The organism is Pseudooceanicola sp. DL12, from assembly GCF_056270665.1.
This window is the reverse complement of the sequence record NZ_CM149884.1, coordinates 2,395,525-2,451,248: the sequence shown is the minus strand read 5'-3', so window position 1 is coordinate 2,451,248 and position 55,724 is coordinate 2,395,525. Positions and strand designations below refer to the sequence as shown.

General features: G+C 64.4%; 55 protein-coding genes and 2 tRNA genes (1 of these 57 running past the window's edge). 31 read left to right on the top strand and 26 right to left on the bottom strand.

Annotated features, from left to right (window positions below; translation table 11 throughout):
* Window positions 1-74: 74 nt before the first annotated feature.
* Entirely contained in the window at window positions 75-572 is a 498-nt protein-coding gene (gene gpt / locus AC0WR5_RS11465) for a xanthine phosphoribosyltransferase (RefSeq protein WP_475863239.1), read from the bottom strand.
* Between the two features lie 33 nt (window positions 573-605).
* Window positions 606-1,412 (bottom strand): enoyl-ACP reductase FabI, encoded by an 807-nt coding sequence (fabI, locus tag AC0WR5_RS11460; RefSeq protein WP_475863237.1) that lies wholly within the window; start codon window positions 1,410-1,412, stop codon window positions 606-608.
* A gap of 200 nt (window positions 1,413-1,612) precedes the next feature.
* Here fabI and pdxH point away from each other — a divergent pair, with 200 nt between their 5' ends.
* The 8 genes from pdxH to AC0WR5_RS11420 all read left to right on the top strand — a co-directional run bounded on the left by pdxH (window position 1,613) and on the right by AC0WR5_RS11420 (window position 9,884).
* Window positions 1,613-2,218, top strand: coding sequence for a pyridoxamine 5'-phosphate oxidase (gene pdxH, locus AC0WR5_RS11455; RefSeq protein WP_475863235.1), 606 nt, complete (start codon window positions 1,613-1,615; stop codon window positions 2,216-2,218).
* A 125-nt stretch (window positions 2,219-2,343) separates the two neighbouring features.
* Window positions 2,344-2,868 carry a cold-shock protein gene (locus AC0WR5_RS11450; protein WP_475868984.1) on the top strand — a complete coding sequence of 175 codons (525 nt, stop codon included), beginning with the start codon at window positions 2,344-2,346 and terminating at the stop codon, window positions 2,866-2,868.
* 49 nt (window positions 2,869-2,917) lie between these two features.
* Window positions 2,918-3,640: a DUF192 domain-containing protein gene (locus tag AC0WR5_RS11445; protein WP_475863234.1), complete on the top strand. Its 723-nt coding sequence runs from the start codon at window positions 2,918-2,920 to the stop codon at window positions 3,638-3,640.
* A gap of 76 nt (window positions 3,641-3,716) precedes the next feature.
* A tRNA-Pro gene (locus AC0WR5_RS11440) sits at window positions 3,717-3,793 on the top strand.
* A 318-nt stretch (window positions 3,794-4,111) separates the two neighbouring features.
* Complete coding sequence (locus AC0WR5_RS11435) at window positions 4,112-4,636, top strand: cytochrome b (protein WP_475863232.1); 525 nt, start codon at window positions 4,112-4,114, stop codon at window positions 4,634-4,636.
* Between the two features lie 605 nt (window positions 4,637-5,241).
* On the top strand, window positions 5,242-8,877 hold the full coding sequence (locus AC0WR5_RS11430) for a vitamin B12-dependent ribonucleotide reductase (RefSeq protein ID WP_475863231.1): 3,636 nt from the start codon (window positions 5,242-5,244) through the stop codon (window positions 8,875-8,877).
* 12 nt (window positions 8,878-8,889) lie between these two features.
* Complete coding sequence (locus AC0WR5_RS11425) at window positions 8,890-9,246, top strand: hypothetical protein (protein ID WP_475863229.1); 357 nt, start codon at window positions 8,890-8,892, stop codon at window positions 9,244-9,246.
* 386 nt (window positions 9,247-9,632) lie between these two features.
* Window positions 9,633-9,884: a hypothetical protein gene (locus AC0WR5_RS11420; RefSeq protein WP_475863228.1), complete on the top strand. Its 252-nt coding sequence runs from the start codon at window positions 9,633-9,635 to the stop codon at window positions 9,882-9,884.
* 101 nt (window positions 9,885-9,985) lie between these two features.
* Here AC0WR5_RS11420 and AC0WR5_RS11415 read toward each other — a convergent pair whose 3' ends face one another.
* Window positions 9,986-10,495 carry a hypothetical protein gene (locus tag AC0WR5_RS11415; protein WP_475863227.1) on the bottom strand — a complete coding sequence of 170 codons (510 nt, stop codon included), beginning with the start codon at window positions 10,493-10,495 and terminating at the stop codon, window positions 9,986-9,988.
* Window positions 10,496-10,749: 254 nt separating this feature from the next.
* Here AC0WR5_RS11415 and AC0WR5_RS11410 point away from each other — a divergent pair, with 254 nt between their 5' ends.
* From AC0WR5_RS11410 to AC0WR5_RS11395, 4 genes are all read left to right on the top strand, one after another.
* Complete coding sequence (locus AC0WR5_RS11410) at window positions 10,750-11,139, top strand: phage holin family protein (protein ID WP_475868982.1); 390 nt, start codon at window positions 10,750-10,752, stop codon at window positions 11,137-11,139.
* Between the two features lie 139 nt (window positions 11,140-11,278).
* The gene (locus AC0WR5_RS11405; protein WP_475863226.1) at window positions 11,279-12,112 is read left to right on the top strand and encodes an oxygenase MpaB family protein; all 834 of its coding nucleotides are present in this window, start codon (window positions 11,279-11,281) and stop codon (window positions 12,110-12,112) included.
* Between the two features lie 132 nt (window positions 12,113-12,244).
* Window positions 12,245-13,015, top strand: a complete 771-nt coding sequence (locus AC0WR5_RS11400) for an ion transporter (RefSeq protein ID WP_475863224.1) — start codon at window positions 12,245-12,247, stop codon at window positions 13,013-13,015.
* A gap of 104 nt (window positions 13,016-13,119) precedes the next feature.
* Window positions 13,120-14,028: a formate/nitrite transporter family protein gene (locus AC0WR5_RS11395; protein ID WP_475863222.1), complete on the top strand. Its 909-nt coding sequence runs from the start codon at window positions 13,120-13,122 to the stop codon at window positions 14,026-14,028.
* 6 nt (window positions 14,029-14,034) lie between these two features.
* Here AC0WR5_RS11395 and AC0WR5_RS11390 read toward each other — a convergent pair whose 3' ends face one another.
* On the bottom strand, window positions 14,035-15,060 hold the full coding sequence (locus AC0WR5_RS11390) for a YeiH family protein (protein ID WP_475863220.1): 1,026 nt from the start codon (window positions 15,058-15,060) through the stop codon (window positions 14,035-14,037).
* Window positions 15,061-15,166: 106 nt separating this feature from the next.
* Between AC0WR5_RS11390 and AC0WR5_RS11385 the strand changes: the two genes are divergently transcribed.
* On the top strand, window positions 15,167-16,093 hold the full coding sequence (locus AC0WR5_RS11385; RefSeq protein WP_475863218.1) for a LysR substrate-binding domain-containing protein: 927 nt from the start codon (window positions 15,167-15,169) through the stop codon (window positions 16,091-16,093).
* 10 nt (window positions 16,094-16,103) lie between these two features.
* On the opposite strand, the gene AC0WR5_RS11380 is transcribed toward AC0WR5_RS11385, so the two are convergent.
* From AC0WR5_RS11380 to AC0WR5_RS11360, 5 genes are all read right to left on the bottom strand, one after another.
* Window positions 16,104-16,814 (bottom strand): TetR/AcrR family transcriptional regulator, encoded by a 711-nt coding sequence (locus tag AC0WR5_RS11380; protein ID WP_475863217.1) that lies wholly within the window; start codon window positions 16,812-16,814, stop codon window positions 16,104-16,106.
* A gap of 218 nt (window positions 16,815-17,032) precedes the next feature.
* Window positions 17,033-18,514, bottom strand: a complete 1,482-nt coding sequence (locus AC0WR5_RS11375) for a TolC family protein (RefSeq protein WP_475863216.1) — start codon at window positions 18,512-18,514, stop codon at window positions 17,033-17,035.
* On the bottom strand, window positions 18,515-20,413 hold the full coding sequence (locus AC0WR5_RS11370; RefSeq protein WP_475863215.1) for an FUSC family protein: 1,899 nt from the start codon (window positions 20,411-20,413) through the stop codon (window positions 18,515-18,517). It abuts the gene before it with no gap.
* Window positions 20,397-21,446: a multidrug transporter subunit MdtN gene (gene mdtN / locus AC0WR5_RS11365; protein ID WP_475863213.1), complete on the bottom strand. Its 1,050-nt coding sequence runs from the start codon at window positions 21,444-21,446 to the stop codon at window positions 20,397-20,399. The genes AC0WR5_RS11370 and mdtN overlap by 17 nt, the downstream gene beginning before the upstream one ends.
* A 2-nt stretch (window positions 21,447-21,448) precedes the next feature.
* Complete coding sequence (locus AC0WR5_RS11360) at window positions 21,449-21,757, bottom strand: YtcA family lipoprotein (RefSeq protein WP_475863211.1); 309 nt, start codon at window positions 21,755-21,757, stop codon at window positions 21,449-21,451.
* Window positions 21,758-22,047: 290 nt separating this feature from the next.
* Between AC0WR5_RS11360 and AC0WR5_RS11355 the strand changes: the two genes are divergently transcribed.
* From AC0WR5_RS11355 to AC0WR5_RS11345, 3 genes are all read left to right on the top strand, one after another.
* A complete protein-coding gene (locus AC0WR5_RS11355) occupies window positions 22,048-23,097 on the top strand; it encodes a lipoate--protein ligase family protein (RefSeq protein ID WP_475863209.1) in 1,050 nt (349 codons plus the stop codon).
* A gap of 327 nt (window positions 23,098-23,424) precedes the next feature.
* Window positions 23,425-24,294 carry a DUF6635 family protein gene (locus AC0WR5_RS11350; protein ID WP_475863207.1) on the top strand — a complete coding sequence of 290 codons (870 nt, stop codon included), beginning with the start codon at window positions 23,425-23,427 and terminating at the stop codon, window positions 24,292-24,294.
* Between the two features lie 288 nt (window positions 24,295-24,582).
* On the top strand, window positions 24,583-26,460 hold the full coding sequence (locus AC0WR5_RS11345) for a methyl-accepting chemotaxis protein (protein ID WP_475863206.1): 1,878 nt from the start codon (window positions 24,583-24,585) through the stop codon (window positions 26,458-26,460).
* 68 nt (window positions 26,461-26,528) lie between these two features.
* Here the strand turns inward: AC0WR5_RS11345 and AC0WR5_RS11340 are convergent, their stop codons facing one another.
* Together AC0WR5_RS11340 and AC0WR5_RS11335 are read right to left on the bottom strand one after the other, a co-directional pair.
* Entirely contained in the window at window positions 26,529-26,990 is a 462-nt protein-coding gene (locus AC0WR5_RS11340) for a disulfide bond formation protein B (RefSeq protein ID WP_475863205.1), read from the bottom strand.
* Window positions 26,987-27,565 (bottom strand): YqaA family protein, encoded by a 579-nt coding sequence (locus AC0WR5_RS11335; RefSeq protein ID WP_475868980.1) that lies wholly within the window; start codon window positions 27,563-27,565, stop codon window positions 26,987-26,989. Before AC0WR5_RS11335 ends, AC0WR5_RS11340 begins: the two co-directional genes overlap by 4 nt.
* A 263-nt stretch (window positions 27,566-27,828) precedes the next feature.
* Here AC0WR5_RS11335 and AC0WR5_RS11330 point away from each other — a divergent pair.
* Window positions 27,829-27,912 (top strand) — tRNA-Leu (locus tag AC0WR5_RS11330).
* A gap of 1,031 nt (window positions 27,913-28,943) precedes the next feature.
* Here the strand turns inward: AC0WR5_RS11330 and AC0WR5_RS11325 are convergent.
* Window positions 28,944-29,849, bottom strand: coding sequence for a LysR family transcriptional regulator (locus tag AC0WR5_RS11325; protein WP_475863204.1), 906 nt, complete (start codon window positions 29,847-29,849; stop codon window positions 28,944-28,946).
* Window positions 29,850-29,947: 98 nt separating this feature from the next.
* Between AC0WR5_RS11325 and AC0WR5_RS11320 the strand changes: the two genes are divergently transcribed.
* From AC0WR5_RS11320 to AC0WR5_RS11280, 9 genes are all read left to right on the top strand, one after another.
* A complete protein-coding gene (locus AC0WR5_RS11320; RefSeq protein WP_475863203.1) occupies window positions 29,948-31,384 on the top strand; it encodes an amidase in 1,437 nt (478 codons plus the stop codon).
* A 133-nt stretch (window positions 31,385-31,517) separates the two neighbouring features.
* Complete coding sequence (locus AC0WR5_RS11315; RefSeq protein WP_475863202.1) at window positions 31,518-32,816, top strand: ABC transporter substrate-binding protein; 1,299 nt, start codon at window positions 31,518-31,520, stop codon at window positions 32,814-32,816.
* The gene (locus AC0WR5_RS11310; protein ID WP_475863200.1) at window positions 32,816-33,613 is read left to right on the top strand and encodes an ABC transporter ATP-binding protein; all 798 of its coding nucleotides are present in this window, start codon (window positions 32,816-32,818) and stop codon (window positions 33,611-33,613) included. The genes AC0WR5_RS11315 and AC0WR5_RS11310 overlap by 1 nt, the downstream gene beginning before the upstream one ends.
* Window positions 33,606-34,328 (top strand): ABC transporter ATP-binding protein, encoded by a 723-nt coding sequence (locus tag AC0WR5_RS11305; protein WP_475863198.1) that lies wholly within the window; start codon window positions 33,606-33,608, stop codon window positions 34,326-34,328. The genes AC0WR5_RS11310 and AC0WR5_RS11305 overlap by 8 nt, the downstream gene beginning before the upstream one ends.
* Window positions 34,329-34,331: 3 nt before the next feature.
* Window positions 34,332-35,216, top strand: a complete 885-nt coding sequence (locus tag AC0WR5_RS11300; protein ID WP_475863196.1) for a branched-chain amino acid ABC transporter permease — start codon at window positions 34,332-34,334, stop codon at window positions 35,214-35,216.
* A gap of 13 nt (window positions 35,217-35,229) precedes the next feature.
* Entirely contained in the window at window positions 35,230-36,258 is a 1,029-nt protein-coding gene (locus AC0WR5_RS11295; RefSeq protein ID WP_475863195.1) for a branched-chain amino acid ABC transporter permease, read from the top strand.
* 59 nt (window positions 36,259-36,317) lie between these two features.
* Window positions 36,318-37,922, top strand: coding sequence for a GMC family oxidoreductase (locus tag AC0WR5_RS11290; protein WP_475863193.1), 1,605 nt, complete (start codon window positions 36,318-36,320; stop codon window positions 37,920-37,922).
* A gap of 75 nt (window positions 37,923-37,997) precedes the next feature.
* The gene (locus AC0WR5_RS11285; RefSeq protein WP_475863192.1) at window positions 37,998-39,428 is read left to right on the top strand and encodes an aldehyde dehydrogenase family protein; all 1,431 of its coding nucleotides are present in this window, start codon (window positions 37,998-38,000) and stop codon (window positions 39,426-39,428) included.
* Window positions 39,429-39,586: 158 nt separating this feature from the next.
* The gene (locus AC0WR5_RS11280; protein ID WP_475863190.1) at window positions 39,587-40,069 is read left to right on the top strand and encodes a DUF2127 domain-containing protein; all 483 of its coding nucleotides are present in this window, start codon (window positions 39,587-39,589) and stop codon (window positions 40,067-40,069) included.
* A gap of 68 nt (window positions 40,070-40,137) precedes the next feature.
* On the opposite strand, the gene AC0WR5_RS11275 is transcribed toward AC0WR5_RS11280, so the two are convergent.
* From AC0WR5_RS11275 to AC0WR5_RS11255, 5 genes are all read right to left on the bottom strand, one after another.
* Window positions 40,138-41,133: an isopenicillin N synthase family dioxygenase gene (locus AC0WR5_RS11275; RefSeq protein WP_475863188.1), complete on the bottom strand. Its 996-nt coding sequence runs from the start codon at window positions 41,131-41,133 to the stop codon at window positions 40,138-40,140.
* 7 nt (window positions 41,134-41,140) lie between these two features.
* A complete protein-coding gene (locus AC0WR5_RS11270) occupies window positions 41,141-42,169 on the bottom strand; it encodes an ABC transporter substrate-binding protein (protein ID WP_475863187.1) in 1,029 nt (342 codons plus the stop codon).
* Window positions 42,170-42,218: 49 nt separating this feature from the next.
* Window positions 42,219-43,034, bottom strand: a complete 816-nt coding sequence (locus AC0WR5_RS11265) for an ABC transporter permease (protein ID WP_475863185.1) — start codon at window positions 43,032-43,034, stop codon at window positions 42,219-42,221.
* The gene (locus tag AC0WR5_RS11260) at window positions 43,031-43,792 is read right to left on the bottom strand and encodes an ABC transporter ATP-binding protein (protein WP_475863184.1); all 762 of its coding nucleotides are present in this window, start codon (window positions 43,790-43,792) and stop codon (window positions 43,031-43,033) included. Before AC0WR5_RS11260 ends, AC0WR5_RS11265 begins: the two co-directional genes overlap by 4 nt.
* Before the next feature lie 392 nt (window positions 43,793-44,184).
* Window positions 44,185-45,090: a LysR substrate-binding domain-containing protein gene (locus AC0WR5_RS11255; RefSeq protein ID WP_475868978.1), complete on the bottom strand. Its 906-nt coding sequence runs from the start codon at window positions 45,088-45,090 to the stop codon at window positions 44,185-44,187.
* A gap of 164 nt (window positions 45,091-45,254) precedes the next feature.
* Between AC0WR5_RS11255 and AC0WR5_RS11250 the strand changes: the two genes are divergently transcribed.
* From AC0WR5_RS11250 to AC0WR5_RS11230, 5 genes are all read left to right on the top strand, one after another.
* Window positions 45,255-46,088: a MurR/RpiR family transcriptional regulator gene (locus AC0WR5_RS11250; RefSeq protein ID WP_475863182.1), complete on the top strand. Its 834-nt coding sequence runs from the start codon at window positions 45,255-45,257 to the stop codon at window positions 46,086-46,088.
* A gap of 183 nt (window positions 46,089-46,271) precedes the next feature.
* Window positions 46,272-47,300 carry a TRAP transporter substrate-binding protein gene (locus AC0WR5_RS11245; protein ID WP_475863180.1) on the top strand — a complete coding sequence of 343 codons (1,029 nt, stop codon included), beginning with the start codon at window positions 46,272-46,274 and terminating at the stop codon, window positions 47,298-47,300.
* Between the two features lie 22 nt (window positions 47,301-47,322).
* A complete protein-coding gene (locus AC0WR5_RS11240; protein ID WP_475863179.1) occupies window positions 47,323-47,880 on the top strand; it encodes a TRAP transporter small permease subunit in 558 nt (185 codons plus the stop codon).
* Window positions 47,877-49,178, top strand: a complete 1,302-nt coding sequence (locus tag AC0WR5_RS11235; protein WP_475863178.1) for a TRAP transporter large permease — start codon at window positions 47,877-47,879, stop codon at window positions 49,176-49,178. The genes AC0WR5_RS11240 and AC0WR5_RS11235 overlap by 4 nt, the downstream gene beginning before the upstream one ends.
* Window position 49,179: 1 nt before the next feature.
* Entirely contained in the window at window positions 49,180-49,872 is a 693-nt protein-coding gene (locus tag AC0WR5_RS11230; RefSeq protein WP_475863176.1) for an aspartate/glutamate racemase family protein, read from the top strand.
* 13 nt (window positions 49,873-49,885) lie between these two features.
* Here AC0WR5_RS11230 and AC0WR5_RS11225 read toward each other — a convergent pair whose 3' ends face one another.
* The 9 genes in view from AC0WR5_RS11225 to AC0WR5_RS11185 are tightly spaced (at most 3 nt apart) and all read right to left on the bottom strand, a layout consistent with a single transcriptional unit that may run on beyond the window.
* Complete coding sequence (locus AC0WR5_RS11225) at window positions 49,886-50,278, bottom strand: CBS domain-containing protein (protein WP_475863174.1); 393 nt, start codon at window positions 50,276-50,278, stop codon at window positions 49,886-49,888.
* On the bottom strand, window positions 50,271-50,450 hold the full coding sequence (locus tag AC0WR5_RS11220; RefSeq protein ID WP_475863171.1) for a hypothetical protein: 180 nt from the start codon (window positions 50,448-50,450) through the stop codon (window positions 50,271-50,273). The genes AC0WR5_RS11225 and AC0WR5_RS11220 overlap by 8 nt, the downstream gene beginning before the upstream one ends.
* The gene (locus tag AC0WR5_RS11215) at window positions 50,447-51,430 is read right to left on the bottom strand and encodes an FAD:protein FMN transferase (protein WP_475863169.1); all 984 of its coding nucleotides are present in this window, start codon (window positions 51,428-51,430) and stop codon (window positions 50,447-50,449) included. The genes AC0WR5_RS11220 and AC0WR5_RS11215 overlap by 4 nt, the downstream gene beginning before the upstream one ends.
* A 3-nt stretch (window positions 51,431-51,433) precedes the next feature.
* Window positions 51,434-52,654, bottom strand: a complete 1,221-nt coding sequence (nqrF, locus tag AC0WR5_RS11210; RefSeq protein ID WP_475863168.1) for an NADH:ubiquinone reductase (Na(+)-transporting) subunit F — start codon at window positions 52,652-52,654, stop codon at window positions 51,434-51,436.
* Window positions 52,651-53,262: an NADH:ubiquinone reductase (Na(+)-transporting) subunit E gene (gene nqrE, locus AC0WR5_RS11205; RefSeq protein WP_475863166.1), complete on the bottom strand. Its 612-nt coding sequence runs from the start codon at window positions 53,260-53,262 to the stop codon at window positions 52,651-52,653. The genes nqrF and nqrE overlap by 4 nt, the downstream gene beginning before the upstream one ends.
* The gene (locus tag AC0WR5_RS11200) at window positions 53,259-53,921 is read right to left on the bottom strand and encodes an NADH:ubiquinone reductase (Na(+)-transporting) subunit D (protein ID WP_475863164.1); all 663 of its coding nucleotides are present in this window, start codon (window positions 53,919-53,921) and stop codon (window positions 53,259-53,261) included. Before AC0WR5_RS11200 ends, nqrE begins: the two co-directional genes overlap by 4 nt.
* Window positions 53,921-54,721: an NADH:ubiquinone reductase (Na(+)-transporting) subunit C gene (gene nqrC, locus AC0WR5_RS11195; protein ID WP_475863162.1), complete on the bottom strand. Its 801-nt coding sequence runs from the start codon at window positions 54,719-54,721 to the stop codon at window positions 53,921-53,923. Before nqrC ends, AC0WR5_RS11200 begins: the two co-directional genes overlap by 1 nt.
* On the bottom strand, window positions 54,714-55,490 hold the full coding sequence (locus AC0WR5_RS11190) for an RnfABCDGE type electron transport complex subunit D (protein ID WP_475863160.1): 777 nt from the start codon (window positions 55,488-55,490) through the stop codon (window positions 54,714-54,716). Before AC0WR5_RS11190 ends, nqrC begins: the two co-directional genes overlap by 8 nt.
* Window positions 55,487-55,724, bottom strand: the final stretch of a protein-coding gene (locus AC0WR5_RS11185; protein ID WP_475863158.1) for a Na(+)-translocating NADH-quinone reductase subunit A. The gene runs 1,001 nt beyond the window's last position; 238 of the gene's 1,239 nt are visible here — the last part of the coding sequence; its start codon lies off the right edge, out of view; it ends in the stop codon at window positions 55,487-55,489. Before AC0WR5_RS11185 ends, AC0WR5_RS11190 begins: the two co-directional genes overlap by 4 nt.

Sequence of the window (55,724 nt, the reverse complement as noted above, 5' to 3'; positions counted from 1 at the left end):
AGAAAGGGCGCCGCCGGGAGACCGGGGCGCCCTTTTCGTGATCCTGTCGTCCCCTGCGGGCGGGCGGAGAGCCGTCAGCTGCGGTAGGGTTCGACGTATTGCAGCGCCATGTCCCAGGGGAAGAAGATCCAGGTGTCCTGGCTGACCTCGGTGATGTAGCTGTCGACCTGGGGCTTGCCCTTGGGCTTGGCATAGACCGTGGCGAAATGCGCCTTGGGATAGAGCGAGCGCACCAGTTCCAGGGTGCGGCCGCTGTCCACGAGGTCATCGATCACCAGGATGCCGGTGCCGTCGCCCATGATCGCGGCATCGGGGCTCTTGAGCACCACGGCCTCGGACTGGGTCTGGTGGTCGTAGCTCTTGACCGAGATCGTGTCGACGGTGCGGATGTCGAGCTCGCGCGCGATGATCATCGCGGGTGCCATGCCGCCGCGGGTGATCGCCACGACCGCGCGCCAGGCGCCGTCATCGGGGCCATGCCCGTCGAGACGCCAGGCCAGGGCCCGGGCGTCGCGGTGGATCTGGTCCCAGCTGATGTGGAAGCCTTTTTCATGGGGGAGACGGTCGGTCATGGGGCTCTCCTTTGACGCTCTGGTGGCGCGGGTTCAGGACTTGTCGATATCGGGAGCGTCGACGGCCTTCATGCCGACGATGTGATAGCCCGAATCCACGTGCAGGGTCTCGCCGGTCACGCCGGAGCCGAGATCGGAGAGCAGGTAGAGGGCGGACTTGCCGACATCCTCGATGGTCACGTTGCGCCGCAGGGGCGAGTTCAGCTCGTTCCATTTCAGGATATAGCGGAAATCGCCGATGCCCGAGGCCGCAAGCGTCTTGATCGGGCCGGCGGAAATCGCGTTGACGCGAATGCCATCCTTGCCGAGATCCTCGGCCAGGTATTTCACCGAGGCCTCGAGCGCCGCCTTGGCGACACCCATGACGTTGTAATGCGGCATGACCTGCTCGGCCCCATAGTAGGTGAGGGTGAGCATGGCGCCGCCCTCGGGCATCATCTTCTCGGCGCGCTGTGCGACGGCCGTGAAGGAATAGACCGAGATGTCCATGGTCATCGAGAAATTGCCGCGGCTGGTGTCGACGTAACGTCCGCGCAGCTCGTTCTTGTCGGAGAAGCCGATCGCGTGCACGATGAAGTCGATGGTGGGCCAGTCCTCGGCGAGGGCGGCGAAGGCGGCGTCGATCGACTCCTCCGAGGAGACATCGCAATCGTAGAGCTTGGTCACGCCGAGCTGTTCGGCCAGGGGCACGACCCGCTTCTTGAACTGGTCGCCCATATAGGTGACTGCCAGCTCTGCGCCGGCGTCCGCCAGCGCCTGGGCGATGCCCCAGGCGATGGATTTGTCATTGGCCAGGCCCATGATCAGCCCGCGTTTGCCTGCCATGAGAGTGTTCGCCATTCGCGCGCTCCGCCCTGTAATTTCCGGTCACAATCCTTTAGGCGATAGGTGTGGGCGCTTCAAGCCTGCCCGGAGACACCGAGCCACGAGATGAGCATATCGGCGCGCCTGCGGCGGCTGTATCGCTCTCTGGCGCGGGAAAACGGGCTGGGCGTGGTGTCCTGACCTGGCAGAAGCCCTGAACATAAGGAAGAGACGGCATGGCTGATCGGGATGGAATTTTCGCCGGAGACGACCCCTTCGTGATCGCCCGGCGCTGGCTGGCCGAAGCGGAAAAGAGCGAGCTGAACGACCCGAATGCGATTGCCCTGGCGACCGCGGATGAGTCAGGATTGCCGAATGTCAGGATGGTCTTGCTGAAAGACATACTGGAAGATGGGTTCGTATTTTATACTAACTACGAGAGCGCCAAGGCGCAGGAACTCGACGCGCGCGAAAAAGCCGCATTCGTGCTACATTGGAAGAGTTTGCGCAGACAAATAAGGGTTAGGGGCAGCGTTGAGCGCTATGACGGCGTAGAAGCTGACCTGTATTACGAATCACGTTCCCTGAAGTCTAGGCTGGGGGCGTGGGCTTCGCGTCAGTCCAGGCCGCTTGCCTCACGGGCGGATCTGATGGCGGAAGTCGCGAAGGTGACCGCGGTACAGGGGATGAAGCCGAAACGTCCCGCGTTCTGGGGCGGGTACAGGGTGACACCTGTCGAGATCGAGTTTTGGGCAGATGGTGCGTTCAGACTCCATGATCGTTTTCGCTGGACACGCGGCGAAAGTAGCGATGAATGGGATATTCAGCGCCTGAACCCGTAAAAGAGATGGGGTGGAGGACGGCGTAGTAGGAAATTTGGGACGGCAGGGGTTGGCCTGCCGAATGCAATGTGTTGTGCCGCCTGGGGATCATTGTGGCGGCCCGACTGGAAATAACGGGGTTAACATTGAATCAACAAGACGAAAGCGCCCGGACGCTCGACGGAACCGTGAAGTGGTTCGACCCGTCGAGAGGGTTCGGTTTTGTCGTCTCGGAGGAGGGAGGGCCCGATATTTTGCTGCACGCGAACGTGCTGCGGAATTTCGGCCAGAGCTCGGTGGCGGATGGCGCGAGAGTGAGAATTATCGCTCAGAAGACTCAAAGGGGTGTGCAGGCGATCGAAGTTCTGAGGATCGAGCCGCCCGAAGGCACCGGAACCGCGGTTCTGGAAGATTTCCGGATGCTGGATCCGGAGACGATCAAGTCGGTTCCTCTGGAACCCGCGCGGGTGAAATGGTTCGACAAGATCAAGGGATTCGGGTTTGCCAATGTGTTTGGCCGGCCTGAAGACATTTTCATTCATGTGGAAGTTCTGCGGGCCTCCGGGCTTGCCGACCTGGCGCCGGGCGAAGCCGTGGCGCTGCGCGTGATCGAGGGCAAACGGGGCCGCATGGCCACGGAAATATGTGCCTGGGAAGCCGCGATGCACTGAGGCGGCGACAGCCCCCAGCCCCCTGATACAGCCACAGCGAGGACCAGCCATGATTGCAGAACGCCTTTCGCGTCTCGCCATCCTCGCTGTCTGTGCGCAGACACTGACATTGACCCTGACCGCGCCGATGGCCCTGGCCGATTGCCGCGACGACCGGGTCGAGATTCGCGGCGACGCCGGCATCCAGCGCTTCCGCGTGGAGCTGGCCGAGACGGCCGCCGAACGGGCCCGTGGCCTGATGTTCCGCGAGACCATGCCCACAGGCGCCGGGATGCTGTTCATCTACGAGGCGCCGCAGCTGTCGACCAATTTCTGGATGCAGAATACACTGATCCCGCTGGATATTATCTTCATGGATGCCACCGGCACGGTGAAGACCGTGCAGGAGATGGCAAAGCCGCTCGACACCACGCCGCTGCCCGGAGGGCCGGGGATACAGTACGTGCTGGAGATCAATGGCGGGCTGGCAGAGCGCATGGGAATCGCGCCGGGAAGCGAGCTGCGGCATCCGTCGATCCTGCCGAGCCTGGCGGCCTGGCCCTGCGGCGACGATGCCGTGACACGGGAGCAGGAGCCGGGGGAAGAGGGCGCGCCCGGCGCGCAGGACACCCAGGCCGAGACGCCTGCGGATGCGGCGAGCCCCACGGCGGAGAGCAATGAAGCAGGGGCCGCCGGGAGCGCCCCGGAGGACCGGGGCGAAGAGCCGCCGGCCGCACCGCCACCGCCCGTGCCCCAGGTTACCGACCAGGAATTGCCGCCCGCGGGCGAGTGAAGCGGGCAATCGGACAGGATCCGGTGTTCTTTTGGCTTTCCAACCGCGTCGGGCTTCGCTAGAGACGAGCACGGTCCGGGGCGTAGCGCAGTCTGGTAGCGCACCTGTTTTGGGTACAGGGGGTCGTGAGTTCGAATCTCGCCGCCCCGACCACTTTCCGATATGTAGAGAGCATGCACCCCGCCAGGGGCGCCTGCATTTTGTGCAGAGCCTTCGGGCCGCGCGGTTTTGTCGCGGGGGCGCCGCTCGGGCGGATACCGCGCGCTGCATCGGTTCGCTGGCCGTTGTCGCTTGAGGGCGGGGCCCACAGGGGCAGCCCGGGCTTCGCGACAGCGGCTGTGCACGAACGCGACAGATCGGACACGCGGCTGTGAGGCTGCGTGACTTGCCGCGACCGGCCGTTGCGACACTCTATACCTGAGTGAAACAGAAAGGATTCGCATGACCGAGGGAAGAACCCGGCCAGGCCTCATGGATACGCAGGTGTATTATGGCATCGTCAGCCGGATTTTGCACTGGGCCATGGCGGCCCTGATCCTGTGGCAATTGCTCGGCATGGTGCTGAAGCTGCTGCTGGGCCGCCAGCCGGTGGTGGCCTTTTTCGTGGGGATGCATACCAGTGTCGGCACGCTGATCTTTGGATTGGTCCTGTTGCGGATCGTCTGGGCCTGGGTGAACCGGGGGCATCGTCCGGGGCATGGGGGCGGAGTGCTGGGACTGGCCGCGAAATCGGGCCACGTCCTGCTCTATGCGCTGATGGTGGCGGTGCCGGGCATGGGGCTGCTGCGCGGGTTTGGCGGCACGCGCCCCTTCGAGGTCTTTGGCTGGCAGCTGAGCGCGGGGCAGGCGGAGGCGGTGAGCTGGATGGTGGGACCGGCGAATGCGCTGCACGGACTGCTGGCCTGGGGGCTGCTGTTCGTGATCGCGGGCCACGTGGCGATGGCGCTGATCCACCAGTTCGTGATGCGTGACCGGCTGATGAAGCGGATGGCCTGATCCGGCGGAGAGGAGGGGGGCAGGGCCGCAGGCCCGCGCCCCCATATCTTGTGCGGCGGGGCGCGATTGGCGCGCAGCAGAACCGCGGGCGATTCCCTTTCGGCCCGCGCCGCTACCACATGTAGTGGGGAGCATAGCCCGTATACAGGCAATGTGGTGGCTTTTTGCGCAGATTAGTTAACGCGCCTTTACACAGGCCTCTGGGGATAACTTCAGGCAGAGCTTCAGATTTCCCGTCAAATTGCCTGAAAGAATTGAGTTTCTGAGCCCGGCGCCGGTTTTGATCAAAAGATCCGAGAATCGGCGGCTCTGTGGGTAATTTCGTCAATAGTCATTTTATGATTCTTTTGCGTTGACCATGCGGGGGCGAATACCCCAGATTGTGACGGCGAGCGGGATGCCCACTAGATATAGTGGCCCTGTCGGCACAGAGGACATTTTACCGTGAAACGTGATCGCCGGCGGTGCCGGTGATGTTGCGTCCCGGAGCGCCCCCGGCGCCCCGACCGATCCGCTTTGCCATGTTCCGCGACGCGCAGAAGGTCCGAACCGCCATGCTTCAACGGGCGGAGGGCCGGTCAGGCAGAGATTGTAGGGGCAATGCAATGAAGATCGACCGGAAGTTCACGACCGCGGGCAAGGATGCCTATGACGGGATCACCTTTGTCACCACGACGTCGGAGATCCGCAATCCCGATGGCACCACTGTATTCAAGCTCGACGCACTGGAAGTGCCGAAGAGCTGGAGCCAGGTCGCCTCGGACGTGATTGCGCAGAAGTACTTCCGCAAGGCCGGCGTGCCCTCCGCGCTGAAGAAAGTCCGCGAAAAGGACGTGCCGGAGTTCCTCTGGCGCTCGGTGCCCGAAGAGGGCGCGACGATGGGCGGCGAGACCTCCTCGAAGCAGGTCTTCGATCGGCTGGCGGGGGCCTGGACCTATTGGGGCTGGAAAGGTGGCTATTTCACCACCGAGGCCGACGCACGGGCCTATTTCGACGAGATGCGCCACATGCTGGCCACGCAGCGCGCGGCGCCGAACAGCCCGCAGTGGTTCAATACCGGGCTCCACTGGGCCTATGGCATCGATGGCCCGGGGCAGGGGCATTATTACGTCGACTTCAAGACCGGCAAGCTGACCCGCTCGAAATCGGCCTATGAACATCCGCAGCCCCATGCCTGCTTCATCCAGTCGGTGAAGGATGACCTGGTGAGCGACGGCGGCATCATGGATCTCTGGGTGCGCGAGGCGCGGCTGTTCAAGTACGGCTCGGGCACCGGCACCAACTTCTCGAGCCTGCGGGCGGCCAACGAGCCGCTGTCGGGCGGCGGCAAGTCCTCCGGCCTGATGGGGTTCCTGAAGATCGGCGACCGGGCGGCCGGGGCAATCAAGTCGGGCGGCACCACGCGGCGCGCGGCCAAGATGGTGATCGTCGATGCGGACCATCCGGACATCCAGGAATACATCAACTGGAAGGTGAAGGAGGAGCAGAAGGTTGCCTCCATCGTCGCCGGGTCCAAGATGCACGAGGAGAAGCTGAACGCGATCTTTGCCGCCATCCGCACCTGGGACGGCAGCACCGAGGATGCGGTGGATCCGGCCAAGAACCCGGGCCTGAAGACCGCGATCCGGGGCGCGAAGAAGACGGCGATCCCCGAGACTTACATCAAACGCGTGCTGGATTACGCCAAGCAGGGCTATTCCAGCATCGAATTCCCCACCTACGACACCGATTGGGACAGTGAAGCCTATGCCAGCGTGTCGGGTCAGAACTCCAACAACTCGGTGCGTGTCACGGATGCCTTCCTGAAGGCCGTGAAGGACGATGCCGACTGGGAGCTGATCCGGCGCACGGACGGCTCGGTTGCGAAGACCATAAAGGCGCGCGACCTGTGGGAAGACATCGGCCATGCCGCCTGGGCCTGCGCCGATCCGGGGATCCAGTACCATGACACCGTCAACGCCTGGCACACCTGCCCGGAAGACGGTGCGATCCGGGGCTCGAACCCCTGTTCCGAGTACATGTTCCTGGACGATACGGCCTGCAACCTGGCCTCGATGAACCTGCTGACCTTCCTGAAGGATGGCGAGTTCCAGGTGGATGACTATATCCACGCCACGCGTCTCTGGACGCTGACGCTGGAAATCAGCGTGACCATGGCGCAGTTCCCCTCCAAGGAAATCGCGCAGCTCTCCTATGATTTCCGGACGCTGGGTCTGGGTTATGCCAACATCGGCGGCCTGCTGATGAACATGGGCTTCGGCTATGACAGCGACGAGGGCCGGGCGCTCTGTGGCGCGCTGACCGCGATCATGACCGGCGTGGCCTATGCCACCAGCGCCGAGGTGGCAGGAGAGCTCGGGCCCTTCGCGGGCTACGAACGCAACGCCAAGCACATGCTGCGGGTGATGCGCAACCACCGCAACGCGGCCTATGGCGCCACCGAGGGCTATGAGGACCTGGCGATCAAGCCGGTGCCGCTCGACCTGGTGAACTGCCCCGATCCGAGCCTGACCAAGATCGCCATGGCGAGCTGGGACGAGGCGGTGCGCCTGGGCGAGAAGCACGGCTACCGCAACGCGCAGGCCACGGTGATCGCGCCCACCGGCACGATCGGCCTGGTGATGGATTGCGACACCACCGGCATCGAGCCCGATTTCGCGCTGGTGAAGTTCAAGAAGCTGGCCGGTGGCGGCTACTTCAAGATCATCAACCGCTCGGTTCCCGCCGCGCTCGACAAGCTGGGCTACAGCTCGGCCGAGATCGAGGAGATCATCAGCTATGCGGTGGGCCATGCCTCGCTCGGCAATTGCCCGGCGATCAACCATACCGCGCTGGTGGGCCATGGGTTCGGCCCGCGGGAACTGGAAAAGGTGGACGGCGCGCTGCAGGGCGCCTTCGACATCCGCTTTGTCTTCAACCAGTGGACACTGGGCGAAGCCTTCTGCCGCGAGACGCTGGGCATCCCGGCCGAGAAGCTGAACGATCCGTCCTTTGACCTGTTGCGGCACCTGGGCTTTACCCGCGCCGAGATCGAGGCCGCGAACGACCATGTCTGTGGCACGATGACCCTGGAAGGGGCGCCGCATCTGAAGACCGAGCACTACGAGATCTTCGACTGTGCCAACCCCTGCGGCAAGAAGGGCAAGCGCTTCCTGTCGGTGGACAGCCACATCACCATGATGGCGGCGGCGCAGAGCTTCATCTCGGGCGCGATCTCGAAGACGATCAACATGCCGAACGACGCCACGATCGAGGACTGCAAGGCCGCCTACGAGCTGTCCTGGAGCCTCGGCATCAAGGCCAATGCGCTCTATCGGGACGGCTCGAAGCTGAGCCAGCCGCTGGCCTCGGCGCTGGTGGAGGACGACGACGAGGCGGCCGAGATCCTGGAGACCGGCAGCCCGCAGGAAAAGGCCGCCGTGCTGGCCGAGAAGATCGTGGAGAAGGTGGTGATCAAGGAGATCGCCCGCGGCCGCGAGAAGATGCCCGAACGCCGCAAGGGCTATACCCAGAAGGCCATCGTGGGCGGGCACAAGGTGTACCTGCGCACCGGCGAATACGAAGGCGGCAAGCTGGGCGAGATCTTCATCGACATGCACAAGGAAGGCGCCGGTTTTCGGGCGATGATGAACAACTTTGCCATCGCGGTGTCGGTGGGCCTGCAGTACGGCGTGCCGCTGGAGGAATTCGTCGACGCCTTTACCTTTACCAAGTTCGAGCCCGCCGGGATGGTGCAGGGCAACGACAGCATCAAGAATGCAACTTCGATCCTCGACTACATCTTCCGGGAACTTGCCGTGTCTTACCTCGACCGCACGGACCTGGCTCATGTGAAACCGCAAGGCGCAACCTTCGATGATGTGGGCCGTGGCGTGGAAGAGGGCGTTTCGAACATCCAGGAGATGAGCGAGACGGCGGCAAGCAAGTCGCTCGAGGTGCTGAAGCACATCAGCTCCACCGGTTACCTGCGCAAGCGGGTTCCCCAGGAACTGATGGTGCTGAACGGCGGACTGGGTGACGTGGCGCAGATGGCTCCGGTCAAGGCGTCCGTCACCCAGACGACCAGCACGGCGATCAGCAGCACGACGGTGAGCGCGACCATGGGCATCGACGCCCGGGCAAAGGCCAAGATGCAGGGTTACGAGGGCGAGGCCTGCGGGGAATGCGGCAACTACACGCTGGTGCGCAACGGCACCTGCATGAAGTGCAACACTTGCGGCGGCACCTCGGGCTGCAGCTGATCGCGAAACGACATGGCACGTGATTACGACATCGGAGACCCCGGCGCCCCTGGTGCCGGGGTTTCCTCCGGACAGGAGCGCGAGGCGCGCATCGAGGCGCCGGAGGAGCTGACCGGGCTGGAACTGATCGCGGGGCAGGCCCGCGTGGAGGTCCTGGACCTGAGGCCGGACGGGGCAGGCGGGCTGGTTGCGCGGCTCTCCGGGGCGGCGTTGTCGAGGGTGCTCGACGCGGCCTTCGGGTCGGCAAGCCTCGAGCTCTGGGGGCAGGGTCGCGCGGCGCATCCGCTGGAGGTGACGGAGATCCACATGTCGGGCGACAGCTCGGAGGTGATGCTGGAGTTTGCCGGCTCGGCCCGGGCGCGGCACTGAGCCTCTGGGGCAGAGGGGGTGACGGCCGGCGACCAGGGCCCGTGCCATCGCAGGACGAGCTCCTCCCTGATCGCGGATGCGGGGAGGGCATGAGCGACGCGGTCTTCTGAACCGGCGGCAGGGCGCAGGGAATCACCCCCGGGGCACCGAGAGGCCGCCAAAGGCCGATTTCCGGGCCTTTGGGGTTCGGGAAAACCGTACAGGGAAATGCCCCGATTATACAGGAAACACCCTCAGTTTTCCGAAGAGGCCTGTGGATAAGTCGACCGACTCCGCAGGCCGGAAACGCTAGTCTTTACAGGCTGCTGCGGCACTTTGCCGGGGCGGCTGAGCAGAGGCAGGACGGCCCTAACCGCACATGCGGCGGGCCAGTTATGGAGTGTTTGATGGAGCTGATTGTCGGAACTACCCGTCTTCATCCGGTCGAACTTGAAATGACCGAAGAGGGTGTCGTGGCCGAGGTGACAGGCGAAGACCTGACCTCGGTGCTGAATGCCACCCACGGCGGTGGCATGTCGGTGGAGCTGTTCGGTGCGGGCATGCCCGCCCGGCCCATGTCGGTGGCCGAGATCCGCATGCACGGGGCCAGCAGCACGGTGACGCTGCTTTATGCAGGCGAGGCGGTGGTGCTGAACTGAGCCGCCATCGGCCGGCCCGAAAGCCGGCCAGAGACAGCCCCCCATGAAAAAGGCGCGTCCCGCGGGGCGCGCCTTTTCGTTGGTCCTGTCCCGGGCCGGGCTCAGTTGCCGGACACGGCCTCTTCCGTGGCCAGGGCATCGGCGGCGGCCTCGTCGCGCTTGGCGCGCAGCAGGGCCACGGATTCATCCACCAGGACGCGGAGCTCGGCAAAGGCCACGTCGATCGCCTTGGTGATCATGTCGTCGGAATTGGCCTCGATCTTGCTCATGGTGCGGTTGAGTTGCTCGAGCTGCTGTTCAATGGCGTCGAGCTTGACCGAGAGCGTGCCTGTGACATTGGCCGAGACGGTGTCTGCGGTGTTGTTTTCAGCGGCGGCGGCGAGAGTGGCGATGTCCTGGCGGGTGCCGGCCAGCTGATCGCGCAGCTCGGTGACCTCGTCCTTGACCGGGGCGAATTGCTGAACCGTGTCGGCGACGTTGTCCGAGACTCCCTCGGCGGAATCCATCACCAGCCATGCGAGAAAGAGGGCGATGATGACGAGGATGAGCGTGGCGTTGAAAAGGGCGAGAAACAGGTTCCAGATCGTCCTGCCCAGGCTGCGGTCTTTCATGTGTGTCCCCCGGATTCCACTGACACGTCAAACTTGCATTGGCGGTGTCGCTTCGCAAGTGCTGAACCGCGGGAAACCTCGCGCGGCGAGAAGGTGAGCAGACTGACGGACGGGAAGAGCCGAAGACCGTGGCATTGGCGCCGCCGAACCGGGAAAAATCGCCACGGCGGGGCAGCGGTGGTTTCGTTTGGTTAATATTGGAGTACCATGGCCCGCAAATTATGCCCTTTTCAGGAGACAGAACCTTGCTGCGCATGATCTATTCCCTTCTCGCCTACCTGCTGGCCAATGCGGCGGGTCTTCTCATTGCCATCCTGCTGCTGCCCGGTTTTACCTGCGGCATCTGGCCCTTTGCTCTGGCCGTTGGGCTGTTCTCGCTGATCCAGGTGATCCTGCAACCGCTGCTGACGAAGATTTCCTTCAAGTACATCCCGCAACTGCAGGGTGGTGTGGCGCTGGTGACGATCATGGTCTGCCTGATCATCCTGGACGTCCTGATGCCTGGCCTGTCGATCGGCGGCATTTCCAACTGGCTGGCGGCAACCCTGCTGATCTGGCTGGGCAGCCTGATCGCGGCGATCCTGCTGCCGATCTACGTGTTCAAGGAACTGGTCGACAGCCGCCGCCCGGAAATCAAGCTCTGAGATCCGGCGCCCCGGCGCAGCAGTCCTATGATATCGTCAAGGTTGAGCCGCCCTCGGGCGGCTCTTTCCTTTTGGGGATTGGTGCATCGGGCAGGTGCAGCTATCCTTCCCAAGGGGAATATGCCGCCGGGAGGGACGGATGCAGGAGGAGACACCGGAGGATGAATTCGAGGCGGTCGTGCGGCGCCTGGCGCAATACGAGTTTGCCTGGGACATCGAACGGGCGCTGGAATTCGCGCTCTTCCGCACCTATGCGGTGCCGTCGATTTCCGGCCTGCTGGTGCGCACAGGAAAGTTCGAGGCCGCGCCGCAACAACGCTATGACGACACCGAGCTGCTGCTGGCGGAGCCCGGTGAACACGGGCTCGACAGCGCGCGGGGCCAGGCGGCCATCGCCAGGATCAACGCGATCCACGGGCGCTTCCGGATTGCCAACCAGGACATGCTCTATGTGCTGAGCACCTTCGTGCTGGAGCCGATCCGCTGGGTCGGACGCTATGGCAAGCGGCCCTTCACGGAGGAGGAGGAGCAGGCCTGGGTCGCATATTACAGGGCGCTCGGGACGCGGATGGGGATCTCGGACATTCCCGAAACACTGGAAGGTTTCGAGCAATTGAACCGGCGGATCGAGGCCGAGCGGTTCCGCCCCGCCGAGAGCAACCGCCGGATCGGAGATGTCACGCTCGATCTGTTGCTGGGGTTCTACCTGCCGAAGATGCTGTTTCCGATTGGGCGGCCTGTGGCACGCTGTTTCATGGATGCGCCGCTGCTGGAGGCCATGGGGTATCCCGAACCGCCCGCCTGGTTGCGGGGGCTGGTGCGGGGGGGCATGCGGGCGCGGGCGGCGGTGCTGCGGCTGTTGCCGGCGCGCCGGCGGCCGGTGCGGATCACCGGGCGACGGATCCGCAGTTACCCGGGCGGCTACATGATCGACCAGCTGGGCAATGGGCCGGCCGCGGATGCCGCAGAGTGAGGCGCCGCCGCCGCGCCTGTCACGGGACCCGTTCGCCGAGGGCCCCCGCCGCTGGTCAGCGCCCACGGGATATGCGAAGGCGGAAAAAGGCCTTGCGCCGGGTACGTGGGCCTTTGCCAGGGGAGACCAGAGTTGAGCAAGCCGCTGGAGCGGATCCGATCCCTCTATGAAGATGACACGCCCGAGGCGCACCGCTTTCGCTACGGGCTGCTGATCTTCGACCTGATCACGATCACCTTCGTGGTGATCACCTCCTTCCTGCCGCCGAACCTCCTGGTGGAGAAGATGGACCTCGTCTTCGGGGTGCTGATCCTGACGGATTTCGTGGTGCGGATGATCCTCGAGAAGGACAGGCGCAGTTACCTGACGAGGCCCGCGAACTGGGCGGATATCGCCTCGGTGCTGTCCTTCCTGGCGCCGATCGCCGGCGAGGGTTTCGGCTTTCTCAGGGTGCTGCGCACGCTGCGGCTGCTGCACACCTATCAGACTGCGGACCGGCTGCGGCAGGATTTCCCCTATTTCCGGGCCCATGAAGAGGTGATCATGGCCTCGATCAACCTGGGCGTCTTTCTCTTTGTCATGACGGGGCTGATCTACGTCAGCCAGGTGCACGTCAATCCCGAGATCCAGAACTATGCCGACGCGCTCTATTTCACCGTCACCACTCTGACCACCACGGGGTTCGGCGACATCACCCTGATGGGCGAGGGCGGGCGCATTCTGTCGGTGGTGGTGATGATCTTTGGCGTGACGCTGTTTCTGCGTCTGCTTCAGGTACTGTTCCGGCCAACCAAGGTGCGCGAGGAATGCCCGCAATGCGGGTTGCTGCTGCATGATCCGGACGCGGTGCACTGCAAGCACTGCGGGGCGACGATACACATCCGGACGGAAGGCGAGCTCTGACGGGCAAAATGTTGCCGTTGCGGAACCCCGGGGGCCGTCCGGACGTTCAGTCGGAGTGCCCGGGGCCCCGGGTACGTCATCTGACATAGCTGAAAGAGCCTTTCGTGACGACAGACCTGCCGCCAAAAGATCCCATTACCGAGAAACCGACCGGCGAGGGAGAGGCCCCGGACGTCGAGGAACTGGAGCAACACCTGCCCTCGACCGCCGCCGCCGTGCACGAGGTCATCCGCCGCGAGGGCGACAAGGAACTGGAGCGCGACGTGATGGCGCTGCTCTGGTCCGCGATCGCCGGCGGGATCACAATGAGCACCTCGCTGATGGCGCGTGGCCTGTTGCAGGCCAACCTGCCGCCCACCGACTTCGGCTTCCTGATCGAGGCCGTGGGCTATACCGTCGGTTTTGTCTTCGTGATCTGCGCCGGGCAGCAGCTGTTCACCGAGAACACGGTGACCCCGGTGCTGCCCTTCATGTCGAAGCCCTCGGCGCGCAATTTCCTGCGCCTGCTGCGGCTCTGGGGGACGGTGCTGCTGGGCAATACCATCGGCGGCCTGGTGGCTGCCGCGGTCTTTGTCTGGTTGCCGGTGTTCCCGGCGGATGTGCACGAGGCCTTCCGCGAGATCGGCCATCACCTGCTGGAAAAACCCGCCGGGCAGATGTTTGCCGGCGGCATCATCTCGGGCTGGGTGATCGCGACGCTGGTCTGGGCGATGTATGCCACGCCGGAGGCCAAACTGCCGCTGATCTTCGTGGCGACCTACCTGATCGCGGTAGGAGATTTCCCGCACGTGATCGTGGGCACGGTCGAGGTGGGCTATCTGCTGCTGCAGGGACAGGCCGGCCTTGGCGAGGCGGTGCTGGGCTTCTGGCTGCCGACGCTGGCGGGCAACGTGGTGGGGGGCACCTTCATCTTTGCCCTGATCAGCCACGCCCAGGTGCGCGCGGACGTGAACAACGTGAAAAAGCGCAAGCGTCGCAAGCTGGAGGCCCGCCGCAAGGCGCGCATGGGCTGAGCGCGGTCACGGCCCCGCGAAGAGCGCTACCAGCGCCAGCCCGAAGAGGGCAATGAAAAGCCAGGCCAGCGCCCCGAGCAAAAGCGGGCGCAGGCCCTTCATCCGCAGTTTGCGAATGTCGGTTTCAAGCCCCATCGCGGCGAGGGCCATGGTCATCAGGAAGGATGTCGTGACGACAATGCCGTGATGGATGCCCTCGGGCAGAACGACATGACCGTTCAACACCACGACGGCGAGAAACCCGAAGACGAACCAGGGCATGGGCGCCCGCGCGCCGCCCTGAAGCTGCCTGTCGGGTCCGAGACGCGCCAGCGCCAGGATCAGAGGGGCCAGCAGGATCACCCGGCCCAGCTTGGCGACGGTTGCGGTATGGCCGGCCGTGTCACCGCGCGCGAAACCGGCGCCGACCACCTGCGCGACTTCGTGGATGGTGCTGCCGGTCCAGAGGCCATAGCTCTCGGCAGGCATGTCGAGCAAGGCCCCGATCAGCGGGTAGAGCACCATGGAGAGCGAGCCGAAGACGGTGACGCAGGCGATGGCATAGGCCACGTCTTCGTCGCTGCCTCGGGTGACGGTGTTGCAACCCATGACGGCGGAGGCACCACAGACAGAGGTGCCGGCGGCGATCAGCTCTCCCAGCCGGCGGTCCACCCCCAGGGCGCGGGCCATGCCCCTGGTAAAGAGGAAGGTGGCGGCGAGGGTGAGCGCGACCACAGCGATGCCGCCCGGCCCAAGGGCGAGCAATTGTGGAATGGTCAGCTGGAAGCCGAGCAGCACGATCGCCAGCCGCAGGAGCCGCCGCAGGGTAAAGGCGATGCCGGGCGCGGCCGGCAGGACCGCGCCGCGGATATTGCGCAGCGCCATGCCCATCAGCATGGCGAGCACCAGCGGGCTGAGGGCGGGGATGCTGATCAGCCGCTGAAGGGCGAGGGACAGGATGGCGAGGGCCAGCGTCAGGCCCAGGCCCGGAAGAAGGACGCGCAGCCTTGCGGAGGGCGGATGGGCTAGGGCATGGGGGCTGTGGCTGGTCATCGGGCGGGTTCTCTGGCTGCGTGTCCTTGCAGAGAGGTGCGCCGCATCGTTCAAAAACTCCAACGAATTGTTTTGCTCAAATTGATCGAAAATCTTAATGTAGGCCATGACTCTTGATCAGATCCGCATCTTTCTGGCCGTGGCCGAGCGCGAACATGTCACGCGTGCGGCCGAGGCGCTGAACCTGACCCAGTCGGCGGTTTCCTCGGCGATTTCGGCGCTGGAGACCCGCCATGGCGTGCGGCTGTTCGACAGGGTGGGGCGACGGATCGCGCTGACAGAGGCCGGGCGCCGCTTTGTGCCGACGGCACGCAAGCTGATGGCCGAGAGCGAAACGGCAGTTCTGGTGCTGGAAGACCTGTCGGGAGAGGCGCGCGGCCGGCTGCGGATCCGGGCCAGCCAGACGGTCGCCTCCTACTGGTTGCCCGAGCGGCTGGTTGCGCTGCATGAACGCTGGCCCGGGGTCGAGATCGGCCTGCGCATCGGCAATTCATCCGAGGTGGCCCGGGCCGTCGAGGATGGCGAGGCAGATCTTGGCTTTGTCGAGGGCGAGGTGGCGCAGGGCGACCTGCAGATCCGCGTGGTCGAGCGCGACAGGCTGGTGCCGGTGGTCTCCGCTGCGCATCCGCTGGCGGCAGGAGGCAGGATCGGCCGTGCGGCCTATCTGAACGGCGACTGGATCCTGCGAGAGCCGGGATCGGGCACGCGCGCGGCGTTTGAGCGGCACCTGTCGGAGCTGGGCCTGACACTGGCCGACCTGCGCATCGCCATGGTGCTGCCGTCGAACGAGGCGATCCTGGCGGCGGTCCGGCACAGCGGCTACCTGGCCATGCTCTCGGCCCGGGCCTTGCCGGAGCCGGGGACCGGCGGGCTAGCGGCCCTGCGCCCGGAGGGCATGCCTCAGCCTTCGCGCGCATTTTCGGTGCTGCTGCATCCACAGCGTCATCGGACGCGGGCGGTCGAGGCGATGCTGGCGCTTGTCGGCGGGGAAGGGAGGACCGGCGACGAGACGGTGCAAGACAGGGCGCGCTGAGGCGCCGCCGTCAGGTCTCGTAGATCGCAATCAGCCGTTCGACATAGTCGCTGAAGACATCCGCCATGCTGAAGGATTGTTCCTGCCGCAGCCATTGCAGCTGCAAACCGTCGAGCACCGCGATGATCTCGGCGGCAAGGGCGCGCGGCCGTGCCTCGGGGCGCATGGTGCCGGTGACGATCCCGTTGTCGAACACGAGGGTCAGGCGATCCTGCATTTCGGCAAGGCGGCGGGCCGACCATTCCGAGGCAGGATGGCCCTCCTGCAGGCTTTCGCTCTCGAGGATCGAAAAGGCCGCGATGACGCGAGGCATCGTCTCGTTATGTCGGACGATCTCGACCGTACCGCGCAGGCGCGCGCGCCATTCGGAGGCCTCTGCCGGGAGGCGGGCCAGCGCAGAGCTGTCGCGCTGTTCCAGCACTGCCATCAGCAGATGCGTCTTGCTCGGGAAATAGTGCAGCAGACCTGGCACGGTGAGCCCGGCGCGCTCGGCGACGACCCCCATCGAGGTGGCGTGATAGCCGGAAAGGGCAAAGGCCTCGGTCGCGGCCTCGATGATCAGGGCGCGCCGGCGTTTACCCTTGCGATAAGGGCCGCGTGTTCCGCTCGTGCTCTCCGGCTCGGGGCCTGCCCCGGGAGGAGATTGCGGTGTCATGGAAGTGGGGGACGGAGGCGGCACTGCATCACTTTGGGCGCCGGGTTCTTCGGCTACGGTATCCATTTGCTCTATCACTCGTTAAATCCCGCGGTGCGGGTCCCTGTTGAACACGCCGGCCGGATCTTTGGGCCGGCGGGAAAAAAGTACTGCGCCCGAAGGCGCTTGGCGACCATGCCCGGCGCTATTGCGGGCCTAGAAGAATGGTTGAATTGGATAAACGCCAATATTTTAGGTATTTCTGCCTGCATCAGAGGACATTCGACCGCCGGGAGGGCCCGGCTTCAGCGCGCAGAGGTCATGGTGCCGAGGGCAAAGCCCAGGGTGGCCGCCGCGATCAGCGAGGCGGCGTGGGCATCGGAGCGCGCCTGGCGGGCGTCAAGCAGGGCGGAGTCCGCGGCGGTGGCATCGGTGATCGTGCCGATACCGTTGCGATAGGCCTCGAAGGCTGCGTCGTAGGTGGTCTGGGCGGCACGGGTCAGTTCGCTTGCCGCGTCATAGGCCGCCAGGGCCGAGCGCAGCCCGTCGTCGGCGACGATGATCTCGCGGGCGGCGGTGTCGCGCGTGGCCTCGAAGGTGGCCTGGGCCGCGGCGGTGACCGAGTCCGCCTGTTTCTGACGCGCCCGTCGCAACCCGCTGTCATAGACCGGGATGGTTACGCCCATCAGCACGCCTGAGCCCGAATTCTGGGTGCCGATGGAGGGCAGGCTGCCGACCTGCAGGGCGCTTTCGTTGCTGCCGAGAATGGCGCCCATGTAGACCTTGGGCAGGTAGGCGGCATCGGCGGCGCGCTGGCTCGCCTCGGTGGCCTTGAGCGCGGCATAGGAAGCGAGCACGTCGGGACGTTTGGACAGCGCCGTCTCGATTGCCTTGTCGGTCGGTGTGGCGCGGGGCCGTGGCAGCGGCCGGCTGGCCGAGGAGGCGACGCGGATCTGCGAGCGTGGCGAGATGCCGACAGCACCGAGCAGGTCCTGGTAGCTGTCGCGGGACAGGTTGCGGGCCTGCACAAGACGCAGGTTCGACTGGGCGACCAGCTGCCGGGCCTGTGCAACCTCGATCGTGGTGCCCGTGCCATTGGTATAACGTGCCTGCGCGGCATCGAGGATGGCCTTGGAATTCTCCATTGTCTGGGATGCGATCGAGAGATTGTTCCGTGCGGCACCGTATTGATAGAAGGCGCGTGTCACGTTGTAGATCAGCGCCTGGTGCGTGCCGTTGAAGGCCACGTTGGCGGCATAGGCCGTCTGTTGCGCGGCGTCGCGCCAGGCCTGCCGCTGGCCGAAGTCGAAGACCAGCCATTCCAGGGCAAGGTTCGGAGAGAAGCCGCTGACGTTGGTCTGAAGAGTATAGGTGGATCCGTCGAGCAGCCCGATGGGCGTGTTCACCTGCTGTTGGCCGGCGATGACATTGACCGTGAGCATCGGCAGGAAGGTCGCCTCGACCATGCCCACGGCGAGTGCGGCCTGCCGTGCTTCCTCCCAGGCGATGCGCGTGGAGGGATGGCTGCGTTGAGCCAGGTCGATCAGTTCGGCCAGGTCGTAGCTGTGGGAGGAACTGATGCCGGCGGGCATCTTGCCGACCTCCGGGTTGGCGGGCACCGAGAAATCGCCCGGCGTGGCATTGCTGCCTTCCGGCGCCCAGGGCTGTCCGGGGCCGGCGGATGTGCCGAGATCGCTGTCGGCGAGACAGCCGGCGAGCGCCGTGATCAGGGCCAGCGGCGCAAGGGCGCGCAGCAGCGGGCGGATATGTCCGGCGGAGGCGTTCATTCAGACCTGTGCAAGCTGTTCGAGCCGGGTGAGCAGGCCGGCGGGTTCACTATAGGCGGCAGAGGGCCCGGGTAAACCGCTGTCATCATTCTCTTTCGGCTCCGTGGCGCTTTGGCCGCCCTCGCCGGACAGCCGCCTGCCGAGGACCGTCAGGCGTGCGGCGAGCGCCGGGTCAGGCGCGGGGGCCGCATGGAGGGCCAGGACAAGCTCTTGCAACGTCTCCGTGATCTGGGCATCGCGGAGCAAACGTGCGTCGAAGGGGCGAATGCGGCGCGGCTCGAAGGGGGCCGAGGCCAGCAGCTCGCGAATCTGTTCCAGCGTCATCAGCGCGGTAGAGCTGGCCTCGGTGCGCGGTTCGGACGGGGAGACGCACGAGGTGGCGGGCAACGCGGCCAGGGTGGCGAGCGCGGCGCAGACCTCGCCCAGCTTGCGCTGGATCTCGTGCAGGACCGAACGCGGCCAGAAGAGGGTGAAGACCAGGTAGATCACGGTGATCCCCAGCAGGATGCCGTAGATGCGGTCGCTGGCGGCGTCGAAATCGAAGCTGGGCCCGAAGCCGTTGAGCGTGGTCAGCAGGAAGGCGAGTGCAATCTGTACACCCGCATAGGAGATCCGCTCGCTGCCCGAAGAGACCCAGGCCCCAACGAAGGTTCCGCAGAAGACCATGGCCATCAGGCCCCCGATGGAGGTCAGGTGCGGCATCACCCAGATCAGCGTCAGCGCGCCCATTGCGGCCCCGATCAGGCAGCCGACGAGGCGTAGGCCCAGCTTGCGCAGAGTCTCGCCGGTGCTGGCGAGGGCCGCGACATATACGGTGATCATCGCGGTGTGGATGCCGGTCCATTGCAGGCCGGTGTAGATCAGGTAGCAGATCACGGCGGCCATGGAGGATTTCAGCGCGAACCTCTGATGCACCGGGTTGGTAAAGGCATCGGGCGCCAGGAAGGGCTGCTTGCGCGGTTGCGGCCGGGCGCCGGCATCCGGAGCCGCGAGGGCAAGGAGCAGATCGGTGAGCGCGCCCTCGGGCATGGGGGCCTGCGGCGCCTCGGGCAGGCGGTTCGCAGTGACATGATCGGCGGCCCTGTCGAGGGCATCGGCCAGGGTGCGGCCCTCGGGGGTGTCGCCGGACAGGGCCGCCGCGGCCAGCATGATCTCGTAGCTCGTGGCCATGGCGCCGTTGAGCCAGAGCCCCCGCCGTCGCGGGACCAGATGCAGCAGGCGCACCATCATCATCTGCTTCAAGCCAGGATCGTTGCCCTCGGCCAGCAGCGCTTCGAAGGCGGCATCATCGCTGCCGCGCAGCCGTGCCGCCGTGGCATGCAGGCGCTCCGCGACGCGATTGCGCACATGGGTCTGTGCCGGCACCCCCAGCAGCATCGAAAAGACCACCATCATCGCCATGGGCACGCAGGCCATCTTCCACGCCAGCAAGAGCCCCTGATCGCCGATCTGTCCGATCGGCACATCGGTGACCAGCGTCATGATGAAGGCGATGATCAGCCCGACGATGGCCGCCTCTTCGCCGAGCGGCGTTGCGGAGGCGAGAAAGAGAAAAAGGTAGGAGGAGAAGAAGATCACCGCGAGGCGGGCGGAGGCGCTCTCGATCGTCAGGTTCACGAGGGGGATCATCAGCACGACCACGAGGCTGGCCAGCAGGATCAGCCCGACACCCATGATGGAATTCTCGACCGCGTCGGGCTTCATCAGGAAGATGATCAGGTAGCAGCTGACCGAGGCCTCGGGGATGTGGAACATCATCGAAACCGCGGAGACGAGCGCACAGAGCAGCGCCACGCGCCAGGTCAGCGCGAGGCGGCCGGGTGTCGGCTGCAGGTCCAGCCAGGCCTGACGGATCAGCCCGGGCCAGGCGGAGGCCTGCGGATCAGCAGCCGCCGTCATGGTGGATGATCGAGAGGCCGGAGGCGCCGATGCGCATCAGGTCCTCGGGGGGATCGGTCAGGCGGATCCGCACGGGGAAGCGCTGTTGCACGCGGACCCATTCCAGCGATTTCAGCACGATGGGCAGGGTCGAGGGCGGGTTGATGACATCGGTCGACTGGATGCCCCAGCCGATGCCCTCGACCACGCCCGGGATGGCGCGGTCTGGGGCGGCAAGGGCATAGACTGTCGCACAGTCGCCGGTGGCGATGCCGGGCAGCTCGGTTTCCAGGTAGGCGGCGGTGGCGACCCAGCTGTCGGTGTCGATCAGGGTAAAGATCGGTTCGGCCGGCAGCACATAACCGCCGGAGGTGACCGTCAGCCCCACGATGCGGCCGTCGTGCGGGGCCCGAAGCACGGTTCCGGCCAGCTCGTGTTCGGCGATGGCAAGAGCCGCGCGCCGCGCCTGGGTCAGGGCGGCTGTGCCGGCCTCGTCGCCCACGAGGGCATCGGCGGCCTCTCTTTGCTTGAGCGCCTCCTGCAGGCTGACCTGGGCGTCGCGCTGCGCGGTGGCGGCATCATCCACCGTCTGATCCGAGACATACCCCTTGTCCTGCATCGGCAGCAGCCTGTTCAGGGTCTGGGTGGCCAGCGCCAGGTTGGCCTCGGCGCGGTCGACCTGCTGGCGGGCGATCTCGGCATTGGCCTGTTCTGCACGGATCTGTCGGGTCATGTCTGCCTGCGCTGCCTCGGCCACGGCGAGGTCGGCGCGGGCCTGGTCGACGGCCAAGCGATAGGCCTCGTCGTCGATCTCGAGCAGGATGTCGCCCTTCTTGACGAAGTCGTTCTCGCGCACGTGGATCGCATTGACCCGGCCGGCGACCGAAGGGGCGATATGCACCACGTCGGCGGTCAGTGTGACGTCGTCGGACATCGGGTTGGCCTCTGCGTGCAGGTGGCTGCGCCAGGCCAGCAGCGCGGTGATCAGAAGGATCGCCAGGGCGACAATGGCGCCGAGAGAGAGGGCCAGGCGGTGCTTGCGGATATCACTCATCCTCAGCGTCCGAAGAAGATCATGGAATAGAGCAGTGTCAGCCCCAAGGCCGCGCACATGTAGACCGGCACGCGGAAGGGCAGGATGTCGTCGATCCCTGCCAGCACGAACAGGACCCGCAGCACGATGGCAGAGATCACGCCGGCGGCGAGACAGACCAGCCAGGCGGGAAAGAAGCTGCCGAACATGGGCACCGAGGGGGCCGGACTCTCGGCAAGGGCGGGCAGGGGGATCAGGACCATGGCCGCTGTGATCGGGGCCGAAGCCCTGCGGAATGCTCGGCGGGCGGTGATCGGGTGCTCTGCTCTCACGGTGCTCTCCGTCCCCGGGCCCGTGGCCCGCATTTTTTCCACCGCGCGAGGCAAATCCCTGATGCACGACAGTTGTTTAAGCGACTTTTGCAAAATATGGCATGCAATCGCAAGAGCTGTCCACTGCCGCCGCTCCGCCTGCGGCGAGAGGTCCGGTCACCTGGCAGACCCTGTGCATTGGCGCAGACCAGCTCGGGCATCGCGGGCTCTGGGCTTTGGCCGCGCGGGGCGCCATAGTGCGCCGCGAAAGCGCGACCGAGCGCGCGGGATCGAGGCGAAAGGGCAGAACGATGCACGGCGAATACAAGGTTCATGGCGGCAAGCTGGTTGTAGCGGATCTGGAGGTGCGCGATGGCGTGCTGGCGGACGTTCAGATTTCGGGCGACTTCTTCCTTGAACCGGCAGAGGCGCTTGCCGATATCCGCGCCGCATTGGAGGGCCTGTCGGCCGAGGCCTCGGCCCGGGAGATTTCCGAAGCGGTTCAGAGCGGCCTGCGTCCTGATGCGGCCATGGTGGGGTTCGGCCCCGAAGCGGTGGCGATCGCCGTACGCCGGGCCCTCGGGGTCAGCAAGACCTGGCAGGATTTCGAATGGCAGATCATCGAGGGCCGACCCGAGACACCGGCCATGCAGCTTGCCCTTGAAGATGTCCTTGCCAAGGAGGTCGGAGCCGGGCGCCGCCCGCCGACGCTGCGGTTCTGGGAATGGGAGCGGCCCGCGATCATCATCGGCAACTTCCAGTCGGTGAAGAACGAGGTGGACCTGGAGGCGGCAGAACGCCTGGGGGTGTCGACCGTTCGGCGCGTGACCGGTGGCGGCGCGATGTTCGTGGAGCCGGGTTCTGCCATCACCTATTCTCTCTATGCGCCCAAGGAACTCGTGGCCGACATGAGCTTTGCCGACAGCTATGCCTTTCTCGACAACTGGGTGCTGAAGGCGCTGAACGAGCTCGGGATCGAGGCGGTCTACAAGCCGCTGAACGATATCACGAGCCCGAAGGGCAAGATCGGTGGCGCCGCGCAGAAACGCTATGCCGACGGGACCGTCCTGCACCACGTGACGATGTCCTACGACATGGACGCCACCAAGATGATGCAGGTACTGCGGATCGGGCGGGAGAAGCTCTCGGACAAGGGCACGACGAGTGCCGCGAAACGGGTCGACCCGGTGCGCAGCCAGACCGGCCTGGAACGGGCAGAGGTGCTGCGGCGGATGCAGCAGACTTTCCTTGGGCTGAACGGTGGGGTGGTAGGCGACATCACCGAGGCGGAATATGCCGCGGCGCGGATACTGGCCGATGAGAAATTCGCCAGCCCGGAATGGCTGCATCATATTCCGTGAGGAGGCGAGGCCCTGAGACTGCAAGGCCGCGCAAGGCGATCCGGGTGCTTCTGGGCCCGGGAGGCCCTGAGCCGGGTGACGGGAGCCCCCCTGCGCTGCGGCATCATTTGGAAGCGGCGTGCCGGGGTCTTTGCCGATGAACCGCCTCATTGGGTCTCGCCCTTGCCGCGGCACTCGTACAGGGCGACTGTGGGGCAGCTGCCTGTCCCGAAGGCCCGGAGGCGGCCCCGGCAATTGCCAAGGAATTATTCCGGGGGAAAGGTTTTCAGGCGAGAGATCAGCGCACAGATTGATCGCAATTGACGTGCATAGGAGAGGGCAGATCGGGTGAGCGCCAGCATTGAGACAGAACCGGCCGTGCCTGAAGCCATGGCGTTCAGTGCGCGGCCCGAAGTCCAGGCCGAGGTGCGCAGGTTCACCCGCGGGAACTTCGGTATTCTGGGCACCTTCCTGCTGCATCGCGCCGCCCTGGGATGGGATCTGCTCAAGGCCCCGGCAAACGTGGTTCTAGCGCCGGTCTACCTCCTGCTGCGCCTTTTCGCGGCATTGCTGGGCAAGTTGCGCCTGCTGCGGGCCTCGGCCTGGCTGCGGCGGCAGAACATCCTCTTCGAGACCGAAGTGGCAGCGCAGGTGGCAGGGCGGTTGCAGGATCTGCTGGGGCGCCTCGAGGCGGAGGGCCAGGTCACCGGGGCCCCGAAAGAGGTGATCCGCCGCGAGATCCTGGAGTATGCGACCGTCCGCAATGCCATCGCCGAGATGACAACCTCGGTGATCGTCCTGCTGACCGGGCTGTTGTTGTTTCACGCCGCGACGCCGGGCGTCGTGTCGCTGGCCAGTCCGGTGGCGGACTATCGGGCACAGGCGGCAGCCATTGCTGGCTTTCCTCTGGGCGACGGCGCGGGGCGCCTCTGGTACGGGGTCTTTCCCGTGCACCACTCGACGCTGGACCTGATTGCCACGGCGGTGGGACTGGCGATGATCACCTCGATCATTACGACGTTTGCCGGCGTTCTTGCCGATCCCGTGCAGCTCTGGACGGGCATCCACCGGCGGCGGCTGCTGCGGCTGCTTGACCGGCTGGAGGTTGCCGGGCGCACCGGCGAGGACCGTCCGGCCCTGGCCCGAGAGCACCTTGCGGCACGGCTCGGCGATGTCAGTGACCTTCTCCTCAGCCTCTGGCGAACCCTTCGCGGATAGGGACAGACCCGGAGCAGCGCCCGTGTTCGGCTGTCGGGGCGGCAGAAAATCATTCAAAATCTATCGGATGTCCGCTTGGAGTGTGGCGTGGTCCTGAGCCGGGGCGGCACCATGCAGCCAAGCCTGTTTTGCTGGGCAAAGAGAAGACAGATCCCCCGTCTTTGCGGGCGCAGCCGACGCGCGACAAGCAAGTTTCATGCAGATTTAAGCTGTTCCCTGAGTGGCGGTAAACGCGGGCTTTACCCTTTGCCTCCATGTGTGGGCTCAAAGGTAACAGGAGATGCGGGAATGAAATCAGGAATGGGCCTCAGGATCGGTGCCCGTATTTATTCGATCATTCTTGTTTCGGTATTGGCCAGTGCCGCACTGGCTTTCACGATGTACGACATCAGCGTCCGGAACATTTACCATATGCGCGAGGCCCATTTGCGGGATGTGGTGGATTCGACGACCAGCCTCGTGGATGCACTTTATCAGGAATCCGTCGAAGGTACGCTGACCGAGGAAGAGGCCAAGGCTCAGGCGGTCGAGCTGCTGCAGAACGTGCGCTATGACAATGGCAACTATGTCTTCGCTTTCGATTACGACACCGTCGTGGTGGCCCATGGGCGCAGTCCGGGCGATGTCGGCAAGCGCAAGGGCGGCATTCTCGACCCCAATGGAGTCGACGTCTATGGCGAGCTTCTGAAGGCGGCCCAGGACGGCGGCGGAATCGTCTTTTACGCGACTCAGCGCACGGATGGCGATCAGGCTGCCCAAGAGGCCAAGATGAGCTATGCCCGCACATTCGCTCCTTGGGGGTGGGTGATCGGCACAGGCACTTACATTGCCGAGATCGAAAGGACGATCGCACAGATGCGGAATCGGGCCTTCGTGGCCTTTTTCCTCGGGCTTATCTGCCTTGGTGTGGTCAGCTGGTTCATCGCGCGCAGCGTGACGCTTCCGATCAAGACGCTGAATGCGCGAATGCAGTCGCTCTCGAAGGGAGACTCGGATACGCCGATTCCCTATACCGGCAAGGCGGATGAGATCGGCGAGATGGCCCGTTCTGTGCAGAATTTCCAGCAGGACATTCAGCGCGGGGCCGAGATGGAGCGTGAAGCTGCGCGGCGGAAGGCAGAACAGGAGGCTGCGGTATCGGCCCTTGCCGAAGGTCTGAAGGGGTTGTCGACCGGGGATCTGAGCATCCGCCTGAACGACCCGTTCCCGGGCGACTACGAGGCGTTGCGCCGCGATTTCAATGGAACGGTCGGAAATCTTGCCGAGCTGATCGGCACGATCAGCGAAACATCCATGAGCCTTGAAAAGCGTGGAGAACAGATCAGCGAATCTGCCGAGGTCGTGGCTCGCCGGTCGATCGAATCTGCCGCATCCCTGGAGGAAGCTGCCGCCGCGATCGAAGAGCTGACCTCCTCTGTGCGGCTGGCTGCGCAGGGTGCCTCAGAGGCAGACATCATCGCGACCGAAGCACGCGATAACGCAGAACAGAGCGGGGAAGTCGTGCGCAAGGCGGTCAAGGCCATGGGTGCGATCGAGGAATCCTCTGGCAAGATTTCCCGGATCATGGACGTGATCGACGATATCGCCTTCCAGACCAACCTGCTGGCTCTGAACGCCGGCGTCGAGGCCGCCCGTGCGGGCGAAGCCGGGCGCGGCTTTGCCGTGGTGGCCTCGGAAGTGCGTGCTCTTGCTCAGCGGTCCTCCGAGGCGGCGCGCGAGATCAACATCCTGATCACCGAGAGCGGTGGCCACGTCAGCGAAGGGGTTTCCCTGGTCGATGCCGCCGGTGCCTCGCTCGAGCAGATCTCGGGGTCTGTTGCCAAAATCGCATCGCACATCTCGGACATCGCGACATCGGCCAATGAACAATCCGCCGGCGTCAGCGAGATCAACACCTCCGTTGCGCATCTTGACCGCACGACGCAAGAGAACTCGGCCAAATTCCAGGATACTCTGGAAGCAAGCCGTTCGATGACGATGGAAGCTGTGAGCCTGCGCAAGGCCGTGGGGCAATTCAAGCTGTCCAGGAACGGTACTGGTGGGAAGATTGTAAGTTTCCAATCCTCTCCTGCGGCGGCAATGCCAGCCTCGCGACCGGCGGCAAAGGCGGTGAACGCGCCGGTCAGTGCCAGCTCGGTGTCAGAAGATTCCTGGGAAGACTTCTGACAAGCCATCGGGTTGTCCGAGCCAAAGAGAAAAGGGGCCAATCGAGGCCCCTTTTCCTTTGCGTGGGGTCAGGATTTGGCCCGCCAGGCGTAGATCCAGACCCCGACGAGAACCAATGAGATGATTGCGTTCCAGCTGGCCATCGAGAGGCCGAACATCTGCCAGGCCACCTCGTCGCAACGGATCAGGGGGGCAGACATGATCTGATCGAAGAGTTGATCGCTGCTCATCCCGCCCGGTGCGCTGGACGTGCAACTTGTCGGCCCCTCGAAAATACCGCGCTCGACCCCGGTATGGTAAATGCCTATCGCGGCAGAGGTACCGGCGGCCGCCGCGCCGATCAGCGCCAGTGGCCGCCAGCCCGTGATGACTGCAATAAGGCCGACGACGACCGCGACAAGATGCGGCCAGCGCTGCAGGATGCAGAGGTGGCAAGGCGGCAGTCCGCCCAAGTATTGAAAGGCCAGGGCTCCGAGCAGCAGAGCAGCCGAACCCGCGGCGGCGATCGTTACGCCAGTACGAAAAGTCATAGAAATCTCACAGCCAGGAAACCGGCGAAGAGGATCAGGAAAAATGCCGTGAACACAAGCCCCAGACGGCGCTCGATGAAGTCACGAACGGGTGAGCCGAATTTCCACAGCAGAAAGGCGATGAGATAGAAGCGGATGGCCCGAGCCAAAATGGATGTCAGCATGAACGTGACGATGTTCATGCCGGTCCATCCGGACATGATCGTGATCACCTTGTAGGGGAAGGGGGTCATGCCTGCGCCAAGCACGGCCCAGAAGCCGGCATTGTTGAACTTCTCGTTGAAGGCTTCCATGGAATCGGCCTTGCCAAGATGCTCCAGGATCGGTTGTCCGATGGAGTCGAAGGCGAATGCCCCGATTGCATAGCCCAGAATGCCCCCGAGAACCGAGGCGACCGTGGCCACCGTGGCGATCACGAAGGCCTTGTTTGGCCTTGCTATGATCATTGGGATCATCAGGAGATCCGGTGGAATGGGGAAGAAGGAACTCTCGACGAATGACACCAGCGCCAGAACCCAGAGGGCCTGTGGGTGTTCCGCCATGCGAATGGTCCAGTCGTAAATAGATCTGATCAAAGGTCTGCCCGATGTTTTGCCCGAAAATGGGGAGGCTGTCAGCGGTCCAAAGATCATGCGACGGTTGTGATGGTCAAGCTCCCACGGTCGGCCAATCACCACATCGGCGTGATATGTCCTTTCCAGCGCGCAATATTCCGGGTGGACCAAGGCGTTGCTTAGCTGCTATGCCAAGCTGGCCGGCGGGGCGCGGTTTGCCTCTGGACGGAAGAGGTAAGGACGGTTAGACAAATCTCCTGACAGCCCGTGCAAATGCACGATGGGCCCAAGTGGCGGAATGGTAGACGCAGGGGATTCAAAATCCCCCGCCGCAAGGCGTGCCGGTTCGAGTCCGGCCTTGGGTACCAACTTGAAATACAAGGTTAAATCCCGAATTTGACCAAGCCTGTTTCATCTCAAGCGGAGATGTGTGCCCCCAGGGCTTTCGCTATTTCAGTTCTATGCCCGTTCTGATTTCTCGTGTCGTGGCGAGTCAGAGCCAACTTCGCCAGAACATTCTGCGCGCCCCGGCGCCGATGGGTCCGCGCCGTTTAGGCGATGCGTTGCCCGGTCACGCTCTGATTTCCGCGCTCGAACCTCCCGTCCCGGCCCGGGCGACTGACGCAGTGCAGCGGCGGCCATGTATCCCCAACCTGTCACAGGCGTTCCCGGCCTTCTTTCTCGTTTTAGCAAAACGCTTCTGCATGTCGTCATAGCTCATCGGCTCGGTCACTTACCTGGCGACAATGTAGCGCCCGCCCTTGGGCAACGTCGCAAGATGGTCCCGACGATCTCTCGGGCAGACCACCCAGATCCATTCTTGCGCCTTGCCCTGCGTGACTGACATGTATTCACTGCACGAAGTGCCCCCGTCATCCCGCAGAGGTTCCGGGAACTCTCCTTACTCCGCAAGTGCTTCATGGCCATCGCGGAGCGCGGCACCCATGTTGTCATCCCGTCCCAGATGACCGCAAAGTCGTGGCAGATCGTCACCCCCGGTGCCGCTGCGGCGACAATGGAGTAGTTACCACTGCCGGAGACGCGTTGAGGTGAACATCCATTGTGGAAAGCTATTCGGTCAGCGCCGCACGGCAGGGGATGTCGACCGCTATCGCGAACTCCAGGTTCGCATCCCAGTGCTCAACGGCTGTCACGGGAAAGGGAAAGCTCGGTCATCACGGAATTTGCACAACAGAGCCCGCCCCTGAAGTGGCGCGACCCGCTTCTGCAGTTGCCGACTGCCTGGAGATCGCCCTGCCTAATTGACTGTCGTACGGATGCTTCTGCCCCAGCATCCGGACACCAGACAAGAGCCGGGGGAGAGCTTTACAATCAATCTGCGTCCCAAGGCACGCGTGACTTGCGCCGTCTGCGAGCGGGTGGCGTCGCGTGGGCGGTTTCAGAACTGATGGTAGGCCTCGCTGAAATGAGATTTCATCACTTCGATGAATATCTCCAAGGCAGGTGGCCTCATCTCCCCGTAGTGATCCACCGTCACGATGTTCGGCGCCGGAAGAGGGTCGATCAGGCGAATGCGCCGCGTGCGCGATTCGACCTTTAGGGGCGTGCGCGGCCAGGCATTGAGGATGGTCGAGCCGAACCCCTCGGAGACACCGCGAATGATTGTCTCGTAGCTGCGGCTCTTGAAGCTGATCTTTGGGCGCCGGTCCGCATAGTCGAAGAGGGTCATGAGATAGGTCATGGTGAGTGGAAGGCTGAGCAGTGAGACAGGATATTGCGCCAGTTGGCTGATACTGATCGCGTCATGCCGCGCCAGCGGCGACTCCTCGTGCACCATCGCATGCGGCGGGGCGCGACCGATACGGTGGATCGTGCCGGTGAAATCCGGGCCAAGGTCATAGATCAGGACGACGTCGACCTCGCCACGATCAAGATAGCGCTTCAGGCTGGGCTGATCCGCCTCGACCAGTTCGATGGAGATGTTCTTCAGACGCTGCCGGAGCTGTCGCAGCACCTCGACCATCATGATCGAACTGAAGGGTTCAAAGAGGCCGATCCGCAGATGCGCCTCGTCCCAGCTCTGAGATTGCACCTCCCGGTTGAAATCCCGCTCTGCTGCTAGAAGTCTGCGTGCGGCCGCGATGAATCTTTCACCGGCTGCGGTGATCAGAACCCCTCTGCCTTTTTGCCGCGAGAAGATTCGTACCCCGAGATCCTGTTCGGCCGTGTCAACGGCGGAGAGAATAGATGATTGGGATATGTTCATTTTTTGCGCGGCTTTCGAGAAGCTGCCGCATTCCTGAACTGCGCAGATATAGGAAAGCTGCCTGAGCGAAGGTGTCACTGATCGAGATACCCATGAAATGTATATATTCGTGATATATTTTGCATTTTACGGGTCGGTATTTTCTTCGCCAGCATTGGTGTCAATCGAAGCGAACGATGGACGGAACGGTGCTGAAAACTCGGTCGCATCCGATAGCGGATGCAAGTGAACTATGCCAAATGTCAGCCGCTGAGCTGACCAAAGCCTATGCCTCAGGCATGCTGTCGCCCGTCGAGGTAACCAGGGCGACCCTTGATCGGGCGGGCGAGGCGCAGGAACTCTGCAACTCCTTTGCCCTGATCGACGAGGACGGGGCGCTGGCCGCCGCAAGCGCATCGGAAGAGCGCTGGAAGTCCGGCGCACCATTGTCGCCGATCGACGGAGTGCCGGGCACGATCAAGGACATCGTCAAGATAAAGGGATGGCCTGTCAGCAATGGCAGCAGCCTATGCCAGGATCCCGCCGGCAGCGAGGATGCGCCCAGTGTCGAGCGACTGCGTTCGGCAGGCATGGTGATGCTCGGCGCGACCATGACGCCGGAGTTTGGCTGGAAGGCCCTGACCGACAGCCCACGATGGGGGATCACCCGCAACCCATGGAACACCGATGTCACGCCCGGCGGCTCTTCCGGGGGCGCGGCGGTGGCGGCCAGCATGGGGGCAGGGGTGCTGCATCTGGGATCGGACGGCGGCGGTTCTATCCGCATCCCGTCGGCCTTTACCGGGATCGCGGGGATCAAGCCGACCTTCGGGCGGGTTCCGGCCTATCCGGCCTCGGCCTTTGGGACGGTGGCGCATATCGGGCCGATGGCGCGCCGCGTCGAGGACGTGGAGGTCATGCTGACCGCGATGTCGGGCAGGGACCGCCGGGACTGGTTCCAGGGCGAAGCGCAACTGCATCAGCTGTCGCCGCATGAGACAACGCCGGCCGGTCTGCGCATTGCCGTGTGGAAGACGCCGCCGACCGGCGAGGTGGAGCCCGAGGTGGCAGCAGCCTTTGACGCGTCTCTCGCGCGTCTCGAGGCTGCGGGCGCGCTGCTCGAGGAGATCGAGTTGCCGATGTCGAATGAGCTCTACGCGATTGCGACGCGGCTGTGGTTCTGCGGCGCGCGGGCCCGGCTGGAAGCGTTTTCCCCGCTGGAAGAGCTCGAGGAAGGCGCGATCGACACCGGCCTCATGGCAATTGCGCAGGAGGCCACTGCCTGGACGACGACCGACTACATCTCGGCAGTGAACGCACGCGCGGAATACGGCAGCCGCATGGATATGCTGATGGAGCGCTTCGACTATATCGTCGCCCCCGGATGTGCCGTTCTGCCATTTGCGGCCGGCGAGGAAGTTCCGCCGGGAAGCGGTCTGGAGCGCTGGTTCGAATGGGCAGGCTTCAGCTATCCGATCAACCTCTCGCAGCAGCCGGCCGCGGTCGTGCCCGCGGGTCTTGGCGCCTCCGGCTTGCCGCACTCCCTGCAGATCATTTCGGCCAAGGGGCGCGATTCCGCGGTCCTTGCGCTCGCGAAATGGTGGCAGCGGCAGGACCCATTACACCTGCTTTGACGTGAAGCCTGTCCGGCGCGGGCGGGTGGCCGGACAGATGGATCGGGGCAGTCTTGCCCTGGTCGGACCGCCCCAAAAACTTCTGAACCAGAAAAACGGACGGCCCAGGGCCGACCAACACGGAGAAACGACCATGATGAACAGACGTTCCTTGCTGAAGTCCTCGCTGGCCAGCGGTGCCGGCCTGTCGCTTCTGGCCGGCATGAATGCAAGCCGTGCCGAAGCGGCCGGTGGCGACCCCATTCCGGTCGGCGCCGCGCTGCCGATGTCGGGCATGGCCGCGGCCGATGGTATCGAGTTCCAGAATGGCCTGACGCTTGCCATCGAGGAGATCAACTCGGTCGGTGGTGTGCTCGGCCGCCCTCTCGAATTGCATGTAGAGGACACCGCCGACATGGGGGCCGACGTTGTCAGCCAGGCCATGCAGCGCCTGATCGACCGCTACGAGACGCCGGTCATCATCAACGGCTACAACAACGGCACCAACATGGTGGAGATGGACGTGGCTGCCGACAGCGACGTCATCCTTACGCACTACAACACGCTGATTTCGCACAACAACAAGTTCAAGGAAGATCCCGAGCGCTACTACGGCTGCTTTCAGGGGGATCCGCCCGAATACTACTATGGTCCCGGCCTTCTGACCTATCTGAACACGCTGGTGGACAGCGGCCAGTGGACGCCGCCGAACCGAAAGATCGCGCTCGTGGCCTCCTCGGTGGAATATTCCGTCGTGATCGCCAACGCCGTGCGCGAGTTTGCCGAGGAATACGGCTGGGAAATCTCGCTCTACGAGACCGTCCAGTTCCCGACCAACCAATGGGGGCCGACCCTGGCCAAGATCCGTCAGGACGAGCCTGCGGTGATCGCGGTCACCCACTTCCTGCCGCAGGACCTCGCTGCCTTCATGACGCAGTTCATTCCGCAACCGACCAACTCTCTGGTCTACATGCAGTATGGCCCGTCTCTGCCGGCGTTCAAGGAAATCGGCGGCGATGCAGTGGAGGGCGTGCTCTATTCGACCGTCGTGGGCTGCCTGCCGGACGGCTACTCCGAAGGGTTCCGCACCACCTACCGCGAGAAGTTCGGCCCCAACTCGGCCTATCTGACCGGCTCTCAGACATACGATGGCGTCTGGAAATGGGCCCTGGCGGCCGCGATGGCCGGTGGCGCGGGCGAGCCTTATGATCGCGAGCAGGCACAGGCCGTGGCGGGTGCCATGAACCGCCTGGTCTACCGCGGTGTCAACGGCGTCTGCCGTTTCGATCCCGAGGGGCAGTCGGCCTTTACCTATCCGGCCCAGACGGCGGATCCTTCGCTCGGGATGCCGCACCAGTTCCTTCAGCATCAGGACCTGGCGACCGATCCGGTTCTTGTCGCGCCGACGATCTATGCCAAGGGCGACTTTATCATGCCGCCCTGGATGTCGTGATGTCGGATGTGCAGGCCCCCCTCCTGACCTGCACCGAGGTCTCCCGCCACTTCGGCTCGCTTGCCGCGGTGGACGGGGTCTCGCTTCAGGTGATGCCCGGCGAAGTGCTTGGCATCGGAGGACCCAATGGCGCCGGCAAGACCACGTTCTTTGACGTGGTCACTGGCATCACGCCCCCCTCCGGAGGGCAGATAGAGTTCGACGGGCACGACATCACGGATCATGGCGCCGACCGGATCTGCCATGCCGGTATCGCGCGCACTTTTCAGCTGAACGCGGCCTTCGATCACCTGACAGTGCTGGAAAACGTGCAGGTCGCGGCCCAGTTCGGGCGTACCGCGAGGCGGTTTCCGGGGCTGCGGCTTGGTGATCCGACACGCAGGGCGGTGGACGAGGCGCTGGGTTTCGTTGGCCTCTCCGCGCGGCGGCACATGCAGGCGGGCGATCTGCCGGTGCTTGACCGCAAGCTGCTGATGATTGCCGGGGCCATGGCGACCAACCCGCGCATGGTCTTCCTCGACGAGCCCGTCGGTGGGCTGAACACCAGCGAGATCGACCAGATCCAGGACCTCGTGCGGCAAATGCAGGGCAGGGGCATCACGATCGTTCTGATCGAACATGTCATGCGCTTCCTGCTCTCGCTCTCGACGCGGGTCATCATCATGCACCACGGGCAGGTGATCTTCGAAGGCCGTCCGGACCAGGTGGCAGAAGATGAAACCGTTGTGGAAACCTACCTGGGCGCGGGCACGGCCGGACGACTTAAATCCCACTTCTCGGAGGCAGAGAATGTCTGACGCCGGAGCGAGCCTGAAACTTGAGAATGTCCACGCGGGCTACGAGGGCCCCGACGTTCTGCACGGTATCTCCCTCGAGGTGCCGCAGGGCCAGATCGTGACGGTAGTGGGCCCCAATGGCCACGGAAAGTCGACCCTGCTGCGCACTATCTCCGGGCTGACCAGCCTGCGGCAGGGCGAGATCACGTTGGGTGCAAGCAAGCTGAGCGGCGTGCGGCCGGAGAAGATCGCGGCGCTCGGGATTGCGCATGTGCCACAGGGCGACCTGCTGTTCCCGGAGATGACGGTCTACGAGAACTTGCAGATGGGCGCCTACCTCAGCCGGGATCCCGCGCGGTTCGACGTGCTGCTTGAAGAGGTCTATGCCCTGTTGCCCCGGCTGAAGGAACGCCACGGCCAGATCGCCTCGTCGCTCTCGGGGGGCGAACGGCGCATGGTGGGCATCGGGCGCGGCCTGATGGCCGGCGCGGAGGTGCTGATGCTCGACGAGCCCTCGCTCGGGCTGGCGCCGCTGGTGATCGAGCAGATCTACGAGGTCATCGGCGCCTTGCGCGAACAAGGGCGCACGATTCTGCTGGTCGAGGAAAACCCGGCCCGCGTCGCGCATCTCAGCGACACGATGCACCTTCTGGACGATGGCCGGCTGACCTGGTCCGGCGCCCCTGCAGAGCTGTTGGAGCGCGAAGAACTTCTCGAAACCTATCTGGGAGGCTGAGACATGGATATCCTTGTCGCAATCCTGACCACGGGCCTGACCAACGGCGCGCTCTATGCGCTGGCCACCATCGGCCTGTCACTTGTCTGGGGCTCCATGGGGATGCTGAACATGGCCCATGGCGCCATGCTTACCCTTGGCGGCTATACCGTCTTCACGATTTCCACCACCTTGGGCATGCCGGTCTGGCTGGCGGTGGTCGTGGCGGCCGGCGTCGGGGCGGTGGCCGGTGCGATCCTCTATCTCGCCGTTGTGCGCAGCCTGTTGCACAACGCCGGCAAGAACTTCGAAACCAGCGTGATGATCGCTACCGTCGGTATCGCGATTGCCCTGCAGAACGCGCTGCTGCTGGTCTACGGCGGTCAGCCCCTGGCCCAGCCGTTCGGCGTCTCCGGCATGATCCGCATCGGCAACAGCGTCATTCCGATGCTGAACATCGCCATCATCTTGGTGTCGGTCGTCGTCATGGTGGCACTGGCACTGCTGATCGGCCGCACCCGCATGGGCCGCGCCATCCGCGCCACCGCGCAGAACCGACAGGCCGCCCTGCTGATGGGGGTGCCGGTGGAGCGGACCTACCTGCAGGTGCTGGCCCTCTCGGGGGCGGTCTCGGGCATCTGTGGCGTGCTGGTCAGCTCTGTCACGCAGCTTTCGCCGACCCTTGGCGCCGACCCGATGCTCAAGGCCTTCATCATGTGCGTGGTGGCCGGTCTCGGCAACCTGCCCGGTGCGGTGGCCGCGGCGTTCGGCCTGGCGCTGATCGAGGCCATCGTCCAGTTCACCATGGGCGCCCGCTGGGGCTTTCCGGTACTGCTGATGCTGGTCATCGCCATCCTGATCTGGCGCCCGAACGGATTGTTCGGCCGCGCTCAGATCCGGCGCATGTGAAGGGGGCAGGTTCATGAGCGACATCACGCAGAACGTCACCCCCTCCGTGGCTGGTCCCGCTGGGAATCGCGGGCGCAATGATCTGATTATCGGTCTCGTGCTGCTGGCCGTGGCCATTGCCGCGCCCTTCTTCATCGAGAGCCGCTACATGATGGGCCAGGTCATCCTGGGGCTCTTCTGGGCTTCGATCGCAGTGCAGTGGAACCTGCTCTTCGGCTACGCCGGCGTCTTCAGCCTCGGTCAGATGGCGGTCTTTGCCGTCGGTGGCTATGGCACGGCGATGCTGGCGCATTACCTCGGCATCAACATCTGGCTCGCCATCGGCGCGGGCGCGGTGCTTGCCACGCTGTTCTCGCTTCTGGTGGGGCTGGCGTGCCTGCGTCTGCAAGGGGTCTACGTCGCGCTGCTGACCTATGCGATCGCCCAGGTGATCTACCTGCTGATCGTGACAGACACGGGCTGTTTCGAGATGGTGGGCACCTCGTGCCGGCAGTTCAGCGGCGGTGCCACCGGCTTTGCGCGCTTCGGGGATTTCGGCATGCGTCCGATCCTCCGGGGAGACTGGATCCGCGGCAATTATGCCATCGTCCTGGTCAGCTTTGTCCTCAGCATGGGGGTCAGCTGGATCATCCTGCATGGCCCGATGGGCCTGGCCTTCAAGGCGCTGCGGGACAACCAGCCCTATGCGGTGGCCCGTGGCATCAACCGGTTTCACACCCAGTTGCTTGTGTTCGGCATCTCGGCCTTTTTCACCGGTCTGACCGGCGGCCTCTATGCCACCCACTTCCAGGCCATCGGACCGAACGTCTTCTCGATGTCCTCGCTGCTCTTCATCCTGGCGATTGCCGTGGTTGGCGGGGTCGGCACCTTCTGGGGGCCGGTCGTGGGAACCATCGTTCTCATGACGGCGGATGAACTGATGCGCGAGGCGGGGGAATTCCGGACCATCGGCCTGGGGCTGATCATCGCGGCCGCCGTGGTTCTTTTGCCGCGCGGGTTGGTCGGACGGTTCGACGATCTCGTCAGGAAATTGAGGAATTGATGCGCGTCCGGGGGCATGTCGTCCCCGGACGCCACTACGGACAAAGGGAGACCTCCAAGATGTATGACACGATTATCGTAGGGGCCGGATCTGCCGGCTGTGTGCTGGCCAACCGCCTGAGCGCCGATCCCACGCGCAAGGTATTGCTTTTGGAAGCCGGGGGCGATCAGCCTCTCGATGCAAAGATCCCCTCGAACTGGGTGTCGCTGTTCAACACCGATGCCGACTGGGGCTATTACACGATCGCGCAGGCGGGCTGTCGTGGGCGCCGCATCTTCTGGCCGCGCGGCAAGATGATGGGCGGTTCGGGGTCGATGAACGCGATGATCTACATTCGCGGTCTGCCCTCTGATTTCGACACCTGGGAAAGCGAGATGGGCTGCCCCGGCTGGAGCTGGGAGAGCGTCCTGCCGGATTTCATTGCCTCCGAAACCAATGCCAATCACCAGGACCCCATACATGGCCAGGATGGCCCCCTGCACATCCAGAGCCCGGAATTCCGGCACCGCTTCGAGGAAGCCTGGGTGGAGGCAGGGGCGGCCGCGGGCTATGGCGCGAATCCCGACTTCAACGGCGAGAGCCAGGAGGGCTTCGGCTTCTTCCAGTTCTTCATCAAGGACGGCCAGCGCTATGGCACCAACGCCGCCTACGTGCAGCCGGTGCTGGATCGGCCGAACCTGACGGTGACGAAGAACGTGCTGATCACCCGCGTGCTGATGGAGGGCAATCGTGCCGTGGGCGTGGAATACCTGCAGAACGGCCGGCCGGTGCAGGTGCGCGCTGACAGCGAGGTGGTGATGGCCGCGGGGGCCATCGGCACGCCGCAGATCCTGATGCTCTCGGGCCTGGGGGTCGCGGACGAGCTGACGGAAGCGGGGGTCGAGGCAAAGGTGGACATCCCCGAGATGGGCAAGAACCTGCAGGACCACATCAATGTGGCCTTCAGCTATTATACCAAGGAGCATGACGGTATCGGCGCCTGGGACGAGACCTTCATCAACGACGCGATGAAGGAATGGGAAGAGAAGGGGACCGGACCATTCTCGGTGCCCTGGGTCGCCGCCGGGGCGCATGTGCGCTCGCGTCCGGACGTCGAACCTGACCTGCAGCTCTACGGTGCTGCCTCGCCGCATCGCGACTATACCCGCTTCATGTCCGTCAAGGCCGGGATGACGATGCACTCCACCCTGCAGCGGCCCGAAAGCCGGGGCGAGATCAAGCTCTTCTCCGCCGATCCCGTCCGCTATCCCTCCATCGATCCGAAATACTTCGTCTCCGACGAGAGCGGTCAGGACATCAAGACCCTGGTGGAAGCGATCAAGATACAGCGCCGCATCGCCCGGACCGATCCCCTCTCGTCGATCCTTGATGGGGAAATGGCCCCCTCGGCCGATTGCCAGACCGATGGGGAGATCGAGATGTATGTGCGCAGCCACTGCATGACGCTCTACCATCCGTCTTCGACCTGTCGGATGGGCAAGGATGCAACAGCGGTCGTCGACAGCGACAGCTTCGCGGTGAACGGCATCGAAGGGCTCTACGTGGCGGATGCCTCGGTCTTCCCGCGCATGATCTCGGGCAACCTCAACGCGACGGTGATCCTGGTCGCTGAACGCGCGGCCAGGGCCATCGCGGGCAAATCCTCCGCAACCGCGGCCGCCTGAGCCGCACCTCTTCCCCAACTGGCAGACCGGGGCCAAGGGCGCCGGTCTGTCCTTTTCCTATCGCAGAGACCCCTCATGACCCTGACCAAGCACAGCAAGCAGTTCTACATCGACGGCGCCTGGGTTGATCCGGTGATGCCCGCGACACTGCCCGTGATCAATCCCGCGGACGAGACCGCCTTTGCCGATCTTTCGATGGGCGGCAGCGCCGATGTGAACAAGGCCGTCGCCGCCGCGCGGGTCGCCTTCGAGACGTTCAGCCTGACAACCAAGCAAGAGCGGGTGGCCCTGATGGAGCGTATCCTCGAGCGCTACAAGGCGCGCTTCGAGGACATCGCCCAGGCGGTCAGCCTCGAGATGGGCGCGCCCATCGGCTTTGCGCGCGACTGGCAGACCGGCATCGGACAGTGGCACATCGAGGCGACACTCCAGGCCCTCAGGGACATGGACTTCGAAGAGATGCGTGGCACCACGGCAGTGCTGCGTGAACCGGTTGGCGTGTGTGCCCTGATCACGCCATGGAACTGGCCGCTGAACCAGATCACCTGCAAGGTAGCGCCCGCCATCGCTGCCGGCTGCACCATGGTGCTGAAACCTTCCGAGATCGCCCCGGTCTCCGGCCTGATCTTTGCCGAGGTCATGGAGGAAGCCGGCGTGCCGGCGGGGGTCTTCAACCTGGTCAACGGTGACGGCCCCGCGGTGGGACAGGTCATGGCCGAGCATCCGGATGTCGACATGGTGTCCTTCACCGGTTCCACGCGGGCCGGGGTGCTCGTCGCCAAGGCCGCGGCCGACACGGTGAAACGCGTGGCGCAGGAACTCGGCGGCAAATCCCCGAACATCGTTCTGCCCGACGCCGATTTTGCCAGGGCCGTCAGCGAGGGCGCCGCGGGCTGCTTCGGCAACACGGGCCAGAGCTGCAACGCACCCACGCGGATGCTGGTGCCCGCCGGGCGCATGGAGGAGGCGATGGAAATCGCTGCCACGGTCGCGGCGGGGGTTGCCGTGGGCGATCCGCAGGATCCGGCCACGGTCATGGGCCCTCTGGTCAGCCAGATGCAATACGACAAGGTCCAGGCCCTGATCGAGAAGGGCATCGAGGAGGGGGCAATCCTGGCCGCGGGCGGCACTGGTCGTCCCGAAGGGGTTAACCGGGGCTATTTCGTTCGGCCCACGGTCTTCGGGCATGTCACCAATGACATGACCATCGCCCGAGAGGAAATTTTTGGCCCGGTACTCTCGATCATTTCCTATGAGGACGAGGAAGACGCGATCCGCATCGCCAATGATACGGTCTATGGGCTGGCGGCCTACGTGCAGGGCAGCCCGGAGGCCGCACGCCGGGTCGCACGCCGGCTGCGCGCGGGTACGGTGCATCTGAACGGTCCGGCCTGGGATCGCTTTGCTCCCTTCGGCGGTTACAAGCAATCCGGCAACGGCCGCGAATACGCCGACTGGGGCCTGCACGACTTCCTAGAGATCAAGGGCGTCGTGGGCTGGGGCTGAACCGCCTCGGCTAGGTCAGTGCGGGTTGCATAACAGGCGGGCCCAGCGGTGCGGGGGCACGCAATCCCTCGGGCCGCCGCCCGCCCCCGCATTGCCCTTGCGCATGTCCCGCGCCGATGACACAGACCGGGCGTGACAGATAAGGGAACGCCCCGCGCATGCAGGTCAGCGAACACAGAATTCACCAGGTCTTTCGCTTCAGCGTCGTCCTGAAGGGCTTGCACGCGCTGACGGAGATCGCCATCGGCGTCGCCTTCTACTTCATCAGCACCCAGACTTTCCTGAACTGGGCCAATGCGCTCACCCGGACCGAGCTGACGGAAGATCCGCGCGATGTTGTCGCCACGCATATTTTGCATGCGGCGCAGGCGATGACCGGGGCAACTCAGTCCTTCTATGCCTTCTACCTGGTCAGCCACGGCCTGATCAAAGTCGTCCTCGTGATCGGCCTGCTGAAGGAAAAGCTGATGGCCTATCCGTTGTCACTCCTGGCGCTTGTGGCCTTCATTGCCTACCAGCTCTATCGCTACAGTTACACGCACTCGGTGGGGCTGCTCATTCTGACGGCCTTCGACCTTTTCGTGATGGTCCTCGTCTGGCATGAATGGCGCTTGCTGCGCCGCCACATGAGCCTCGACTGAGGCGGCGTGACGAATGCAAGCGCCGGCCCCAGGACAAGGACCGGCACCCTTACCTGTGACAGGGGATATCAGGCCGAAGGTGCGGCCTCCAGCCAGCGTTTGCGCTGTTTTGCAAAGTTCGCATAGACACGCTCCCCCGCCACGAAGGCATCATAGTGCAGCGGCTCGCCGTCTTCGGCAAAATCGGCCGGGTCGATCTTCTGGTGCCAGCTCGGATGCATGAAGAGCGGGATCGAATACCGCTCCTCGCTTGACCGGTTGTAGACCCGGTGCATGGCCGAGCGGCAGCGGCCGTTTGTCCATTGCGTCAGCAACTTGGCACAGTTGATGACGATGGCATCGGGTTCCGGTACCACCGGTAGCCAGAGCTCTTCCTCGTCTTTTTCCGCCGAGGAGGGCGCGCGCACCTCGAGACCGCCCACCTGGTCCTGCACCAGGATCGTGATCAGCCCCTGGTCCTCGTGCGCGCGAATGCCGACATCCGTGATATGGGCGGTGTCCGCGATGGGGGGGTAATGGTTCACCCGCATGTTGGAGTAGGTATCCTTTGACACGTCGGAAAAGAATTCAGCCGTCTTGCCAAGGTGGACGGCGAGGGCACGCAGCAGCGCTTCGCCCAGCCCGAAAAGCGCGCCGTAGCACTCCTCGAGGGTATCGCGAAACCCGTCCGGTGCCTCGGGCCAGGGGGTCTCGGCGTAGAAGGGAAGCTCCAGCAGCGCGGGATCAGACGGGCGGGCGGGATGGCCCATGGAAAAGGCCTCTTGGCTGGACGGTTTCTGGCCCTTCTTCACGTTGTCGAACTTCGGCTGAAAGCCGCGGTTCGTGCGCTGTTCGGCAAAGCGCATCTTTTCTTCTTCCGGCCAGGCAAAGAACTCGGCCGACAGGTCCTTGGTCTTCGCGATTAGCTCAGGCGATATGCCGTGGCCAGTGACCTTGAAGAATCCGTATTCCTCGGCTGCGCGACCGATCTGATGGATTACGTCAGGGCTGGCCGTTGGCTCTCTGGAGCCTATCCCATTGACAAGGCCGGAAATGTCGATGGTCGGGATTTCGGGCTGTGTCATGTCGCGCTCACTCCGGGCTGCGGGACAGCAGCCCCGGGTTGAAGGCATTTGTCATGACTTCGTCGACCGGCAGGGCTTCGTCGATTTCGCCGGCGGATTGATAAAAGGCCATGTCGGCTTCCCAGGTGGCCGGGTTCATCCAGAGATAGCCATGGTCTGCAGTGTCGGGGCTGACGGCAAAGCTGGCCTGGATCGGCATGCGCCAGGAGAGCTTGCGCTCGTCCTCGATCTGCTCCGGATAATCCACGACGTCCGCCACGGTTTGATCCGGATGCTCGACGGTGAATTCCACGCCCTTTGCCACCGCGGCCAGGAAACGCGAGACCAGCTCGGGATTCTCCTGGATCATCGTGTCGGAGGTAAAGAGAACGTCGTGGTAGGAGGGGGTGCCATACTTGTTGTACTCGATGGCCTTCCAGACCTTTCCGTAGAGCGGCGAGCCTTCCTCGGCCTTCGCGATCTCCTGGTCGATCTGATAGGTCTGGTTGTGGAGCATGCCGGTAAAGAAATCGATCTGTCCCAGCAGCAGCGGCTCCGGCGTGGCCATCACGATCCTCGTCTCGACGGTCTCTGGATTCACGCCGTTGCGCGAGGTGATGGCGTCAAGAAAGGGTTGGCCGTCGCTTTGCATGCCGACGACGGCACCTTTCAGGTCCGCCGGTGTTGGGGGCGGCGCGTCGGGGTCGGTGATCTCGATATAGGCATAGGGCCGGATCTGGGACATCGCACCGATGGCCTTGATGTTCACCGGTGACTGGGCAAGCCGGGCGAAGAAGATCGCCGAGGCGCCGGTGACGCCGAAATCTGCCTGGCCGACGCCGACCATGGGCACCGGGTTCTTTCCGGGCCCGCCATCGATGAACGTCACATCGAGCCCTTCCTCCTCGAAGAAGCCTTCTGCATCTGCCGCCATTAGGGCCGAGTACTGGCCGTTGCGTAGCCAGCCAAGGGCAATGCTGATGTCGTCGAGATCCTGGGCCCAGGCGGGGGTGATCGCCGTGCACGCCAAGAGAATACCGATAGAGAACGGTTTCATTGGAAGCTCCTGTTGGGTCATTATTGAGGTTGTGGAAAGGCTGTGCCCGTCAGGGGGCGTCGTCTTTCCAGTTGAGGCGCCGACCCACGATCTGAACCATGGAATAGGCGGCAAAAGAGAGGATGGCTGCGAGCAGGGCGACGGCGTAGACCTGATCGCCCCGGTATTGTTGCATCGCCCGATTCAGGACATATCCGAGCCCCTCGGTCGAGATCATCCATTCCACCACGATGGTGACGATGATCGAGCCGGAGGCGGTAATTTCCTGCGCGGCGATGATGAAGGGGAGGGAATAGGGCAATCGGACCCGAAGAAAGATGTCGACAGGTCCCGCGTCGAGGATCCGCATCCGGTCGAGTACGACCGGATCGGTTGCAAGCAACCCGCGGTAGGTGTTCACCAGCACCGGGAAGAATCCGGCCAGCGTCACCACCACGACGACCGAGGTGAATCCGTTGCCGATGGCCAGCACCAGCACGGAGACGAGCGCCACGTAGGGCACGTTCCGGATGGTGATCGCGGCCGGCATCAGCAGGGTCCGGGTGATCGGTACCGCGACAAATAGCACGGCCAGACCGATGCCGACGACATTGGCCAGAAGGAAGCCCAGCAGCGCCGCCTTGAGCGTGGATAGCATGTGCACCGTGATGAAGCTGCGCTCGGTCACGATCGTGTTAAGCACCTGAGAGGGGCGCGGGATAACGAATTCCGGCAGGCCGGAGAACCAGATCGCCAGGTACCACATCAACAGGATCGACCCGATGGCGCCCATGAGGCGCAGCACAATCAGCGCGGTCTTTCGCAGGATGGGCGGCACCGTGGTACGCTCGGTGTCGGAGGGCGCGGGCAGGCTCGTGTCGCTCATGCCGCCACCTCCTTCGTGTCGGTGCCGAACAGATGGTCGCGCAACAGCTGAGCGGTGCGCACGAATTCCTTCGAGCTGCGGAAGGAGGCTGGCCGTGGCCGTGGTGCGGCGATGCGTACATCGTCGATGATCCGGCCCGGCGCCGGCGAGAAGACCAGAACGCGATCCGAGAGGAGCACCGCCTCGTCAATATGGTGGGTGACGAAGAGAACGGTCTTCGGACGCTCCGAGAGTTGTTCCGACAACCACAGACCCAGCTCCTCGCGGCGCATCTCGTCCAAGGCAGAGAAGGGCTCATCCATCAGCAGGACATCGGGATCATGGGCAATGGCCGAGGCGAAGTTGACGCGTTGCAGCATCCCGCCGGAGAGCTCGTGCGGGCGTTTCTCCTCGTGACCGGCCAGTCCGAAATCCCGCAGCAGGCGCAAAGGGGAAAAACCCTTCTTGCGCGCCATGCGCTGGGTGAATTCCACATCGCTGCACGCCGTCTTCCAGGGGAGCACGGCAGGTCGCTGGGAGACCAGTCCCAACCGTCGCTTGTGGCGCGCCTCGAGCGGGGTCTCTCCGTCGATCAGAACCTCTCCGCCCGTCGGCATCTGCAGCGACGACACCAGCCGCAGCAGGGTCGTCTTGCCGCATCCGGACGGCCCGATCAGCGAAACGAATTCCCCGGCAGCGATATCTAGATCCACATGCGCCAGCGCCTGGTAGGCCCCGAACCTCTGTGAAACGTTCCGAATGGCGATGGGGAGAGGCACCAGTCTTGTCCTTCCTGTGGCTGAGGCAATTTCGATTAAGATACATTCCGAAAGCCACATTCACGGCCCCGTCAAACAGGGATATTTGCCTGCTTGGATAGACCAGCTATCCAGATGCATTCCGTGCACCTGACATTTCCGAACATGACAGTCGCAGTGAATCGTGACTGCCGTAGCGCACCAAGCGCGCTGGCCTGGCCAAGCTTTCCCAACAAAATGAGTGGTATGGGAGTGCCCCGAACATTGAACTGGGCATGGATCGGATGCGCGGAAATCGCTGCGCGGTACCTTGTTGGGCTACGGCTGGCGCCGCTCCTTTTGGGGTGGCTGATCTGCGCATTGGCGATCCGAACCGGATGTGCTGCACATGAAATGCGCAGCACATCCTCTATTTAGACCCGCCTTTCGCCCGCCAAAAGGGAAAGTGTCCTTGCTCCTTCAGCCTGAAGCCACTCGAACAGGCGACGAATCTCGGGGCTATCGGCGCGGCTCGTGGCGCAGCGCAGGTAAAAGCCTCCGGAAACGTTGATCCCGAAGGGCGCCTTGAGCTGGCCACTGGCCAGATCGCTCGCAACATGGGGAATGGGCACGATGGCGACGCCCACCCCGGCACGCGCTGCCTCTATCACCAGCGACAGCGAGGCGAGTTCGATATCTTCTCGGAAATCGATCGCGGCCTGGCCGGTTTCGTAGAACCAGCGGTCCCAAAGATGATTGTTGGAGGTGTTGCGAAGGCTGCGCAAACCGTCCGCCCAGCCTGCCGGCAGGTCTCCATTCCGCGGCATGAGCCTCGGGGCCAGAACCGGGCCAATGACCGCGTCCATGAATTTCAGGCTCGACACCTCCGGCTGGGAAGAGTGGCCGCCTGCGACGATTAGGGCGTCGAATTCTGCTGCGTCGAGATCCGTCGCTATGTCGTCTTCTATGATGTCGAGATCGATGCCCAGATCCGCGCGGAGCAGGCTCTCGAACCGCGGTATGAACCAATAGGCGGCAAAGGCCGGGCGCATCGCCAGGCGGAAGGGGCGGGCACGGTTGCGGGGCTGCACATCTTTGGTGGCCTGTCGGATGATGCCGAAGGCGGTCGAAATGGCGCGGGCATAATCGCGTCCTTGTGGGGTCAACAGAAGTTGCCGGCCCTTGCGCTCGAAGAGTGGCCGGCCGATCGTGGCCTCGAGCGCCCGGATCTGCTGGCTCACCGCGCCATGGACGACATTCAGCTCGCGGGCCGCAGCCCGGACAGAGCCCGTGCGTGCGGTGGCCTCGAAGGCTCTAATTGCTGTAAGAGAGGGGAGCATTGTGCCTGGCCCGGGCTGATCGTTGGGTTCGCAGGCAAGTCTAGCCACAGTAGCGCCGCGGCAGAAGGGGCCGCGTCATCGCTGGATCCGGGGCATGTCGCCAGCCCTTTGCATGTATCGTCGCGCTGGGCTATCCGTGAAAACAGGTTTTCGTGGAGAGCAGCATGCAGTCTCAATCCTTCCTGGCCCGCGTCCGGCGGAAACTGCCAGAGTTGCACCCCGCAGAGCGGCGCTTGGGCGAACTCGTCTGCGATTTCCCGGGCGAGCTTGCCAGCTACTCCGCATCGGAACTGGCGACGCTTGCCGGGGTTTCGAACGCGACCGTGACGCGCTTCATCAAGCGGCTGGGGTACGAAACCTACGAGGACGCGCGCCGCGATGCCCGCGCCGAGCGCAGCAGCGGTTCGCGGCTCTATACCCGGCACGCCGGAGAGGGAGCGCAGGCAGCGCCCGACACTTTCATGGAGACCGACATCCGCAACGTGCAGCATACCCTGGAAGGGATCTCCCGCACCGAGGTGGATGCGCTGGCCTCCACGATGCTCGCTTCGCGCAAGGTCTGGTGCCTGGGCTTTCGCGCCTCCAATGCCATGGCCAACTACCTTCAATGGCAGCTTCTTCAGGCCCTGGAAGATGTGGTTCCCGTGCCCGGCGGGGGACAGACCATGGGCGAACATGTCGCCCGAATGAAATCCGGAGACGTTGTCGTGGCCTTTGGTTTGCGCAGACGGGTCGCCGGGTTCGACAACCTGCTGAAGGTCATCGGTGCAACCGGTGCGTCCATTGCCCTCGTGACCGACGAAGGGGTGCCCGAGAACCCCGACGTATCCTGGCATTTCCGCTGCGAGACCCGCTCTGCCGGCCCTCTCTTCAGCCACGTGGGGGTCATGGCCCTGATCAACCTGCTGACGAACAGGACGATCGAGCTGGCGGATGCCGACGGCAGGCAGCGCCTCAGGGACATCGAGACGATGAACGACCAGCTGAACGAACTCTGAGCACTGGGCGCCGAACTGGGGCGCAGAAATGATTACGAACAAGGCATATGGTCGGTACAGTCCGGCCTATTTCGCGGAAAATGCACAGGAGGGGTGAAAAAATATTTTCACAAAGAGGAAAATGTGTTTTCATGTGGATAAGTTCTTCAATCGTCCTGTCATGCCTTTTCAGAGGATTCGACCATGCGCACGCTCCTTGCCTCCACCGCCCTGATCTGTCTTGCCCAGTCCGGGCTGGCTGATACGACCACGCTCCGTGTTCTCGGTCAGCCGGTCGGTTCAGGCCTGATCCAGCAACAACTGGAACAGCCCTTCTTCGAGACTTTCGCCGAGACTTCCGGGCTGGATGTCGACGTGGAATACCTCCCGGTCGACGTCGCGGGCATTCCCGATACGGATGGCATGCGCGTTCTGCGCACCGGTCTCTTCGATATCGTCTCGGTGCGCGGTCCGCAGGTCAGCCGGGACGAACCGACGATGCTGGGCCTGGATCTTGTCGGCCTCAATCCCGACTACGCAAGTGGCAAGGCACACACCAGTGCCTTTCTCCCGACGGTCGATGCTGCTGTTCAGGACCGTTTCAATGCCAAGCTGCTTGGCGTCTGGCCGGCAGGGCCGCAGGTGATCTTCTGCAAGCCGGAGATCGGCGGCCTCTCCGATCTCGAAGGTCTCAAGGTGCGGGTGGGCGATCAGTCGGCTTCGGCCTTCGTGGCCCAGTTCGGGGCCACCGGTGTGCCGCTTCCCTTTGGCGAGGTGCAGCAATCACTGGCCCGCGGTGTTGTCGATTGTGCGATCACGGGCCCGTCCTCGGCCAATTCCGCCGGCTGGCCGGAGGTGACCACGACGGTTCTGCCGATCGCGCTGCAGCTGGCGGTCAACGGCTATGCCATCAACCTCGACAGCTGGAATGCGCTCGGCTCTGACCGGCAGGTCAAGTTGCAGGGCGCGATCGACATGCTGGTCGATGATGTCTGGAGCTATTCCGAGGATCTCTACATCGACGCGATGAACTGCAATACGGGGCAGGAGCCCTGCGAATACGGCACGCCTTACCACCTGAAGAGCGTCGATGTCTCCGAGGCGGACTTGCAAGCGGTCTCCGATGCGCTGGTCGGCTCCTCGCTTCCCGCCTGGACGAAGCAATGCAATGCCGTGAACGCGAGTTGCGAGGCAGATTGGATGGCCTCCGTCGGCGCCGAACTCGGTCTTTGAAACAGGCCCGGAGGACCACGCAGTGAAGACCTACTCGCGGCTTTGCGCGATTGTCTTCGGCCTGATGATGACGGTGCTCTGCATCGTCATCGCGGCCGAAACGATCCTGCGCAAGCTCTTCAACCATTCACTGGCCGGGGTGGATGAACTCTCCGGCTACGCGATCGCGGTGGGGGCGCCGCTCTGCTTTGCCGTCGCGGCGATCGAGCGCAGCCATATCCGCATCAACCTGCTGCATATGCGCATGCCGAAGCCCGCCCAGGCGGCTCTGAACCTGGTGTCGGCGCTGGCACTGGCGGGGCTTTCGGTCTTCCTTCTGATCTTCTCGCTGCGCACCGTCGCGGAAACCAGGCTGTTCGGCTCGGTTGCCCAGACCCCCTGGATGACGCCGCTTATCTGGCCGCAATCGGTCTGGCTCATCGGCATGGCGATCTTTGCCCTGGCAACGCTCTTGCTCGCACTTCAAGCCGTGCTTCTGGCGCTGCGCGGGCAGGGCGATGCGCTGCTGCGCGATTTTGGCCCCGAAAGCGTGGAAGACGAACTCGCGGCCGAGCTTTCCGACCTGGATGCCCGCACATGAGCATCACAGTCATCTTCGCGGGTTTCCTTTGCATGCTCGTGCTCATGTTCCTGTCGCTGCCGGTCGCTGTCTCGATCCTGGCCGTCGGCGGCATAGGAGGCTACCTCGCTTTCGGCATGCCACTGGTGGAAACAATGGGGGGCGTCGTCTGGGGCACGCTGAACAACCCGGTCATGACCGCCGTGCCGCTCTTCATGATGCTGGGGGAACTGCTGCTGCGCGGTGGCATTGCCGACCGCATGTTCGCCACGCTCTCTGTCTGGCTGGGGCGGTTGCCCGGTGGGCTCCTGCACACCAACATCGGCACCTGCGCGCTCTTTTCAGCCACCTCCGGCTCTTCCGTTGCCACGGCGGCCACGGTGGGCACCATCGCCCTGCCGGCACTCGAGGGCCGCGGCTACCCGGTACGCCCGGCGCTCGGTACCCTGGCGGCTGGCGGAACGCTGGGCATCCTGATCCCGCCCTCTGTCAACCTGCTCGTCTACGGCTCGTTGGCCAATGTCTCGGTGGGGCAGCTTTTCATCGCGGGCGTTCTGCCGGGCCTGCTGCTGACGCTGCTGTTCTCGGCCTATGTCGCACTGCGTTATCCCGACGCCGGCCGCGATGCCTCGGTGTCCGCGATTACGGCCACGGAAAAGCGTCGGCTGCTGCGCCACCTGGTGCCGCCGGCGGTGATCTTCGGCATCGTGATGGGCTCCATCTACGGCGGCATCGCCACCCCCACCGAAAGCGCCGCCCTCGGTGTCGTTGCCGCCTTCTTCTTCGTCTGGCGCAGTGGCCGTCTCAGCTGGGATCTGCTCGAGAACTGCTTCCTGCAATCGGCGCGCACCTCTGGCATGGTCCTTCTCGTGATCGTCTGCGCACTGCTGCTCAATGTCACGCTGTCGATGACCGGCGGTACACAGGCGGTGACGCGGTGGGTCACCGGCCTCGGGCTGTCGCAAACGACGCTGCTTCTCCTGCTCGTGCTTTTCTACGTGATCCTCGGCATGTTCATGGATGCCATGTCGATGCTGGTGCTTACCGTGCCGATTGCGGTGCCGATGGTTACCGTTCTCGGGGTGGATCCTGTCTGGTTCGGCGTCTTCGTGGTGGTGATGTGCGAGATCGGATTGATCACGCCGCCCGTGGGCATGAACCTCTTCGTGGTACAGGGCGTGCGCAAGGGCGGCGGCGACTTCAACGACGTGATCCGCGGGGCAACCCCCTTCGTGCTGATCATGATCGCTTTCGCCGGGCTGCTGGTCGCCGTGCCGCAGATTGCAATGCTCTTGCCCGACATGGCCGCGGGGCGCTGAGATGGAGAGCCTTGTCGGCACAGCGCCCTGTGCACCGGTGCGGCCTCGCAGCATGCTCGTGGTCAATCCCAACGGCAATTCCGGAGTGACCGATCTGGTTGCGCGGACCGCTCGCGCGATGCTGGATCACCGGACCAGTTGCCGGGTCCTGAACCCGGCCGGCAGCCCGCATTCGATCGAGACGCTGGCCGATCGTCGCATGGCCGAGCCCCTGGCCATCGATCTTCTGGCGCAGAACCCCGGGCATGACGCCTATGTCATGGCCTGCTTCGACGATATCGCCATCGAGAGCGGGCGCAGGTTCCTCGGGGCGCCCATCGTCTGCGCCGCCGAGGCCGCGATTTCCATGGCGAGGCTTTTCGCGGCACGTTTCACCATCGTCACGACGGTCGAGGGCATGGTGCCGGGCATCCGCGCTCTCGTCCGCAGCCAGGGCGCAGAGGCGATCTGCTCCGTGCGGGCGGCCGGGATCGGTGTTGCGGCTGCGGCCGCCGGCGGAGAGGAAATTTCGCGGCGGCTCGATGAGACGATCCGCGATGCCCGTAATTTCGACGGTGCCGGTGCGATCATCCTCGGATCGGGCGGGCTGGCCGGGCGGGCGCGTGACCTGTCGGCCCGGCACAAGTTGCCCGTGATCGACAGCATCGAGGCCGCGATCGCGATGGGCGAGGTGGCGGCACGGATGCGCGGCTAGCCCTCTCTGGGCCTCAACCCAGCTCCAGGAAGGCCGACAGCACGTCGGCGCGGCTCAGCATGCCCACCAGCGCCCCGTCCGAGACGACGGGGTAGCTGCGATAGGGGTCGGCGATGAACCTTTCCGCAGCCGTGACGATATCGGTGTTCACATCAAGGGTCTCGATCCGCGTGGTCATGTGATCAGCCACCGTGTCCGACCAGCGCTGGTAATAGGCCGAGCTGAGCGCGGCCTTGAAGCAATCCTTCTGCGACAGGATCCCCATCAGCTGGCCTTCCGGATCAAGCACGGGTGCGGCAGAGAAATTGCCCTCGACCAGTCGTGCCACCGCGTCGCGCATCGGCATCCCAGGTGTCAGGGTCAGCACCTCGCGGCGCATGCAGGTGCCTACGGTCAGATCACTCATCGGTCTGCTCCCGTGCGGCAAGGCGGCGTGGGCAGGTGGCGCATTGGCCGCCGTTGATGCAGGCCGAGGCCTCGCAGGAGGTCTGCAGCGGTCGCCCCCGGAGCAACAGCCCTGCCGACAGCCCGAGGCAGGCAAGGCAGATGATCACGACGGCCAGGAGAAGCTCGATCATGTTGTCACCTGGGTAAAGGACACCTGTCCGGTGATCTCCCGGCGCAGGCTATCGCCATCCGAGTAGAGGAAGAGCGCATCGCACCCGTGCTGCCGCGCGAGGGCAGGGCCACGCACCGGGCCCGCCGCGAAAAGGGCCGTGGCCCAGCCATCGGCCGCCATGGCCGTCCCTGCCAGCACCGACACCGAGGCAAGCTCTCCGGCCGCGACCGGCGCGTGACGCTCGGGATCGATGATGTGGGAATAAAGGTGCCCCGCGAGGCTGTAGGAATGGGCGCTGATCCCCGAGGTGGCGATCGCGCGATCGGTGAGCGGCAGATATCCGGCCAGCCCGCTTGCCCCGGGCAGCGGATGTTCCACCCCGGCAAGCCAGTCTCGACCGGCAGGGTGTCGGCCCGCGGCCCGGATCTCGCCACCGATCTCGATCAGGAAATCCTGCCGGCCTGCCCGCAACAGCTCTCCTGCCACCAGGTCGAGCGCTCGTCCCTTGGCGATGCCGCAGTAGTCCAGCGTCAGCCCGGCGCGCTCTTTCATGATGCGGTCACCCTCCAGTGTGATCTCGCGCCAGGAGCCGCTCTCGCCCTTGATGGGGCCAAACCCCCATCGCGCCACCGACGGGCCCACTGTCGGATCAAAGGCCCCCTGGCTGAGCGCCGAGAGACGCAGCGCCGCCTCCGTCACCCGCGCCATCTCGGGCGAAATGGTCAGGGCTCCGGCAGGGGCGCGGTTCATCCCGCTCAGTTCGGACCCGGCCCGCCAGGGCGACATGTGCCGGTCGACGTCGTCCAGCCGCGTGACGATCCGGTCCCGCAGCTCCTGCGCATCGTGGCCCGCCGGCAGAACCACCTGCCAGGAAGTGCCAAAGGCCGCCCCGCTCAGCACCTGCGTGGCGCGGGTTTCGGCCCGGAGCAGACCCGGACAGGCGATCATGACACCGGAGAGGGCGATGAAGCTGCGTCGGTCGATCCTGGTAAGGGGCATGGTTCAGCCTCCGAAATCGTCGTTGAAGATGGAATGGCGCTCGACTCCGAAGGAGAGAAGCGTCGAGATCACCGCCGAGATCATCATCGGCGGACCACAGAGGTAATATTCGCATTCGTCCGGCGCAGGGTGCCGTCGCAGGGCATCGGCCACACGTTCGTGGATGAACCCCGTGGGCCCGGTCCAGCGATCACCCGGGGCCGGGTCCGAGAGGGCGGGGGTCCAGGTGAAATTCGGGTGGGCCGCGGCGATCCCGTCGAACTCCTCGGTATAGAACAGGTCGATGGCCGAGCGCGCGCCATAGAAATACTGTATCTTGCGCGTGGTGCCCTTGCCGATCTGCTCGTGGATCATCGCACGGAGCGGTGCCATGCCGACGCCGCCGCCGATAAAGATCATCTCGGCCTCGGTCGGCTGCACCTGGAAATCGCCGAAGGGGCCGGAGATCGCCATGTCGTCGCCGGGCCGCAGCGAGAAGAGATAGGAAGACACGATCCCCGGCGGGATCTGGGCTTCCTTGCCGGCGGGCGGCACCGCCAGGCGGATGTTGAAAACCGCCTTGCCCCGGTCCTCGGGCCGCGAGGCCAGCGAATAGGCGCGCGTCACCGGCGCGGGCGACACCGAGCGCAGATCGCGCCAGCCGGCGTCGTCCCAGCTCTCGGCAAAGGGCCCATCCACCTCGATGTCCCCGAAGTCCAGCCGATAGGCGGGGGCGTTCAGCTGCATGAAGTTGCCGGCGTGAAAGCTGACCTCGCGTCCCTCCGGAAGGTCGAGGACCAGTTCGCGGATCAGCGGCGCCATCATCCGGTTCGACAGCACCTTGGCGGTGATCGTCTCGGCCGAGAGCAGGTCTGCAGGAACCTCGACGTGCACGGGGCCGCGCACGGTGACCTGGCAGGCCAGGCGCATGCCGTCCTTGCGCTCGCGGGCCGAGAGCAGCCCGCGTTCCGAGGCCAGCGCCTCGCCCGCGCCAGGCCCGGTGGCGTTTACCCGGCAGAGCCCGCAGGTGCCCTTGCCGCCGCATCCCGCAGGAATGGCAAAGCCCGCGCCCTGCAGCGACGACAGCAGCGTCTCGCCGTTGCGCACGGCGATTTCGGTGGTTTCGTTCAGCGTGATCGTCGCCTCGCCCTGCGGCAGGAGGCGCGCCCGAGCGAACAGCAATGCCGCGGTCAGGATCAGGATCAGCGCAAGGATGATCAGTGTGCCCAGAGCAATTTCGATCATGGCGCGACCATCTGCGCAAAGGAGGAAAAGCCCAGGGACATCATGCCTGCGAGCATGAAGGTAATGCCCAGACCCCGCAGCCCGGCAGGCAGGTCGGCATAGGCCATCCGGGTGCGGATCGCGGCCAGCATGATCACCGCGAGGGCAAAGCCCGCGCCACTGCCCAGGCCAAAGACCAGGGCCTCGGGAAAGTCATAGCGGCGTTCGACCATGAAGAGGCTGCCCCCAAGGATTGCGCATTGCACCGTCAGCAGCGGCAGAAAGACCCCGAGGCTGGCATGTACCGCCGGCAGGAACCGCTCCAGCAGCATCTCCAGCATCTGCACCGTGCCGGCGATCAGCCCGATGAAGGCGATCAGGTTGAGATAGGAGAGGTCGATCTCGGGCATCCCAGCCCAGGACCAGGCCCCGGGGGCCAGCACGGCGGCATAGATCAGCTGGTTCAGTGGCACCGTGATGCCCATCACCACGATCATGGCCGCGCCGAGCCCGATGGCACTCTCCATTCGCCGCGACAGCGCCAGAAAGGTGCAGAGCCCGAGAAAGAACGTCAGCGGCATGTTCTCGACGAACATCGCTTGGATGAAGAGGGATCCGAGGCCGGTCATGAGCGATGCTCCGCGACCTCTGGCGGAGTCGTCTCGCGCTCCTCGGCCTGGTCGGGCAGGGCGCTGCGCAGCGCCCAGACCAGTCCGCCCAGCAGGAAGAAGGCCGAGGGCGCCAGCCGCATCAGGTTCAGCGGCGTGAACCAGCCTCCGTTCTCGACCAGCGGAAAGACGGTGAACCCGAAGAGCGTGCCGGCGCCGAACAGCTCCCGGATCGCCCCGATCGAGATCAGGACGAGCGAATAGCCGAGGCCATTGCCGAGCGCATCCGCCATCGAGGCCAGCGGCGGGTTGTTTCGGGCAAAGCTCTCTGTCCGGCCCAGCACGATGCAGTTCGTGGTGATCAGCCCGACAAAGACCGAGAGCCGCTGGCTGATGTCGAAGAACCAGGCCTGCAGGATCTGGTCGATCACGATCACCATCGAGGCGACGATGACGATCTGCACGATCAGCCGGATCGAATTGGGGATGTGGCGGCGGATCAGGCTGATCACCAGGGCCGATAGCACCAGCACGGCCGTCAGCGAGGCCGACATGGTGACGGCCGTGTCGAGCGAGGTCGTCACCGCGAGCGCAGAGCAGATGCCGAGGATCTGCACCGTGACGGGGTTGCCCTCGATCAGAGGGCCGGTGACGATCTTGTGGAGGGGCTGCGTGGCCATCAGAACTGTTCCCTCTGAACGGCGTCGATCAGCGGGCCATAGCCGTTCGGGCCAAGCCAGAAGCGGACGATACGGGTCATCGCGTTGCTGGTGCGCGTGGCGCCCGTGATGCCGTCGACCTCGTATTCCGTGCTGGCCGGGCCCTTGGCGACGGTGAACTTCATCTCGCCCTGGTCATCGCGATAGCGCGTGCCGGCCCAGCTCTGCTGCCAGGCAGGTTCCTCGATGCGAGCGCCCAGGCCCGGGGTCTCCGACTGGCTCGTCACCGTCAGCCCGGCGATGGTCTCCATGTCGCCATCCAGCGCCAGCATCGCCTCGATCGTACCGTTGTAGCCTGCGCCGACGACGGGCAGTATCATCAGTTCGATTTCCTCGCCGTCGCGCACCATGTAGACTTGGACATAGTTCGGGCGGTTGCCCAGCCCGGCCAGGTCATCCTCTGGTGGCAGCGCCGTCCAGTTCGCGGTGTCCAGCAGGGCGGTTTCCAGGGTTTCCGGCGTCACGTCGCTTGCCGCATGCCCGGTATCGAGGTCGATCACCACGGTCGAAATGGTGGCGTTCTCGTTCTCCTGCAGCAGTTCGCTCATGCCTGGGATGGCCGCCAGCATGGTTTCCAGCCGCAGCTGGGTTTCCGCCGCGCGGTTGGCCGTCTGGATGGGCCGCAGGATCACCGTGGCGCCGGTGACGAGCAGGGTGCAGATCACCGCCGTCAGAAAGGCCACGGCCAGGGTCTTGGTCCGGCTCTCGTTGGGCAGGGCAAGCAGGCGCTTCCAGGCGTGTACGGGATTGAGATCAGCCATGTCGTCCTTTCCGTCGCCGCAGCCAGAGGGCCAGGGCAATTTCATCGCAGAGCGGTGCCGCGAGCGAGGCGAAGAGTGCCGCCGAAACCACCAGCTGAACCGGTGCCGCGTCCTGCCAGAGGGTCGTGAAGAGGGCGCCCAGCCCGCCGAATATCAGGCCGTTGAGCCAGCGGCCGAGCTGTGTCGAGGCGCTGGTCACCGGATCTGCGACCAGCAGCACCAGCCCGACCGAGAGCGCGGGCAGTACCGGGTAAAGGTCGACGCCGCTCAGCGCCGCGATGCCCAGGGCGAGGCCTGCGCCGAGCAGCAGGCCGGGCGCCATGACGCCGAAGAGCACCCCGAGCGCCATGGTGCCCCAGGCCGCCCAGCCGATCTGCACGGCTAGGTCGGGCCAGGGCGCGGAGGGAAAGCCGAAGCCCATGAAGGCCAGCGTGACCGTTGCGGGGTTCAGGATGTTGCGGCCCCAGCCGCCAAAGGCGAGTTCGGCCACGACCACGCCGAAGCTGACCGAGAGCAGAAGTGCCACCAACCCTAGGTCATGCGGGCTCAGCATGGCCAGTGCCAGCGCCGTGTAGGCGCCTGCGAGCGAGGGCGGCTGGGCCCGCGCCAGCATCCACAGCACGTGCCAAATCCCCGTCACGACGAGGAAAAATGCCAGCCGAGCAAGCGAGGTCGCGCCCTCGGCCAGGCCCCAGGTCGCGGCGAGCGGCAGCGCCGCGATCAGCAGCAGCGCGGCAATCGTCTCGCGATCCCAGATGCCCCGCATCATGCCGTTTCCTCCGTTTCGATCCGTTCCAGCAACACTCGGAACATCTCCGACAGAGAGGGTTCGGCCCCGGTGATGTAATCGGCAAGCGCCAGGTCCTCCGGCAGCAGTGACAGCGCGCCGAACCGCATCGCCGCCTCGCTGTCGCCGGCCGAGATCGCGCGCAGCAAGGGCATGGTCGGGATCTCGCCACCCAGGGCATGGTCAAGCGCCGCCGAGGGGATCAGCGGCAGCGGC

Coding starts and splice junctions, on each gene's coding strand:
- AC0WR5_RS11305 (WP_475863198.1), top strand. CDS start 33,606: ATGTCTGACGCCGGAGCGAGCCTGAAACTTGAGAATGTCCACGCGGGC.
- AC0WR5_RS11430 (WP_475863231.1), top strand. CDS start 5,242: ATGAAGATCGACCGGAAGTTCACGACCGCGGGCAAGGATGCCTATGAC.
- AC0WR5_RS11425 (WP_475863229.1), top strand. CDS start 8,890: ATGGCACGTGATTACGACATCGGAGACCCCGGCGCCCCTGGTGCCGGG.
- AC0WR5_RS11405 (WP_475863226.1), top strand. CDS start 11,279: ATGCAGGAGGAGACACCGGAGGATGAATTCGAGGCGGTCGTGCGGCGC.
- gpt (WP_475863239.1), bottom strand. CDS start 572: ATGACCGACCGTCTCCCCCATGAAAAAGGCTTCCACATCAGCTGGGAC.
- nqrC (WP_475863162.1), bottom strand. CDS start 54,721: ATGGCTGATCTCAATCCCGTACACGCCTGGAAGCGCCTGCTTGCCCTG.
- AC0WR5_RS11420 (WP_475863228.1), top strand. CDS start 9,633: ATGGAGCTGATTGTCGGAACTACCCGTCTTCATCCGGTCGAACTTGAA.
- AC0WR5_RS11235 (WP_475863178.1), top strand. CDS start 47,877: ATGAGCATCACAGTCATCTTCGCGGGTTTCCTTTGCATGCTCGTGCTC.
- AC0WR5_RS11385 (WP_475863218.1), top strand. CDS start 15,167: ATGACTCTTGATCAGATCCGCATCTTTCTGGCCGTGGCCGAGCGCGAA.
- pdxH (WP_475863235.1), top strand. CDS start 1,613: ATGGCTGATCGGGATGGAATTTTCGCCGGAGACGACCCCTTCGTGATC.
- nqrE (WP_475863166.1), bottom strand. CDS start 53,262: ATGACCGGCCTCGGATCCCTCTTCATCCAAGCGATGTTCGTCGAGAAC.
- AC0WR5_RS11220 (WP_475863171.1), bottom strand. CDS start 50,450: ATGATCGAGCTTCTCCTGGCCGTCGTGATCATCTGCCTTGCCTGCCTC.
- AC0WR5_RS11300 (WP_475863196.1), top strand. CDS start 34,332: ATGGATATCCTTGTCGCAATCCTGACCACGGGCCTGACCAACGGCGCG.
- AC0WR5_RS11245 (WP_475863180.1), top strand. CDS start 46,272: ATGCGCACGCTCCTTGCCTCCACCGCCCTGATCTGTCTTGCCCAGTCC.
- AC0WR5_RS11270 (WP_475863187.1), bottom strand. CDS start 42,169: ATGAAACCGTTCTCTATCGGTATTCTCTTGGCGTGCACGGCGATCACC.
- AC0WR5_RS11310 (WP_475863200.1), top strand. CDS start 32,816: ATGTCGGATGTGCAGGCCCCCCTCCTGACCTGCACCGAGGTCTCCCGC.
- AC0WR5_RS11445 (WP_475863234.1), top strand. CDS start 2,918: ATGATTGCAGAACGCCTTTCGCGTCTCGCCATCCTCGCTGTCTGTGCG.
- mdtN (WP_475863213.1), bottom strand. CDS start 21,446: ATGAGTGATATCCGCAAGCACCGCCTGGCCCTCTCTCTCGGCGCCATT.
- AC0WR5_RS11285 (WP_475863192.1), top strand. CDS start 37,998: ATGACCCTGACCAAGCACAGCAAGCAGTTCTACATCGACGGCGCCTGG.
- AC0WR5_RS11320 (WP_475863203.1), top strand. CDS start 29,948: ATGGACGGAACGGTGCTGAAAACTCGGTCGCATCCGATAGCGGATGCA.
- AC0WR5_RS11200 (WP_475863164.1), bottom strand. CDS start 53,921: ATGGCCACGCAGCCCCTCCACAAGATCGTCACCGGCCCTCTGATCGAG.
- AC0WR5_RS11295 (WP_475863195.1), top strand. CDS start 35,230: ATGAGCGACATCACGCAGAACGTCACCCCCTCCGTGGCTGGTCCCGCT.
- AC0WR5_RS11415 (WP_475863227.1), bottom strand. CDS start 10,495: ATGAAAGACCGCAGCCTGGGCAGGACGATCTGGAACCTGTTTCTCGCC.
- AC0WR5_RS11315 (WP_475863202.1), top strand. CDS start 31,518: ATGATGAACAGACGTTCCTTGCTGAAGTCCTCGCTGGCCAGCGGTGCC.
- nqrF (WP_475863168.1), bottom strand. CDS start 52,654: ATGATCGAAATTGCTCTGGGCACACTGATCATCCTTGCGCTGATCCTG.
- AC0WR5_RS11255 (WP_475868978.1), bottom strand. CDS start 45,090: ATGCTCCCCTCTCTTACAGCAATTAGAGCCTTCGAGGCCACCGCACGC.
- AC0WR5_RS11280 (WP_475863190.1), top strand. CDS start 39,587: ATGCAGGTCAGCGAACACAGAATTCACCAGGTCTTTCGCTTCAGCGTC.
- fabI (WP_475863237.1), bottom strand. CDS start 1,412: ATGGCGAACACTCTCATGGCAGGCAAACGCGGGCTGATCATGGGCCTG.
- AC0WR5_RS11370 (WP_475863215.1), bottom strand. CDS start 20,413: ATGACGGCGGCTGCTGATCCGCAGGCCTCCGCCTGGCCCGGGCTGATC.
- AC0WR5_RS11340 (WP_475863205.1), bottom strand. CDS start 26,990: ATGACTTTTCGTACTGGCGTAACGATCGCCGCCGCGGGTTCGGCTGCT.
- AC0WR5_RS11265 (WP_475863185.1), bottom strand. CDS start 43,034: ATGAGCGACACGAGCCTGCCCGCGCCCTCCGACACCGAGCGTACCACG.
- AC0WR5_RS11250 (WP_475863182.1), top strand. CDS start 45,255: ATGCAGTCTCAATCCTTCCTGGCCCGCGTCCGGCGGAAACTGCCAGAG.
- AC0WR5_RS11390 (WP_475863220.1), bottom strand. CDS start 15,060: ATGACCAGCCACAGCCCCCATGCCCTAGCCCATCCGCCCTCCGCAAGG.
- AC0WR5_RS11345 (WP_475863206.1), top strand. CDS start 24,583: ATGAAATCAGGAATGGGCCTCAGGATCGGTGCCCGTATTTATTCGATC.
- AC0WR5_RS11435 (WP_475863232.1), top strand. CDS start 4,112: ATGGATACGCAGGTGTATTATGGCATCGTCAGCCGGATTTTGCACTGG.
- AC0WR5_RS11190 (WP_475863160.1), bottom strand. CDS start 55,490: ATGATGCGGGGCATCTGGGATCGCGAGACGATTGCCGCGCTGCTGCTG.
- AC0WR5_RS11380 (WP_475863217.1), bottom strand. CDS start 16,814: ATGGATACCGTAGCCGAAGAACCCGGCGCCCAAAGTGATGCAGTGCCG.
- AC0WR5_RS11215 (WP_475863169.1), bottom strand. CDS start 51,430: ATGCCCCTTACCAGGATCGACCGACGCAGCTTCATCGCCCTCTCCGGT.
- AC0WR5_RS11290 (WP_475863193.1), top strand. CDS start 36,318: ATGTATGACACGATTATCGTAGGGGCCGGATCTGCCGGCTGTGTGCTG.
- AC0WR5_RS11230 (WP_475863176.1), top strand. CDS start 49,180: ATGGAGAGCCTTGTCGGCACAGCGCCCTGTGCACCGGTGCGGCCTCGC.
- AC0WR5_RS11410 (WP_475868982.1), top strand. CDS start 10,750: ATGATCTATTCCCTTCTCGCCTACCTGCTGGCCAATGCGGCGGGTCTT.
- AC0WR5_RS11355 (WP_475863209.1), top strand. CDS start 22,048: ATGCACGGCGAATACAAGGTTCATGGCGGCAAGCTGGTTGTAGCGGAT.
- AC0WR5_RS11275 (WP_475863188.1), bottom strand. CDS start 41,133: ATGACACAGCCCGAAATCCCGACCATCGACATTTCCGGCCTTGTCAAT.
- AC0WR5_RS11375 (WP_475863216.1), bottom strand. CDS start 18,514: ATGAACGCCTCCGCCGGACATATCCGCCCGCTGCTGCGCGCCCTTGCG.
- AC0WR5_RS11225 (WP_475863174.1), bottom strand. CDS start 50,278: ATGAGTGATCTGACCGTAGGCACCTGCATGCGCCGCGAGGTGCTGACC.